Annotated in this window: 42 protein-coding genes, 1 tRNA gene and 1 riboswitch (2 of these 44 running past the window's edge); of the genes, 16 read left to right on the top strand and 27 right to left on the bottom strand. The window is 44.4% G+C overall.

The features are described from left to right. The 3 genes in view from V7S74_RS04630 to V7S74_RS04620 are tightly spaced (at most 1 nt apart) and all read right to left on the bottom strand, a layout consistent with a single transcriptional unit that may run on beyond the window. A protein-coding gene (locus V7S74_RS04630; protein ID WP_406777590.1) for a CopD family protein crosses the window boundary here: on the bottom strand, positions 1–239 show its 5' portion. The gene continues 304 nt to the left of window position 1, outside the view; the window shows 239 of its 543 coding nt (coding positions 1–239); its start codon is at positions 237–239; its stop codon lies off the left edge, out of view. 1 nt (position 240) lies between these two features. Continuing rightward, a complete protein-coding gene (locus V7S74_RS04625; protein ID WP_406777589.1) occupies positions 241–1,014 on the bottom strand; it encodes a polyprenol monophosphomannose synthase in 774 nt (257 codons plus the stop codon). Beyond that, on the bottom strand, positions 1,015–1,584 hold the full coding sequence (locus V7S74_RS04620; RefSeq protein WP_406777588.1) for a DNA-3-methyladenine glycosylase I: 570 nt from the start codon (positions 1,582–1,584) through the stop codon (positions 1,015–1,017). Between the two features lie 80 nt (positions 1,585–1,664). After that, a riboswitch (cobalamin riboswitch) is annotated at positions 1,665–1,857 on the top strand. A gap of 76 nt (positions 1,858–1,933) precedes the next feature. Between V7S74_RS04620 and V7S74_RS04615 the strand changes: the two genes are divergently transcribed. Further along, entirely contained in the window at positions 1,934–4,165 is a 2,232-nt protein-coding gene (locus V7S74_RS04615; RefSeq protein WP_406777587.1) for a TonB-dependent receptor plug domain-containing protein, read from the top strand. 117 nt (positions 4,166–4,282) lie between these two features. On the opposite strand, the gene V7S74_RS04610 is transcribed toward V7S74_RS04615, so the two are convergent. After that, a complete protein-coding gene (locus tag V7S74_RS04610) occupies positions 4,283–4,798 on the bottom strand; it encodes a DUF4833 domain-containing protein (RefSeq protein ID WP_406777586.1) in 516 nt (171 codons plus the stop codon). A 192-nt stretch (positions 4,799–4,990) separates the two neighbouring features. Here V7S74_RS04610 and V7S74_RS04605 point away from each other — a divergent pair, with 192 nt between their 5' ends. From V7S74_RS04605 to infB, 3 genes are read left to right on the top strand one after another with little or no spacing between them, the layout of a single operon-like run. Then, positions 4,991–5,470, top strand: a complete 480-nt coding sequence (locus V7S74_RS04605; RefSeq protein WP_406777585.1) for a ribosome maturation factor RimP — start codon at positions 4,991–4,993, stop codon at positions 5,468–5,470. Positions 5,471–5,487: 17 nt separating this feature from the next. Then, a complete protein-coding gene (nusA, locus tag V7S74_RS04600) occupies positions 5,488–6,735 on the top strand; it encodes a transcription termination factor NusA (RefSeq protein WP_377977565.1) in 1,248 nt (415 codons plus the stop codon). A gap of 40 nt (positions 6,736–6,775) precedes the next feature. Then, positions 6,776–9,472: a translation initiation factor IF-2 gene (gene infB, locus V7S74_RS04595; RefSeq protein WP_406777584.1), complete on the top strand. Its 2,697-nt coding sequence runs from the start codon at positions 6,776–6,778 to the stop codon at positions 9,470–9,472. Between the two features lie 268 nt (positions 9,473–9,740). Here the strand turns inward: infB and V7S74_RS04590 are convergent, their stop codons facing one another. After that, positions 9,741–10,757 (bottom strand): PorP/SprF family type IX secretion system membrane protein, encoded by a 1,017-nt coding sequence (locus V7S74_RS04590; protein ID WP_406777583.1) that lies wholly within the window; start codon positions 10,755–10,757, stop codon positions 9,741–9,743. Between the two features lie 71 nt (positions 10,758–10,828). Here V7S74_RS04590 and V7S74_RS04585 point away from each other — a divergent pair, with 71 nt between their 5' ends. Beyond that, positions 10,829–13,582, top strand: coding sequence for a T9SS type B sorting domain-containing protein (locus V7S74_RS04585; RefSeq protein ID WP_406777582.1), 2,754 nt, complete (start codon positions 10,829–10,831; stop codon positions 13,580–13,582). Here the strand turns inward: V7S74_RS04585 and V7S74_RS04580 are convergent. The 3 genes from V7S74_RS04580 to uvrA all read right to left on the bottom strand — a co-directional run bounded on the left by V7S74_RS04580 (position 13,579) and on the right by uvrA (position 19,880). Continuing rightward, entirely contained in the window at positions 13,579–15,495 is a 1,917-nt protein-coding gene (locus V7S74_RS04580) for an amidophosphoribosyltransferase (RefSeq protein ID WP_406777581.1), read from the bottom strand. The genes V7S74_RS04585 and V7S74_RS04580 overlap by 4 nt on opposite strands. 87 nt (positions 15,496–15,582) lie before the next feature. Next, complete coding sequence (locus tag V7S74_RS04575) at positions 15,583–17,043, bottom strand: NADH-quinone oxidoreductase subunit N (protein WP_406777580.1); 1,461 nt, start codon at positions 17,041–17,043, stop codon at positions 15,583–15,585. A gap of 8 nt (positions 17,044–17,051) precedes the next feature. Further along, entirely contained in the window at positions 17,052–19,880 is a 2,829-nt protein-coding gene (gene uvrA, locus V7S74_RS04570; protein ID WP_406777579.1) for an excinuclease ABC subunit UvrA, read from the bottom strand. 43 nt (positions 19,881–19,923) lie between these two features. On the opposite strand from uvrA, the gene V7S74_RS04565 reads away from it, so the two are divergent. Both V7S74_RS04565 and V7S74_RS04560 read left to right on the top strand, forming a co-directional pair. Next, positions 19,924–20,508: a hypothetical protein gene (locus V7S74_RS04565; RefSeq protein ID WP_406777578.1), complete on the top strand. Its 585-nt coding sequence runs from the start codon at positions 19,924–19,926 to the stop codon at positions 20,506–20,508. A 79-nt stretch (positions 20,509–20,587) separates the two neighbouring features. Beyond that, positions 20,588–21,565, top strand: coding sequence for a ribonucleoside-diphosphate reductase small subunit (locus tag V7S74_RS04560; protein ID WP_406777577.1), 978 nt, complete (start codon positions 20,588–20,590; stop codon positions 21,563–21,565). A gap of 71 nt (positions 21,566–21,636) precedes the next feature. Here the strand turns inward: V7S74_RS04560 and V7S74_RS04555 are convergent, their stop codons facing one another. Beyond that, positions 21,637–22,200 carry a HupE/UreJ family protein gene (locus V7S74_RS04555; RefSeq protein ID WP_406777576.1) on the bottom strand — a complete coding sequence of 188 codons (564 nt, stop codon included), beginning with the start codon at positions 22,198–22,200 and terminating at the stop codon, positions 21,637–21,639. A gap of 58 nt (positions 22,201–22,258) precedes the next feature. On the opposite strand from V7S74_RS04555, the gene V7S74_RS04550 reads away from it, so the two are divergent. After that, entirely contained in the window at positions 22,259–23,845 is a 1,587-nt protein-coding gene (locus V7S74_RS04550; protein ID WP_406777575.1) for a GMC family oxidoreductase, read from the top strand. 33 nt (positions 23,846–23,878) lie between these two features. After that, positions 23,879–24,316: a nuclear transport factor 2 family protein gene (locus V7S74_RS04545; RefSeq protein WP_406777574.1), complete on the top strand. Its 438-nt coding sequence runs from the start codon at positions 23,879–23,881 to the stop codon at positions 24,314–24,316. On the opposite strand, the gene bioA is transcribed toward V7S74_RS04545, so the two are convergent. From bioA to V7S74_RS04530, 3 genes are read right to left on the bottom strand one after another with little or no spacing between them, the layout of a single operon-like run. Then, positions 24,288–25,562, bottom strand: coding sequence for an adenosylmethionine--8-amino-7-oxononanoate transaminase (gene bioA / locus V7S74_RS04540; protein ID WP_406777573.1), 1,275 nt, complete (start codon positions 25,560–25,562; stop codon positions 24,288–24,290). The genes V7S74_RS04545 and bioA overlap by 29 nt on opposite strands. Next, a complete protein-coding gene (gene bioD, locus V7S74_RS04535; RefSeq protein ID WP_406777572.1) occupies positions 25,555–26,154 on the bottom strand; it encodes a dethiobiotin synthase in 600 nt (199 codons plus the stop codon). Before bioD ends, bioA begins: the two co-directional genes overlap by 8 nt. Further along, positions 26,151–27,269, bottom strand: a complete 1,119-nt coding sequence (locus tag V7S74_RS04530; protein ID WP_406777571.1) for an aminotransferase class I/II-fold pyridoxal phosphate-dependent enzyme — start codon at positions 27,267–27,269, stop codon at positions 26,151–26,153. The genes bioD and V7S74_RS04530 overlap by 4 nt, the downstream gene beginning before the upstream one ends. 230 nt (positions 27,270–27,499) lie before the next feature. Here V7S74_RS04530 and rho point away from each other — a divergent pair, with 230 nt between their 5' ends. Together rho and ygiD are read left to right on the top strand one after the other, a co-directional pair. Next, the gene (rho, locus tag V7S74_RS04525; protein ID WP_406777570.1) at positions 27,500–28,963 is read left to right on the top strand and encodes a transcription termination factor Rho; all 1,464 of its coding nucleotides are present in this window, start codon (positions 27,500–27,502) and stop codon (positions 28,961–28,963) included. A gap of 5 nt (positions 28,964–28,968) precedes the next feature. Beyond that, complete coding sequence (gene ygiD / locus V7S74_RS04520) at positions 28,969–29,751, top strand: 4,5-DOPA-extradiol-dioxygenase (protein ID WP_406777569.1); 783 nt, start codon at positions 28,969–28,971, stop codon at positions 29,749–29,751. Here ygiD and rocD read toward each other — a convergent pair. From rocD to gcvP, 4 genes are all read right to left on the bottom strand, one after another. Further along, positions 29,748–30,965 (bottom strand): ornithine--oxo-acid transaminase, encoded by a 1,218-nt coding sequence (gene rocD, locus V7S74_RS04515; RefSeq protein WP_406777568.1) that lies wholly within the window; start codon positions 30,963–30,965, stop codon positions 29,748–29,750. The genes ygiD and rocD overlap by 4 nt on opposite strands. Continuing rightward, positions 30,962–32,137 carry an acetyl-CoA C-acyltransferase gene (locus V7S74_RS04510; protein WP_406777567.1) on the bottom strand — a complete coding sequence of 392 codons (1,176 nt, stop codon included), beginning with the start codon at positions 32,135–32,137 and terminating at the stop codon, positions 30,962–30,964. Before V7S74_RS04510 ends, rocD begins: the two co-directional genes overlap by 4 nt. An 11-nt stretch (positions 32,138–32,148) precedes the next feature. After that, positions 32,149–34,554: a 3-hydroxyacyl-CoA dehydrogenase/enoyl-CoA hydratase family protein gene (locus tag V7S74_RS04505; RefSeq protein ID WP_406777566.1), complete on the bottom strand. Its 2,406-nt coding sequence runs from the start codon at positions 34,552–34,554 to the stop codon at positions 32,149–32,151. 181 nt (positions 34,555–34,735) lie between these two features. After that, on the bottom strand, positions 34,736–37,582 hold the full coding sequence (gcvP, locus tag V7S74_RS04500) for an aminomethyl-transferring glycine dehydrogenase (protein WP_406777565.1): 2,847 nt from the start codon (positions 37,580–37,582) through the stop codon (positions 34,736–34,738). A gap of 103 nt (positions 37,583–37,685) precedes the next feature. On the opposite strand from gcvP, the gene V7S74_RS04495 reads away from it, so the two are divergent. Next, a complete protein-coding gene (locus tag V7S74_RS04495; RefSeq protein WP_406777564.1) occupies positions 37,686–39,284 on the top strand; it encodes a M28 family peptidase in 1,599 nt (532 codons plus the stop codon). 295 nt (positions 39,285–39,579) lie between these two features. On the opposite strand, the gene V7S74_RS04490 is transcribed toward V7S74_RS04495, so the two are convergent. From V7S74_RS04490 to glmS, 8 genes are all read right to left on the bottom strand, one after another. Beyond that, a complete protein-coding gene (locus tag V7S74_RS04490) occupies positions 39,580–41,730 on the bottom strand; it encodes a DUF4954 family protein (protein ID WP_406777563.1) in 2,151 nt (716 codons plus the stop codon). After that, positions 41,727–42,122 (bottom strand): SMU1112c/YaeR family gloxylase I-like metalloprotein, encoded by a 396-nt coding sequence (gene gloA2, locus V7S74_RS04485; RefSeq protein WP_406777562.1) that lies wholly within the window; start codon positions 42,120–42,122, stop codon positions 41,727–41,729. The genes V7S74_RS04490 and gloA2 overlap by 4 nt, the downstream gene beginning before the upstream one ends. After that, on the bottom strand, positions 42,119–43,174 hold the full coding sequence (locus tag V7S74_RS04480) for a glycoside hydrolase family 130 protein (protein WP_406777561.1): 1,056 nt from the start codon (positions 43,172–43,174) through the stop codon (positions 42,119–42,121). Before V7S74_RS04480 ends, gloA2 begins: the two co-directional genes overlap by 4 nt. 74 nt (positions 43,175–43,248) lie before the next feature. Continuing rightward, complete coding sequence (locus V7S74_RS04475; RefSeq protein WP_406777560.1) at positions 43,249–43,914, bottom strand: LolA family protein; 666 nt, start codon at positions 43,912–43,914, stop codon at positions 43,249–43,251. Continuing rightward, positions 43,914–44,759: an ABC transporter permease gene (locus V7S74_RS04470; RefSeq protein ID WP_406777559.1), complete on the bottom strand. Its 846-nt coding sequence runs from the start codon at positions 44,757–44,759 to the stop codon at positions 43,914–43,916. The genes V7S74_RS04475 and V7S74_RS04470 overlap by 1 nt, the downstream gene beginning before the upstream one ends. Beyond that, entirely contained in the window at positions 44,756–45,667 is a 912-nt protein-coding gene (locus V7S74_RS04465; RefSeq protein ID WP_406777558.1) for an ABC transporter ATP-binding protein, read from the bottom strand. Before V7S74_RS04465 ends, V7S74_RS04470 begins: the two co-directional genes overlap by 4 nt. A 32-nt stretch (positions 45,668–45,699) precedes the next feature. Then, the gene (locus tag V7S74_RS04460) at positions 45,700–46,020 is read right to left on the bottom strand and encodes an MmcQ/YjbR family DNA-binding protein (protein WP_406777702.1); all 321 of its coding nucleotides are present in this window, start codon (positions 46,018–46,020) and stop codon (positions 45,700–45,702) included. A 1-nt stretch (position 46,021) separates the two neighbouring features. Beyond that, on the bottom strand, positions 46,022–47,857 hold the full coding sequence (glmS, locus tag V7S74_RS04455) for a glutamine--fructose-6-phosphate transaminase (isomerizing) (protein ID WP_406777557.1): 1,836 nt from the start codon (positions 47,855–47,857) through the stop codon (positions 46,022–46,024). Between the two features lie 239 nt (positions 47,858–48,096). Here glmS and V7S74_RS04450 point away from each other — a divergent pair, with 239 nt between their 5' ends. The 3 genes from V7S74_RS04450 to V7S74_RS04440 are packed head-to-tail and all read left to right on the top strand — an operon-like array spanning position 48,097 to position 54,346. After that, positions 48,097–49,956: a glycoside hydrolase family 13 protein gene (locus tag V7S74_RS04450; RefSeq protein WP_406777556.1), complete on the top strand. Its 1,860-nt coding sequence runs from the start codon at positions 48,097–48,099 to the stop codon at positions 49,954–49,956. Beyond that, entirely contained in the window at positions 49,953–52,706 is a 2,754-nt protein-coding gene (locus tag V7S74_RS04445; protein WP_406777555.1) for an alpha-amylase family glycosyl hydrolase, read from the top strand. The genes V7S74_RS04450 and V7S74_RS04445 overlap by 4 nt, the downstream gene beginning before the upstream one ends. Positions 52,707–52,708: 2 nt before the next feature. Continuing rightward, complete coding sequence (locus V7S74_RS04440) at positions 52,709–54,346, top strand: amidase (RefSeq protein ID WP_406777554.1); 1,638 nt, start codon at positions 52,709–52,711, stop codon at positions 54,344–54,346. Between the two features lie 40 nt (positions 54,347–54,386). Here V7S74_RS04440 and V7S74_RS04435 read toward each other — a convergent pair. The 3 genes from V7S74_RS04435 to V7S74_RS04425 all read right to left on the bottom strand — a co-directional run bounded on the left by V7S74_RS04435 (position 54,387) and on the right by V7S74_RS04425 (position 56,613). Beyond that, a tRNA-Arg gene (locus V7S74_RS04435) sits at positions 54,387–54,458 on the bottom strand. 12 nt (positions 54,459–54,470) lie between these two features. Further along, complete coding sequence (locus V7S74_RS04430; RefSeq protein WP_406777553.1) at positions 54,471–55,187, bottom strand: RluA family pseudouridine synthase; 717 nt, start codon at positions 55,185–55,187, stop codon at positions 54,471–54,473. 274 nt (positions 55,188–55,461) lie between these two features. Continuing rightward, complete coding sequence (locus tag V7S74_RS04425; protein WP_406777552.1) at positions 55,462–56,613, bottom strand: anhydro-N-acetylmuramic acid kinase; 1,152 nt, start codon at positions 56,611–56,613, stop codon at positions 55,462–55,464. Positions 56,614–56,681: 68 nt separating this feature from the next. On the opposite strand from V7S74_RS04425, the gene lhgO reads away from it, so the two are divergent. After that, positions 56,682–57,671, top strand: the 5' portion of a protein-coding gene (gene lhgO, locus V7S74_RS04420; protein WP_406777551.1) for an L-2-hydroxyglutarate oxidase. 210 nt of this gene lie beyond the right edge of the window; 990 of the gene's 1,200 nt are visible here — the first part of the coding sequence; the start codon lies at positions 56,682–56,684; its stop codon lies off the right edge, out of view.

Below are 57,671 nucleotides of genomic sequence, written 5' to 3'. Positions count from 1 at the left end.
CAGGCCACATAAATCAGCGATAAGCCAGTGATCCAAGTCAAAAACATCGCAGGGATCATAATGGCATTGAAAAGCAGCTTTTGCATTTTCACGAATTGCTTCGCCAAAATACTTTTCTCCGGTTCAGCCTTATCCTGCGCCTCTACGTGGTAAACCAATAAACGTGGAAGATAAAAAAGTCCAGCAAACCAACTGACCACAAAAATGATATGAAGGGATTTTAAGACTGTATAGCTCATCTTAGGCTTGGTAACGTTTGAACAAACTATTCACTTTCATCTGAATCACTCCGAAGATGGCCTCTTTGAAAATATTCGCTGACATCTTGCTCGTTCCCTTCGTGCGGTCTGTAAAGATGATGGGCACCTCCACCAGTTTAAAGCCATATTTCCAAGTAGTAAATTTCATCTCAACTTGGAAGGCGTATCCGATAAACATGATTTGGTCTAATGGTAAAGTTTCTAGTGTATTTCTGCGGTAGCAAACAAATCCTGCTGTTGCATCCTGCACTTTCATGCCCGTGATAAAACGAACATAAAATCCGGCAAAATAGGACATTAAAACACGGCTCATAGGCCAGTTGACCACATTCACCCCGTTGATATAGCGAGAACCAATGGACATGTCTCCGTTTCCGGCTTCTGCTTCGTCTAGGTTTTCAGCCTTCAATTCAGCGGGTGTGGCACACGCTTTGAAAAGACGAATTAAATCATCCGGATTATGGGAGAAATCCGCATCCATCTCAAAGATGAAATCGTACCCTTTCGCTAAGGCGATTTTAAATCCTTCAATGTAGGCAGTGCCTAATCCTAATTTGCCTTTTCTCTCCAATAAGTGGATACGTCCTTCATTCGCTTGTTGGAGGCGTTTCACTTCCTGTGCAGTGCCATCAGGAGAACCATCATCCACAATTAAGACATCGAAAATGGGATCCAAGCTCAACACCTTTAAAAGGATTGCTTCGATATTTTCAATCTCATTGAAAGTGGGGATAATGACTATCCTTTTGTTCATCTAGTTATTATTAGGATGGCGAAAGCATTCGGTTGTATGATCGTTAACTAATCCAGCCGCTTGCATCAGGGCATAACAAATGGTGGGTCCGACGAATCGGAAGCCATTCTTCTTCAGAGATTTGCTCAGTAAGACAGAAATTTCTGTGCTAGCGGGTAATTCTCCGTGATGGGCAAAGTGGTTTAGGATAGGCGTGTGGCCCACAAACTCCCAAATATATTGGTTAAAGCTACCAAATTTTTCCTGAATTTTAATAAAAGCCTGCGCATTCGTTCGCACCGCATTGATTTTTAGGCGATTTCGAATAATTCCTTCGTTTTGCATTTGGGCTTCGAGCTGTTCATCTGACCAGGTAGAAAGAACCTGATAGTCGAAATGCGCGAAGGCTTCTCTGAAGGCTTCGCGTCGCTTCAAAATAGTGATCCAAGAGAGGCCGGCCTGGAAGCCTTCTAAAATAAGGAGTTCAAAAAGCGCGTCATCTCGGTGCTCTGGATTTCCCCATTCCAGGTCGTGGTAAGTTTGGTATAATTCATCTGTGCCACACCAGCGGCAGCGTATTTTCGTTTCCATCGTGTCTGTTTCTTTTTACAAAATAGGAGAATATATTTCGATTGTTTGGCCCAACAACTTGATAAAATAGAAATTGAATTACCTTTGTGTCAGCGAAAGGTTCTGCGCCGCTTCAAACGGTGTTGATTAATAGGGAATTTGGTGTAAGTCCAAAGCTGTCCCCGCAACTGTAAGTTTTCAAAAAGCTTTTCAATCTAGGGTCACTGGCGTCGCTGGGAAGGCCGAAAAGCAAAGGAAATGAGTCAGGAGACCTGCCTTTCCCTATTCTTGACCTTGCGTTACGGAGGATGATCCGAGGTCGAGCGTTCGATTACCTTTTTATTTCACAGGCCTGAAAGGGCAAAAAAACATGTTAAATGTATTAATTATCGCTGGCGCGTTAGCTTCAGTGGGAGTCGCTAGTCGGGAGTCGCTAGTCACTAGTCCAGAGGGAATGAGTCCGGAGGGTTCATCCACTATTCACCATTTACCATTTACCAGTGGTCAGTATCCGGTAGTCAGTAGTGGCCGCTTCGCGGCAGTCGCTAGTCGGGAGTCGCTAGTCACTAGTCCAGAGGGAATGAGTCCGGAGGGTTCATCCACCATTTACCATTCACCATTTACCAGTGGTCAGTATCCGGTAGTCAGTAGTGGCCGCTTCGCGGCAGTCGCTAGTCGGGAGTCGCTAGTCACTAGTCCAGAGGGAATGAGTCCGGAGGGTTCATCCACCATTCACCATTCACCATTTACCATTCAAAAAGATTCCACGCTCGCGGATGTCACCATCTCCGCGCCGAAGTACCCTGAGAAGTTAGACCGCACAGGAAAAGTAGTTTCGGTGATTTCTGCCGAAATGATCCAGGCCAATCAGGGGAAAAGTCTAGGTGAATTACTCCAGCAAAGTGTAGGTGTCGCAGTGGTAGGCGCGCGCAGCGCGCCGGGGACCAATCAAGAGATCTATGTAAGAGGGGCGAATACAGGGCATGTACTTTTGTTGATGGATGGATTTCCATTGAATGATCCATCCCATATTTCGTCGGTGATGGATTGGAATTTGATCAATCTGAGCAATATTGAACGTATTGAAATCTTAAAAGGAGGGCAGTCGACGCTGTATGGATCTGATGCGATGGCGGCAGTCATTAATTTAGTGACCCGTAAAAATGCGAAGTCGTTGCAGGTTGTGTTGCAAGGCGGAGGTTTGGGAACTCATCAAGAGCAGATATCCTGGTCGACTCGAAAAGGAAATAATAGCTTGCAAATTCAGGCCCAAAATTATACCACTGACGGTTTTTCTTCTGCTAAAATTGCGCAAGGAAAACCGGAGGCCGATGGATTTAAGCAGCAAAGCTGGGGGGTGAAGTGGGGTAGGGATTTTGGCAAAAACGGAAATCTTGATTTTTCTTATTCATCGCAATTGTACCAAGGGAATCTAGATAATGGACCCTTTGTCGATGATCGCGATTATACCTCAAAAGCGACAAGTCATTCGTTTAGAGGGCAGTATCAAGTGAAAAACTGGACGGTTCGCGCCTTTCAGGATTTGATTCATCGGGAGTTCAGGAATGATTCTACGGATATTCCGGCAAATGCGTGGTCGAAATTTGGACTATCAAGCTATGCGGGTTTGAGTCAGGGATTCGAGGCTTTTGTGAAGATTCCTGTGAAAGAAAATTCGGCGCTATTAGTAGGTTCAGAATTTAGACGCCAAAAAACGGAGCAAAGTGACCTGTCCATCAGCGACTATGGTCCTTATATTTCTCCTGATTTGAGCGAAAAGCAAAAGACGCAGCAGATTGTGGGAACCTATGCTACTTTTCAACAAAATGGTCGAAAAATCGGCTATGAGCTGGGGGCGAGGTGGAATGCTCAATCGACTTTTGGGAATTATTTTACCTATAATTTAAATCCTTACTGGGCTATTTCGCAGACGGCGAAGCTGTTCGTAAATTACTATACGAGTTTCAAGACACCATCGATTTATCAGTTAGCCTCTCCTTATGGGAATCTGAACTTGCAGCCAGAGCAGGGCAAAACGTTTGAACTAGGAGTGGAAAGGAAGTTTAAATCCTGGAAAATTCGTGTCGTAGGCTTCCAAAACGAGGTAAATCAGGGGATTGTATTTCAGTCGATGGATGTCGAGCCTTTTGGCAAATACCAAAATATCTCCCGCCAAAAAACGCAGGGCATCGAATTCGAGCTATCATATCAAACAGCGAAGTTGCAAGCGGATTTCAATTATACCCACTTGAAGGGCGAGATGATCGATCGCGATTCGACCTATTCGTCTTTAATTCGTCGTCCATCGAATGCGTGGAATTTGAGCTTGCAATACAAGCTCCATGCTAAGTGGTCTGTGGGGATGAATAATCAGTATGTAGGCCAAAGAACGGACTACTTCTACGACGAGTCCAGCTATTCCGTTCAGGCAAATCCAATGGACGCTTATTTATGGACCGATTTATCGATTCACTACCAAATCAATAAAAATTGGAAGCTTTCTGGGATGTTGAAAAACGCGCTGAATCAAGAAATTCTGGAGATTACGGGGTATAGCGGGCAACCGAGGAACGTTCAAATTTCCCTTTTAGGGTCATTTTAAAGAATAAAGAAAAAAGCACAAAGAATAAAGATTTTCCTTCGGACTCATTTCCTTCGGACTCTTTATGCTTTGTGCTTTATTCTTTATTCTTTATTCTTTCGCTTTGCTATGCAAAGCCTAAGGCTTAAACTTCTCATATACATCCCTCCCCGTCACCGGATCCTTGCCAAAAAGCTCGATGTAATCCACCGTGGTGAGAAACTTAGATTCGTCTACTTTTACATAGACGCGCTTGAGGATTTGCAACTTGTTATTGATTTGGAACAAAGCATAAGGGATGCCATTTGCATCTTGTTTTACAACAAATTTTCGTTTGCGGTAGGCTAAAAAATGACCTTCATAGGTATTGCTTGCGCCAGAAATAGGGCTCGTATAGAGGCCATAGGCAAGCGTCCGCTGGATGGCCGTTAATTCTTCAATGGGTGATTTGGTGTTGAATTTATACCAATAGGTTCTGACCGGATCTTTGGGATTAAGTCTGCCTCCAATCAAATTGGCATCGTATACAGCGACATTGATATTCGTACTTCTTTGAATGAAAAACAGGCGAATAGGGGAGTCGGGTGGGACGGGTTGTCTATCCGGCGCCAAGCTGCTTAAACAAAAAAGGAGTAGGATAGACGCAAATTTCATTCTTTGGTTACAGTGATTTCGAACTGCAAATAACGAAAAAAATCGCAATCTCATCTGACAGAGTCTTCTTATAAAGCTTCTTAATCTTGTTTTTACCAAAAATTGACGTATCTTTGTACAGAATTTAAGGAAAAGAAGAGGGGTTTTAATCCCTCTTTTTGTTTTCATAGCCCTGTAGGAATAGCAATTAAGATGGATTTAACGAGTAAACTGAAAGATTGGACACTGGAATACATCGGCGAAGGCCCTTTGTTATTAGTGGATTTTTCGGTGTCTCAAGGGACGAAAAGAACCTTAGTGACCATTTTAGTTGACACCATTGAGGGTGTGACAATCGACCAATGCGCTTTAATGAGCCGTAAATTAGCTCATTTCATCGAAGAGGGGATGTTGATCGAAGAAGCCTATAATTTAGAAGTGTCTTCGCCGGGTTTAGACTTTCCTTTAAGTCAAGGCTGGCAGTTTCAAAAGAACTTAGGCCGTAAGGTGAAGGTTTGGATGAAAAAGAAGGACGCTGAAAACGTGGAGGGGACCTTAGTTTCTTACACGGAAGAGGCGGTTGAAATCCTAACGGAGAAGACCGTGAAGCATAGAAAAATCGTAGCTAAAGAGTCCACTTGGTTTCCTTTAGCTGAGGTAGATAAAATAAAAGTACAAGTGTCATTTCAATAAACAAAGAAGAGATAGCAATGAACAGTGTTGAATTAATTTCGTCATTTTCAGACTTTGCTCGGGAGAAAAACATTGACAAACCGACGATGATCGCGGTTTTGGAAGAGGTTTTTCGTACTATGATTCGTAAGAAATTTGGTGCCGACGAGAATTTTAATGTCATTATCAATGCCGAAAGCGGCGACTTAGAGATGTGGCGTAGCCGCGAAATCGTTGACGATAATTCCGAAGATATTTGGGATTTCGACAAAATACCTTTGAGTGAGGCGAAGTTAATCGAGCCCGATTTCGAAATCGGTGAAGAGGTGGCTGAGCTTGTAAAGCTGGAGGATTTTGGTCGTCGTGTAGTTCAAACCGCTCGCCAGACCTTGATCCAAAAGATCAAGGACATCGAAAAAGAAGGTTTGTATGAAAAATACAAAGACTTAGTAGGCGAATTAGTGACTTCAGAGGTATACCAAATCTTAGGTCGCGAATTAATCCTTTTAGATAGCGAAGACAACGAATTAGTATTGCCTAAGACGGAAATGATCTCGAAAGATCGTTTCAAGAAAGGGGAGACGATTAAAGCGATTATTCACAAAGTGGAAATGGCGAATGGTACACCGCGTATCATTTTATCTCGTGTTTCTCCGGTCTTCTTAGAGCGTTTATTCGAGCAAGAAATTCCAGAAATCTACGATGGTACGATAACGATCCGCAAGATTGTTCGTGAACCAGGTGAGCGTGCTAAAGTGGCGGTAGAGTCATTCGATGACCGTATCGATCCAGTAGGTGCTTGCGTAGGTATGAAAGGTTCTCGTATTCACGGTATCGTTCGTGAATTACAAAACGAAAATATCGACGTGATTAACTTCACAGATAATTTAGAGTTATTGGTAGCGCGTACATTAAGCCCAGCGAAGTTGAATTCAATGGCTATTGACAAAGAGCGTCGCCGTATCTCGGTTTATTTAAATTCTGATCAGGTTTCTATGGCGATCGGTCGTGGAGGTCAAAACATCAAGTTAGCTGGTAAATTAGTAGGTTACGAAATCGATGTATTCCGTGATGTACCTAAGGATGAGCTAGATGATGAGGATGTGGAATTGACAGAATTCTCTAACGAGATTGAAGCTTGGATTTTAGATGAGCTTCACAAAATCGGTTTAGATACTGCGAAGCAAGTTTTGGCATTATCTAAAGAAGAGTTAGAGCGTAGAACGGAATTAGAAGAAGGTACGATCGATGAGATCTTAGCGGTATTACGTTCTGAGTTTGAGTAATTTATTTAAGAAAAAAGAATTTAGTTTTTTGTAATTTTTTATGGCAGAAGAAAAAACAATGCGGTTGAGCCTTGTAGCAAAGCAAATAAACGTGGGAACGTCTACGATCCTTCAGTTTCTCTCTGCGAAAGGTCACAAAATTGACAATAACCCCAACGCCAAACTGAACTTTGAGCAGTTGACTTTGTTAGCGAAGGAATATGGTGCGAACCATATTTTGGAATCCTCTGTAGAGGCTCCTAAGCCAGCTCCAGCACCAGAACCGGTGGCTGCAGCGCCAGCACCAGCACCTGAGCCAGTGTTGGAGAAGCCGGCTCCAGTCGCAGAAGCGCCAAAAGCTCCAGAAGCACCAGCTCCTGTAGTAGAGGCACCAGCAGAGGAGAAGCAGGTGGGATTGAAGATTTTGGGAAAAATCGAATTGGATAAAAAAGGTAATCCAGTTGCTCCTAAGGCAGAAAAGGCTCCAGAGCCAGCTCCTGCTGCACCAGCACCAAAGCCAGAACCAGTAGCTGAAAAACCAGCTCCAGTGGTAGAAGCGCCTAAACCGGTTGAGCCTGCACCAGCGGCTGAAGAGGTTGTGGAAGATATACAACTGATCGAAGCTAAGGGTGAAACCTTGAAAGGATTAACCGTATTAGGTAAGATTGAATTGCCTGCTGCAGGTGATCGCGGAAATAACGCGAAGCACAAGCGCAAGCGTATCATCAAGGAAGAGAAAAAACCAGCTCCATCCGTTCCAGGTACAGGTGGTCGTCCAGGTGATAAAAAAGATTTCAACAAGAAACCAGCTCCAGGGGCTAAACCAGCACCTAAAGGAGAATTGTCAGATAAAGACATCCAAGAGCAAATCAAGGCTACGATGGCTCGTTTGCAAGGTGCGACCAATAAGCAAAGTTTCGGTGCGGATAAGCGTCGGGAGAAGCGTAAAGGTCGTGCGGAAGCAGAAGAAGCTCGTATGATGGCGGAAGATGAGGAGGCAAAAGTATTGAAGGTGACGGAATTTATTTCTGCATCTGATTTAGCTTCTTTAATGGACGTTTCAGTGAACGAAGTAATCTCGGCTTGTATGAGCTTAGGTATGTTCGTTTCGATAAACCAACGTTTGGATGCGGAAGCCATTACGGTGATCGCGGATGAATTTGGCTTTGAAGTAAGTTTTGTATCTGCAGAAGAAGAAATCGATGTAGTCGAAGTAGAAGTAGAAGATTCTCCAGAGGATTTATTACCACGTGCGCCTATCGTTACGATTATGGGTCACGTCGATCACGGTAAGACCTCTTTACTAGATTATATTCGTCGCGCTAAAGTAGCCGCAGGTGAAGCGGGTGGTATCACCCAGCACATCGGTGCTTATTCAGTAGAGACGAAATCAGGTAAGAAAGTAACTTTCTTAGATACACCAGGTCACGAAGCCTTTACGGCCATGCGTGCTCGTGGTGCGAAAGTAACCGATATCGTTATTATCGTTATCGCAGCGGACGACTCTGTCATGCCTCAAACAAAAGAAGCGATCAACCACTCGATGGTGGCTGGTGTGCCTATCGTATTTGCGTTCTCTAAGATCGATAAAGACGGTGCGAATGCGGACAAAGTACGTGAGGAATTAGCGACGATGAACATGTTAGTAGAGGATTGGGGTGGTAAATACCAGTGCCAAGAAATCTCGTCTAAGTCAGGTCAGGGTATCGACGATTTATTAGAAAAAGTATTATTAGAAGCTGAAATGCTTGAATTAACGGCTAATCCGAACAAGAAAGCCGTAGGTTCAGTTATCGAGGCCGAATTAGATAAAGGACGTGGTTATGTTACTACCTTGTTAGTTCAAGCGGGTACATTAAACGTAGGGGATATGATGTTAGCGGGTGATAATTACGGTCGTGTGAAAGCGATGTTTGACCACCACGGTAACAAAATCAAAAAAGCAGGTCCATCTACACCAGTTCAGGTTTTAGGTCTGAACGGAGCGCCACAAGCTGGGGATAAATTACTTTGCTTAGAAAATGAGCGTGAGGCACGTGAGATTGCAAACAAACGTGAGCAAATCCTGCGTGAGCAAACCTTACGTACTCGTAAGCACATCACTTTAGAGGAGATCGGTCGTCGTAAGGCAATCGGAACTTTCCGTGAATTGAACGTAATCGTAAAAGGTGACGTGGATGGTTCTGTGGAGGCACTTTCTGACTCCTTAATGAAGCTATCTACGGAAGAAGTTCAAGTTCGTATTATTCACAAAGGGGTGGGTCAGGTTTCTGAATCCGATGTGGCATTAGCGTCTACTTCAGATGCAGTTATCATCGCGTTCCAAGTTCGTCCATCTCAAAACGCTCGTCGTTTAGCCGATACAGAACAAATCGAAATCCGTAATTATTCGATCATCTACCAAGCAATCGATGAAATTAAGGCGGCGATGGAAGGTCTATTAGCTCCTTCATTCGAGGAGGTAATTACATCGAATATTGAAATCCGTGACGTGTTTAAGATTACCAAAATTGGTACAGTAGCAGGTTGCTACGTATTAGATGGTACGGTGAAGCGTGCTCACAAGATTCGTGTCATTCGTGATTTCGTTGTAATTCACGATGGAGAGATCTCTGCCTTGAAGCGTTTCAAAGACGATGTAGCAGAAGTAAAGTTTGGCTACGAATGTGGTCTTTCGGTGAAAAACTTCAACGACCTCGAAGTGGGGGATATGCTGGAGTGTTACGAAATGAAAGAAGTAAAAAGAACTCTGAAATAATCTTTCAAATCAGAAAATGGCCTACGTCATATTTTCTACGATTTGAAAACTTATTTCAGTCTATTCTGAATCTAAAAAAAGGGAGCATTTGCTCCCTTTTTTGCGTTTATAAGTGCAATAAAATCATTTCTGAATGTATTCCCGCAGGGAATTCCACCTCTATTCTTTGTGCTTTATTCTTTACTCTCTTATCTATACTCTCTACTCTATTCTCTCTAATCTAAACTCATTCCCTTCGGACTATCGACTAGCGACTAGTGCCTAGCGACTAAAATTTCGGACAAGCAAAACTCTGGCGGTAGCGTTGATAGGATTTTCTTTGGCCAAAATCCCAGTTTAAAACATAAGAGAAACTCAGTTCATGGGCACCTCCGGAACCTACGCCGAGTCCCGATACCGTGAAATCGTAGGAATAGCCGAAAGAATAGCGATTATTCTGAATTCCGATCAACCCGATCAATGATTCTCGGCTAGAAAAAGAGTCAGCAGTTGTTTTGTTAAGGGGTAGTCCTCTAAACCAAAAACCAAGCACCAGGGGTTCTAATTGCACATAAGTTCCGAGGTCCACCTGCGCGAAGTTTCCTTGGTTTTTAAGGTAAATTACAGGTTTAATACTTTTTCCTTCTGAAATCGCTAGGCTTAATCCCCCTTGTAGGGCGTATTTAGGGGCAATCAAATCATCTGAGTTCTCTAGTAGCGATTGGTTAGGCCGATTGATATGGTGAACGGAAGCCCCTAGCCAATAAGTAGAGTGGTTTAATAGGAGACCAGCTCCTAAATCTCCATAATTGACATTATTCGAAAATAGGGAAGCTGTGGGATCAAGTGTCGATCCAAGTGTACCGTTAACAAGAAAGGAACCGAGTTGATCACCGTAGGTTAATCGACTATAATCAAGGCTCCGAAATATAAGGCTACCTTGCAAACCCATCGATAAGAGGGCAGTCTCGTTCAAATTCGCATGGTAGGCATATTGAAGGGCTAATGATGTTGTTTGAAGGCTCGAAAATTGTTTGTCTGATGAAATTAAAAGCCCTAAGCCGCTATTTATTTTCCCTAGACTGACCTCTAGTGCCGCTGCCGAATATTGGTAATTAGCGGATTGATTCGGCCATTGGTTGCGGTGGGTTAAATAGACTTTGTTTTGATCTTGTAAACCAGCGAAGGCAGGGGAATTGAGTAGGGGGTTAGCTAGGTTTTGGGATAATTGTGGATCTTGCGCTGAGAGCTTGAGAGCGCTCAGTGAAAAAAGGAAACAGAAAAAAATGGATAAACGAGTCCACATAGCTCAGCAATTTACATTCATGCAACGCAATAACCAATTTATTGACTTATTTTGTGGGTAATTCCAATACCATGTACCGGATCTTGTTATTTCTTTTTGTTTCCCTGTCGGCGATCGCTCAAGTTCCCAGAACGATCGAGGTGAGAAACAATTGTATCAATCAATGCAATAATTGTACGGATGCGCCGGCGGGAACGGTTTTTGAGATTCGGGATGTGTATCCGGCTACAGCGACTTATTTGTGGGATTTTGGGGAGGGTGGAGCAAGTTCAACGCAGCGTACCGGCGTTTATCAGTATTGTACGCCAGGTACTAAAAAAGTAAGTTTGCGCGTGACCGAAGCGGGAATAACTACTGTATATGGACCTCAGGACGTAAAAATCGGCGCTTTGCCTGATTTTATACTCGGAAAAGATGCGAATGATACGACCTTGATGATCTGTAAAGGAGATCCAGTGGTCTTGAATGCTTTTAATACGGTCGCAAAGCCTGGTTTTCCAGTCGGCGTTTCTTGGTTTCCGAAGGGACAAACTACGGATACGATTCGGGTTTCTGAATCGGGTTGTTATTCCGTAGTGGTGACGGATTTAGGTTCTGGATGTGCGGCTGAGGCGAAGATGGAGGTGAAGATTTGTGGGGAAAAGCCGAAGGCGGGGGGAGAGGATGGATGGGATTTTGGCCAAAATGTTTCTTTGCGATTTACCGGTGGATCTTCCACTCCTGGCGTGGGAAGAGGGCCCATGCGAACGCCAGCAGGTGTCGCTAAAATGACAGACGAGAACAACGATTTAATTTTCTATACAAATGGTTCCCGTGTTTTTGCGAAGGATAATTCACTCGTTGCAACGGGATTAAATGGAGATTCCACAACTATCCAAGGGGTCGCGATTCTCCCTAAAACCACTTGCAAAGGTTGTCAAGCGGAGTATTATATCTTCACTTTTCAACGTAATGCTGCGGGTGAAAATCAAATTTACTACAGTATTTACGACCGAAAATTGAATGGAGGACTGGGGGGAGTTACAATCAAAAATCAATTCTTGAGTCCAGCTCCATCTGCAGAGCGTTTTGGCGTTGCTGTCGGTGGAGGTGATTATTATTGGTTGCAAACCCAGGATGTCAATTCCACCCTATTACGCACGTTCAAGGTCTCGAAAGCGGGTATTTCGGCACCGATAGAGGCAAATGCGCAGAGTCCTGCGACAGGCAATACGGCGTCTACCCATTTCTCTCGGGATGGGAAAGTGTTAGCCATTGCCTATTCTGCACCTCCATCCAATCAGGTAGATATGTATGATTTTGATGTGGCGACAGGTAAATCGACCTACCGGTACCGAATTCCTTTAGCGAATAGTCCCTATGGTGTGGAGTTTTCCGCTGATGGGAAAATGATCTATGTGTCGATGCAGGGAATTCCAAACTCTCAGATTTGGCAATATTCAATCGCTTCGAAAGATTCCACGTTGATGCAAAAATCTAAAAGTTTGTTGTGGTCCGGTCCAGGTAAAATAGGAGCGCTACAGGGGGATCCAGCAAGTGGGGCTATCATTTATGTAGCCTTCGATGGAAGTAGTAGCTTAGGGAAAATTGTCAATCCGGATATCTCATTACAGGATTCGACACGGACGGTTCGCGCTTCTTTTGTGCGAAATGGATTGAATTTAGCGGCTGGATCAACGAGTGGATTAGGCTTGCCTTTATCGATTGTATTAACGCCTAAACCGTCTTCCACTCCGAGTATTCAGCAAAGTTGCGATGGAACGACCTATCATTTTAAAGTGAGTCAGGATTTGTGTGACCCCATCAAAAATGATCGTTTGGATTGGAAAATTTACCGCAGTACTTTGGATCCTAATCGCAATGCGGATGGCGTTTTAGTACCCTTAAATCCGGCTGGAACCTTACTCTACTCGTATACGGGTACCGAAATGACCTATGATTTCAAGCAAGCGGGGGACTACGTGGTGACGGTGGCCATCTCGAATGCTTGTCTGACGAACTATCTCTTAGATGCGTCTGAATACCATGTGGAATTACTGGACCCCTTCGTTTTACCTGCTTCCTATACTTTTATCTGTAAAGAAGATGGCCGAATCGGACCTAGTGCGGTGCCGCCTGTAGCCGCCTTTACCTATACCTGGAGCACGGGAGAATCGACGCGTTTCATCACAGTGCCAAAGCCTTCTGGGAAATATTCGCTGGAGATTAAGGAAGACGCTTCGGGATGTTCCATTAAAAAAGAGACACAGGTGAATTTTACGACGAATCCTCTTGCCGTGCAAAAACAAGATGGGATTATCTGTAATGATAAGCCGATACAGCCGTATGTAGTTCAAATTAAACCTTCACCTGCTGATCTTCAAATTAGTTGGCAGGCGAACCCTGGAATCGTTACGGGTTGGAATTCGAAGGATTTACAGATTAATCGCAGTGGTTTGTACGCGTTTACCTTACGCGATAATGATGGCTGTGAGCTGAAAGATAGTGTAAAAATTGACGATAAATGTGATGCCATTCTGATCGCGCCTACCGTGTTTACACCTAATGGAGATGGATTGAATGATGTTTTTGAAGCATCCTATAATTGGAATGAGACGAATGCGAACTATCCTAAATCCAGAACTCAGGTGATCTCGCTAGAGATTTATAACCGCTGGGGTGAACAGATTTATAGCTCGAAAGGGCCCGAATTTACGTGGGATGGTACTTATAATGGGGCCAAAGTTCCTCAAGAAACCTACGCTTACATCATTCGCTACCAAGCGATTGATTATCCGGAGAAAGGGATTCAAGAAAAACGCGGTGCGGTCGTCGTAGTCTACTAGTAAGCTCTTACTTCGATGCCTTTCATGAAGTTCACGAATGATTTATTCACTACTTGGTTTCCTCCCGGTGTAGGGAAATTACCAGTGAAATACCAATCGCCTAAATGATCTGGGCAAGCGACATTTAAGTTGGCTACTGTTTGGTAAACAATTGAAAGTTCTGCTTTTAATCCTTTAGGACGGACGATTTCTGCGATTTTATCCGAGATTTCTTCGTCTGTAAACGGCGCGTAAATGGCTTTCACAAAGTTTTCTTCTGCGGCAGTTCCATTTTCTAAGGCGTTTAAGCAACGTAAGTTGACTTCATCCAAGATATGTTCCAGACCACGTTCTTTCAATAGGGCTAAGGCCGCACGGAAAGCGACGAATTCCTTCATTTTAGACATATCGATACCATAGCAATCTGGGTAGCGAATTTGTGGAGCGGAGGAAACGATGACGATTTTCTTTGGAGATAATTTATCCAATAACTTCAGGATACTTTTCTCTAAGGTCGTGCCGCGAACGATGGAGTCATCAATAATCACGACTGAATCCACTTCCTTATTGATCACCTCGTAAGTGGTATCATACACGTGAGCGACCATATCATCGCGCTGATCATCCGAAGTGATGAACGTACGCACTTTCACATCTTTCGAGATCAGTTTCTCGACGCGTGGACGGAAGGTTAATAGTTCTTCTAATTCTTTTTCGAAAAGAATGCCTTCCATGATGGCTTTCTTGCGTTCCTTCGCTAAATGATCTTCTAAACCGTCGATCATCCCCAGGAAGGCCGTTTCAGCGGTATTAGGAATATAGGAGAATACGGTATTTTTTAAGTCGTGATGTACCTCTGCTAAAATTTGAGGGATCAATAATTGACCTAATTTTTTACGTTCGTGGTAGATATCTGGATCGGATCCACGAGAGAAGTAGATGCGTTCGAAAGAACACGATTTCTGCTCTAAGCGATCGATGAAAGGTACTTCTTTCACTTCCCCTTGGATATCGATAATCAGGGCATGGCCCGGAGTGATTTCTTTGATTTGATCGTAAGCGCAATTGAAGGACGTTTTGATCGCTTGCTTTTCGGAAGCGACTACAGCGACTTCCTCATCTACATAATAGAAAGCAGGGCGAATTCCAGCAGGGTCACGCGCCACGAAAGACGCTCCATAACCGGTCATTCCGACCATCGCATAACCACCATCGAAATCTTTACAAGAACGCTCTAAAACACGTTTTAGGTCGATTTCTTGGGCAATGATATCAGATAATTCCGGATTTTCGTATTGGTCTTTGTATTTGCCAAACTGGCGTTGATTTTCTTCATCTAAAAAGTGACCGATCTTTTCCATCACGGTGACGGTATCCACTTTTTCTTTTGGGTGCTGACCCAGTGAAACTAATTTGTTAAACAAATCGTCCACATTCGTCATGTTGAAATTACCAGCCATGACGAGGTTACGGCTTCTCCAGTTGTTTTGACGCAACATTGGGTGGCAGTTTTCGATCTCGTTTTGACCGTGGGTTCCATAACGCAAGTGACCTAACAAAACCTCCCCTGTGAATGCCACGTTTTCTTGCCACCATTCCGCATCATGTACGGCGTCGATGCCTGTTTCTTTCGTGACTTGTTTGGCTAGTTTCTGCGCTTTACTGAATTTCTTATTGATTTTTCCAAAAATATCTGCCACTGCTTGTGGCTCTACCGAACGGTATCTGGAAATGTAACGGTGCCCTGGTTTTACGTTGATTTTGATATTCGCCACCCCGGCTCCATCTTGTCCTCTGTTGACTTGCTTCTCCATCATCAGATAAAGTTTGCTCAGTCCGTAAGTAGGTGTTTTATATTTGTCTAGGTAGTGCTGAAAAGGCTTTCGTAGGCGGATGAGGGCAATACCGCATTCGTGCTTAATAGAATCAGACATGGAAACGTGGGGCTATTTTGAAAATCAAGTCCAAAATTAGCCAAAATAAATGACCAATAAGCTGATTTTTTTTAATTTTTTAACGGCTTATTTCCAAAGATTTAACACAGCCTCTGGGAATAAGATAGATAGCCCCAAAATCGCAGTCAAAATACCGTATGAGTAGATTTGCCAGCGACTTAATTCCACCCAAATCGACGATTTTTCCGACGCTTTTTTGAAATACAATTGAAAAGGAATCTTCAAATAATAGACCAAAGAAACGGCCGTTGTAAAAATGGCCACGAAAAGCAAAATCAGGATCCCGATGGCGGGGTTAATTTCATAGTTTGACCAGAGCAAACTGAAATAAGTTAGCTTCGCGATAAACGTTCCTGCAGGGGGTAATCCCACTAGGGCAATCAAGCCGGACATGAGGAAAAAAGAGGGCAAGGGTTTTGCAGATCCTAGACCAGTGAATGAAGAGATTTCCTCTGCCCCTGATTCATCAATCAAATAGAAAACAAGTAAACTAGCAATGCTGTACAAGAAACCATAAAAAAGGACAGCGTCCAGCGCTTGCAGGGGTTGAAAGAACCAAGCCATCGCCATAAAGCCGCCATGTGCAATGCTGGAATAGGCGAGTAGGCGTTTGGTTTTGTTTTGGCCTAAAGCCCCTAAATTTCCAACCAAAAGCGTCAGAATACCTAAAACGGCTAATTCATTCGCATAGGAAACAGGCAAGACAGGAAGGATGCGGATACCAACAAAAGCAATCGCGAGTTTAGGTGCGGTCGAAATCCAGGTCATCCATGAAGCAGGTAAATTCTCCATCACATCTGGATTCCAGGGATGGAAGGGCGCCCACGACATTTTGAACAATAATCCCACCGCAAAAAGTCCTAAAGCTAGGCCGCGCAAATAAGGATCTGCCACGGAAATTCCGCGGGAAAAATCGACACTCATTAAATCCAAGGTTCCTGTTAAACCGTACAATAGCGAAATGCCATAGATAAAGAGCGCAGACGATCCTAAGCCGAATAAAACATAGGGCAAACTCGCGCGAGCGGCCTCTTTCCGAAGGCTAACCAGTACATAAGTACCCATCGACATAAATTCAATGGATAAAAATAAACTCAAGGCTGACACACTCAGGGGAACGAAAAGCGCACCCAATAAAATCGACAGAAAGCCGATTAATTCCTCAAAAGAGAGGGGCTTTTTGTGGATTTGGTTCATTAAAATGAGCAAAAATCCAATGCTTAAAATCAAGGTATTGAGGGCATTCGAACCTACGTTCACGTCGAATAAGCCTGAGGCAAAGGAACCTGTGAGGGCTAATTCTGATCGCTGAAAACTAAGTGATACGGCGAGTAAAAGGGGGATTTGAACCGTAAAATAGCGCCAGGAGGTGGTAAATTTCTCCGTTTTAGTGTGTAAGAAAAGCTCCACTACCAGGCTAAATAAAATCGTTCCCGCAATAATCAATTCCGGAATCACGAGCTGAAGTCCGGCCGTGATCGACTGGATTCTTTCGGTGAGTTGGCTGATGTTAGCGAAGGAAGACATAAACAAAATTAGAGTTTTTGGCTTAAATAATGTGCCGTAGGGTTATTTTTTAGGCCTTTCATCTCTTCTGGGGTGCCAGTGAAACAAATAGATCCTCCATTCTCTCCGCCTTCAGGCCCTAAATCTATAATGTGATCTGCACATTTGATGACCTCCATATTGTGCTCAATAATCACAACAGAATCGCCTTGTTCCACTAAATCATTCATCGCTTTCAAGAGCTTTTTGATGTCGTGAAAATGCAATCCGGTGGTAGGTTCGTCAAAAATAAACAAGGTCTTGCCTTTGTTCGGATTTCCTTTTCCTAGGAAGCTGGCCAGTTTTACCCTTTGTGCTTCTCCACCCGAAAGGGAATTCGAGGATTGTCCTAATTTGATATATCCTAGACCGACTTGGAACAGAGGGTCAATTTTATCGGCTATCCGAGGATGTTTTTCGCGGAAGAATTCCACAGCCTCTTCGACGGTTAAATCCAAAATCTCGGAGATGTTTTTGTCTTGAAACTTCACATCAAGAATCTCCTGTTTGAAGCGAGAACCGCCACAGGATTCGCAAGGCAACTTAATGTCCGCCATGAATTGCATTTCAATGGTGATTTCTCCCTCGCCTTGGCATACCTCGCAGCGTCCGCCTTCCACATTAAAAGAGAAGTGGGCGGGTTTGTAGCCACGCGTTTTGGCCACTGGCAGCTCAGAATAAAGGGCTCTGATGGCATCGTATGCCTTGATATACGTAACCGGATTCGAGCGAGACGATTTACCGATTGGTTGTTGATCGACCATTTCGATGCTCGCAATTTTATTCGTGCTTCCTTTTATTTCGCGGAACTTGCCCGTTTCTTCCGTGCCTTGCTGCAATAAGCGCAGCATCGCCGGATATAGAATTTTCCGAATTAAGGTTGATTTTCCAGATCCACTGACACCTGTCACCACCGTCATAATTCCCAAAGGAATCGCTACATCGACATTTTTCAAGTTGTTTTCCGTAGCACCCGTAATCTCAATCTGAGCTAAAGGCTTGCGACGGAAATAAGGTACCTCGATGCGATCTTGTCCGGATAAAAAGCGCAAAGTATGGCTATCCGTTTTTTTGTCTGCTAAAGCCTCAGTTAAGTTGCCCTGGAAAATTAAGTTCCCTCCATGGCGTCCAGCCTCCGGTCCAATATCAATAATTTGATCAGCCGCTCTCATCACTTCTTCCTCGTGCTCCACGACGATGACCGTGTTTCCCATGTTTTTCAACATTTCTAAAACAGAAATCAATCGTTCCGTATCACGCGGGTGTAATCCGATGCTCGGCTCATCTAATATATACATCGAACCCACTAACGCACTGCCTAGTGAGGTCGCTAATTTAATGCGTTGGAATTCGCCGCCAGAAAGGGTGGAGCTTAATCGATTCAAGGTTAAATACCCTAAACCCACCCGATCCATATATTCTAAACGGTTATTGATTTCAATCAGAATTCGTTTCGAAACCTGCTGATCGTGTTCGTTTAACTGAAGGTTTTCAAAGAAGGCTTTTGTTTTCGATAAAGGCCAAAGCACCAAATCGACAAGTGAGGTCCCCTCAATTTTCACATAGCCCGCATCCATCCGCAAACGCGATCCTTGGCATTCTGGGCAATTCGTTTTGCCCCGGTAGCGGGATAAAAGAACTCGGTATTGAATCTTATAGGTTTCTTTTTCGAGGTGATCGAAGAATTGAGTAAGTCCTGCAAAATACTTATTCCCCGTCCACAAGAGTTTTTTCTCAGCCGCTGTCAGATCCTTGTAAGGACGGTGAATCGGGAAGTCAAATTGAATCCCATTGCGTAACAAGGGGCTCAGCCATTCGCTCATCCGTTCACTTCTCCAAGGAGCAATCGCGCCTTCATAAACGGATAAATCATGGTCTGGGAATACTAAATCTGGATCTAAGCCTAATACTTTACCGTAGCCCTCGCAATTTCGACAAGCGCCATAGGGATTATTAAAGGAGAATAAATTCAGGCTAGGCTCCTCAAAAACAATCCCATCCAATTCGAATTTATTCGAGAATATGTCCCGCTTTCTGCCTTCTATTTCAATCCAACAAACGCCTTCTCCTTCGAAATAGGCTGTTTGAACGGAATCGCCTACGCGGAATTGAGTTTCTTCGTCCTCTTTTTTAGAGACCAATCGGTCGATTAAAATCGCAATTTCGGCTGGCTTTTTAGCCAGTTTTTCGAGCTGAGCTTTGTCTTCTACCAGGTCCTCAAGTGAAATAATTTCCTCTTGGAATTTTAAACGAGAATAGCCCTTTTGAATAAGTAATTGACACTCGTTTTCCAGGCTGCGCTCCACGTGGTGAACCAGGGGTGCTAGAATGAGTACTTTTTTGCCATCGGCATTCGCGATAAAATCGACAATATGGGAGACCGAATCTTTACGAACCTCTAGTCCTGAAATAGGGGAAAAGGTGCGGCCGATGCGGGCAAATAACAGCTTCAGATAATCGTAAATCTCTGTGGTGGTACCGACCGTGGAACGCGGGTTTTTCGTATTGACCTTTTGTTCGATGGCGATGGCTGGAGAAACACCTTTGATGTAATCAACGGCTGGCTTTTCCATGCGGCCTAAGAACTGACGGGCGTAGCTGTTAAGGCTTTCGACGTACATTCTTTGGCCCTCTGCGAATAAGGTATCAAACGCTAAGGATGACTTACCAGATCCGGATAAACCCGTAATAACAACGAGTTGATTTCGAGGAATCGCGACGTCCACGCCTTTTAAATTGTGTACGCGCGCACCTTTGATAATGATGTGCGTTTTTGGATCACAATTTTCAATGTTATGCTTGGACTGAGGCGTATTCATTTTACAAAAATATCCTTTAATTTTGGTAATCAATTTAAGCCAAATGAAAAAACTACTTTTATTCTTTTCGCTCCTCACATTTGCAGGAGTTTCTGAGGTTTTTGCGCAAGAACCCGTGGTGATTAAAGAGGAGGGCGCAGAAGGGGATTTAGATGTTGAAAAAGATGTAAGAGAATTGCCTTTCCGTCAACGATTGAATTTTGGTGGAGGTATTAGTGGCTTAAGTTTTGGTAATCCGACCAGTATTGGGGTTTCACCTATGGTGGGATATTCATTAACGAATAACTCGATCGTAGGCTTGGGTTTAACCTATCAATATTATTCAGCGAATTATGGCTCGCTGGGGACCTATTCGAGCAATTTATTAGGCCAAAAAATCTTCATTCGCCAGCAAGTTCCCTCACTAAGTCAATTAATAGGTCAGGCTTACTTGACAGGCCAAATCGAAAACTATACGAATCTGTCAGATAATACGGGAATTAATTATTCGAATCCCGTCCTTGTCGGTCTTGGAATCGGTTCTAAAATAGGGATCAATTTTCAGGTCATGTACGACCTAAATTACACGTCCGGACGCTCTCCCTATGGCTCAGCGATCGTTGTTCAAGTAGGCGGATTTTTCTTTTAAAATTTAAAACAATTTTACCCCTTTTCGAGTCTTGTATATCAGGTAGAATTTCTTAATTTCGAGTTCAATTTAATTTTTTATGTCAACGATAGCAGTAGAACCTTTATTGGTTGAGGATCCCAACCGTTTTGTGCTTTTCCCGATTAAGCACGATGATATTTGGCAATTTTATAAGAAGGCGGAAGCGTCTTTCTGGACAGCAGAAGAGATCGATTTATCTCAAGATGTAGCTGACTGGAAGAAGATGAATGACGGTGAACGTCATTTCGTTTCTCACGTACTTGCTTTCTTCGCTGCTTCGGACGGTATCGTAAATGAAAATTTAGCGAATAACTTCTTGAAAGAGGTTCAATACGCAGAGGCGAAATGTTTCTATGGTTTCCAAATCATGATGGAAAACATCCACTCAGAAACTTACTCGCTTTTAATTGATACCTACATCAATGACCCGAAAGAAAAAGACCATCTTTTACGCGCCATCGAAACAATCGATTGTGTAAAGAAGAAAGCGGATTGGGCATTGAAGTGGATTGAGTCAGATAATTTTGTGGAGCGATTAATCTCTTTTGCTGCGGTGGAGGGTATTTTCTTCTCAGGTTCTTTCTGCTCGATCTTCTGGTTAAAGAAACGTGGTTTAATGCCGGGTCTTTCGTTCTCGAACGAATTAATCTCGCGTGACGAAGGTTTACACTGTGATTTTGCTTGTTTATTGTACGCAGATCACATTAAAAATAAATTATCTCAAGAGCGTATCTATGAAATCATCTTAGATGCAGTAGAAATTGAAAAAGAATTCGTAACGGTGGCTTTACCAGTTTCCTTAATTGGTATGAATGCGGAGATGATGTGTCAATACATTGATTTCGTAGCGGATCGTTTATTGGTTTCTTTAGGTTGCCAGAAACACTACAATGCGACGAATCCATTCGACTTCATGGAGATGATTTCTTTACAAGGAAAGACCAACTTCTTCGAGAAGCGTGTGGCAGAATACCAAAAATCAGGTGTGATGTCTGACAAAGATTCTATGTCCTTCTCATTAGATGAAGACTTTTAGTCAAAATAGCATTTCAGGAAAAGGCCTCGATGAAAATCGGGGCTTTTTTTATGTTCGATGAAAACAGGCTACTACAGTGGCCAGCGTTCGATGATCATCGGTAATACTAAGCCGATGGTGATGCCTGTTACTACTTTGATGTAGGGTTTTTGCTTCCAATGGAAAACATGCATGGTGACTAAGGAAGAGGCGAGTATGATTGAAACGACGGCGATTTGGCCTATTTCTAATCCGATGTTGAAGGCTAAAAGTGGGGTAAATAACGAGCTTTCTGCACCCAATAAACTTTGCAAATAATTCGAAAATCCCAAACCGTGGATTAATCCAAAAACCGCCACTAACCAGTATCGGTACCGTTTTTTGGTTTTTACTAAGTTGAAAATGGCTGAAAAAAGAATGGTGCAAGGGATTAAAAATTCTACCCAAGTTGTATTAACTTCCACTAATTTAAGGGTAGCTAAAGCTAACGTAATCGAGTGCCCTACCGTAAAGGCAGTTACTTGCCAAAGCACTTTTTTATAGTCCATCAGCGTGTAAACGCAGGTTAACGCTAAAATAAATAGCAAGTGATCAAGAGCAGCCCAGTTTAAAATGTGCTCAAGACCGAGTAAGAGGTACGCATAAAAATCGCTCACGAATTGTTATTTATTGCCCAAAAATAGGGATATTCAAAGAGATATTTGTTACCTGACTATGAAATTTGATTACATCATTGTGGGCGCCGGTACGGCGGGCTGCGTTTTAGCGCATCGTTTATCGGAGAATCCTTTGAATCAAGTGCTGTTAATTGAGGCGGGAGGAGATTTCAGAGATCCCCGCATTTCCATGCCTTCGGCCTATGCTTTGTTAAATCATACCTATCTGAACTGGAATTTTTATACGGAACCTCAGCCCTTTTTAGGGGGGCGTCGGCTTTATCAGCCTCGGGGTAAAACGGTAGGAGGTAGCTCTGCGATAAATTGCATGGCCTATATTCGCGGGAACAAAGCAGACTATGATCAATGGGCAGCTTGGGGATGTGAAGGTTGGTCGTATCAAGACGTGTTGCCTTATTTCAAGAAGTCGGAGGATAACGAAGATTTTCAGAACGAATACCATGGGACTAGTGGTCTACATCGAGTGGCGAAGAATCGGCATTTGACGATTTTTGGCGATGCCTTCATTCAGGGTTGTGGAACGGTGGGAATCCCAGCGAATCCGGATTTTAATGGGGCCAAACAAGTGGGTGCAGGTTTATTCCAATTCAATATCCAGGATGGTGAGCGTGCTTCAGGCGCAAAGGCCTTCATTCAGCCGGCTCTTTCTCGCAAAAATTTACATATTCAAACCTCCTTTCAGGTGGCTTCTTTAGTCATGGAAGGCGAGAAAGTCACCGGTTTAAAAGGCTATAAACTAGGGTCAAAAAAGGCCATTGAATTCGAAGCATCTGAGGTGATTCTTTCTGCTGGTGCTTTCCAAAGCCCACAAATTCTACAATTGTCTGGAATTGGCGATGCCGCGGAACTACGTGAGCATGGAATTGATTCGCGTTTGGACCTGAAAGGGGTGGGCAAGAATTTATCTGATCATGTCTTCGTAAATATGAATTCGCAAGCCAGCACGAAGGGACAGTCCTATAATGTGGCTTTGGGTGTAAAAAACTACATAGATTATACCTTGCACAAGAAAGGCCCCTTAGCTTCGAGCCCATTGGAAGCAGCAGCTTTTTACGATTCAGTGAATCAAACCGAGGTGCCGGATTTACAATTTCACTTCTCATCTGCCTGGGCTTACGATATGTACGATTACGGAAAGATGCCTTTGCATGATGGATTTACGATATTACCTACTTTATTAAAACCTAAGAGCAGGGGGACAGTGAGTCTTCGATCGTCTCGTTTTGATGAGGCACCGGTGATCGATCCCCGCTATTTGTCAGCTGCGGAGGATCGAGAGACGCTAAAACGAGGTATGCGAATTGCACGTGATATTGTCTTGTCGTCTGCTTTTGATGGACTTAGAAATGGGTCTGAATTGAATTATCCGGCAGGTGAATGGACAGAGGATGTCATTCAGCAGCACATGGAGCAGGCCACCGAATGTGTATACCATCCGGTGGGAACTTGCAAGATGGGAACAGATGCGGAGGCGGTTTGTGATCCAAAAACTTTGCGCGTGAATGGTTTGCAAGGATTGCGCGTGGTAGATGCCTCTATTATGCCTGATGTCATTTCGGGGAATACGAATGCGGCTGTGGTGATGATTGCGGAGAAGGCGGCTGATTTAATTTTGAGTAAATAAACGGTGCTAAAGCGTTTTAAAGAAAAATAAACTATGAAAAAATTATTGATTTTAGGCTGTCTATTAGCCTCCTTTGCCGGCTTCGCTCAAAACGAAGAATCCTTGAAAGAAGCGGAATTAAACCGTTTTAAGGTGATGGTTGCAAAAGATTTGCCAGGTTTGCAGGCCGTACTTCACAAGGATTTAGTCTATTTCCATTCAAGTGGAGCTCAGGATAATAAAGAAACCTACATCGCGTCGATTGCGTCTGGGAAATCGAGTTATTTGGCTATTACTCCAGAAGAAATACAACACCGGGTGTATGGTAAAACAGGCATTAATACCGGAATCTTGAACATCTTGCAACAAGCAGCGGATGGTGGTCAAACTACTTTACGTTTACGTTTCACAGATGTATTTGTCTACGCAGATAAGCGCTGGCAAATGGTCTCTTGGCAGTCGACTAAATTAGTCCCTGCGCAAAAGCCGTAATTTTTCCATAAATATACGCTAGATCCTCGTCCTCGATACAATAAGGGGCGAGGATATAGATCGTATTTCCCAAAGGTCGCATCAAAATACCCTCCTTCAAGAAGTATTGATAGATGTCATCCCGAATTGAATGTAAATATCCATCGGCTTCTCCCGTCTCCACTTCCATGGCTAAAATCGTGCCGTGAATACGCACATTTTTCAAGACAGAATGGTCAGCCAGTTTCGCCGCAAACTCGCGGTGTCTAGTTTCCACGCGAGCAATCGACTCCCACGTTTCCTCCTTTTCCATTAAATCTAAACTCGCATTAGCTGCTGCGCAAGCCAGTGGATTTGCGGTAAACGAGTGAGAATGGAACATCATTTTACGACGGTCATCCGAAAGGAAGGATTGGAAAATTTGTTCGCTGCAAAGCGTTAAACCCATGGCCATCATGCCGCCGGTTAGGCCTTTGGAGAAACAAACGATGTCCGGTTTCTGAGCTAAATAATCCATCGCGAACCACTTACCTGTCCGTCCAAAACCCGTCATGATCTCATCAGCGATACATAGAATACCCTTTTCGCGCGCTATCTGAATCAAGGTATCTAAAGTCGATGCCTCGTACATCTTCATTCCACCGGCTCCTTGAATTAAGGGCTCGAAGATGAAGGCAGCATAACTTTCGTCAGCCGCTGACATGGCAGCGATACAAGCTTTCGCGTCCTGTGGACTTGGCAAGAATTCCACCTCGAAAAGCATATCTTGAAAAGGCGCATTGAAGGAACTAGGAGCCCCTAAACTCATCGCCCCAAAGGTATCTCCATGGTAGGCATCTTGAAAAGCGAGTATTTTTCTGCGTTTCGTATTTTCCTGGTTATGGTAAAACTGAAGCGCCATTTTGATGGCCACTTCTACGGCTGTGGAGCCATTATCGGAGAAGAACACGCGTTCGAAATTTGCTGGTAAATGCGCTAATAATCGTTCCGATAATTGTACCGCCGGCTCATGGGTAAAGCCAGCAAAGATGACTTGTTCGAGCTGGAGGGCCTGTTCGTAAATTTTTTCCGCTAAATACGGATGCCCATGCCCATGCGTATTTACCCACCAGGAGGAAATCGCATCGATGTATTTTTTTCCGTCTGTATCAAATAAATGCGCTCCTTTTCCGCTCGCAATTGGAATCGAAATAGGTTCGATTTGATGTTGCGTAAAGGGGTGCCAAATTACCGCCGCATCCCGAGAAGCTAAATTCTGATTAGACATGGATTTTATCTGCATACGAAGCAATGACCGCTTCATTTAGTTCATTTTCTGTATTCACTCGTAAAACCAAAGGCAAGCCCGTATGGTTTAAAATAAATTTCTCACCGGATGGATTTTCGGGGCCATTGAACACGATTCCAGCCATCTCAACCCCTTGTTGTTTCAGGATTTCATAGCTCAATATCGTGTGATTAATGCTGCCTAAGTAATTCTTGCTGACTAAAATGACCGGAATATCCAGTTTTTTGATGAGATCTAAATTAGTTTCGTGGTCATTCAAAGGAACCATGATTCCGCCTGCTAATTCGATGATTAAGGTTTGGTCGGTTGGTATTTTAAACTTTTCTAACTCAATCGTAATTCCATCAATTTCAGCCGCTGAATGAGGAGACAAAGGTTGTGTTAAAGCATAAGTTGAGGGATGAATGATGGCAGTTGGGACCCATTTGCGAATCCAATAGGCATCCCCAGTTTCTATATCTCCCGATTGTACGGGTTTCCAATAGTCCGCTTTAAGACCGGCTGTTAAAATGGCAGATGCCACGGTTTTCCCAATTTCTGTGCCTATGCCGGCGATGATAAACTGTTTCATTCAAGTGTTTTTATTAGTGATTGTATTTGTTCTTTTGTGTGGTTTGCGCTCAGTGTGATGCGTATGCGTTCTTTTCCTTTCGGTACTGTGGGTGAAACGATGGGTTTGATCGCGAATTCGTGGGCTTTTGCTGCCTTCGCTCGAACCGCTTCGTTACCAGTGACGAAGAAGGTTTGTATGGCCGTTTTGCTATCTCCCCAGGCCTCGGATTTCGCGTTTTCTCGGAAAAAAGCGATGTTCTCTTGCAGCTTTTTGCGGGCTTCATTTTGGGATGGCAAATAGCGCAAGGTGCTTAATAGGGCTGATACATGTGCTGGAGCAGGTGCTGTGGAGTAGATGAAGGGTCTTGCGAAGTTGACGAGGTATTCTTTGAGGGCCAAAGACCCAAGAACCACCGCTCCCGCATTTCCCCAGGCTTTACCAAAGGTGATGACGCGCGCAAAAACCTCTTCCATCAGTCCTAATTCGAACACGAGTCCTTGTCCTGCTGGGCCGTAAATTCCTCCTGAATGGGCCTCATCAACGATGAGTTCGGCACCGTAAGAATTTTTTAAGTCGACTAATGCTGTTAGCGGGGCGATGTCGCCGTCCATCGAATAAACCGATTCCACGACGATCCACTTGCGAGTTTCTGCCGGGTATTGTTCGAGTAAATGTACTAGATCGTCTAGGTTATTGTGCTTGAAGATGCGTCTCTCGGCTTTGGAAAGACGTAAACCATCAATCAGACTCGCATGCAATAGTTTATCGCAAAAAATCACGTCCCCTTCCTGTGGGAGAGAGGATATCAGACCCACATTCGCGTCGTAGCCTGAACTGAAAAGTAAAGCGGCCTCAGCACCGTGAAAGGCAGCACATTCGTTCTCGAATTGTTCGATTAAGTTAGATTGCCCTGAGATAAGTCTAGAGCCGGTCGAACCGTTTTTACGCGAGGTGAAAGGCAATGCTTCGAAATCCCGAGCGATAGTAGCTGCTAAGGTTTGATCCGATGCTAAACCTAGGTAGTCATTCGAGCAGAAATCCGTGCGGTCATCCAGCACCTGTAATTGCCTCAGTAGACCCTCTTTACGGCGGGTTTCTAATAGGTCAATAAGCTGTTGCTGACTATTTTTCATGGATTTTTCTGAAGCAAAAATACGAAATAATCACTGTGGAGATGTGTTTTATTGCGTAATTGATAATATTGACATAATTTCAGCCTGAAATCCTTGCCAATTCAGGAGTATTTTGTAGTATTGCATGTCGATTCTGACAATTCAACGAGTAAACGTCCCCTAATTTTCTCATTTGACAAACATGCTGACATTTTTGTCTGTTGTCAATCTTAATTAATTGTTTCCCCTTTATGGAAGATAAGCCTATCAAAAGAGTAAAAAAAGCACAAGAAGAAGATTCATCATTAAACGAACGTCCTAAGCGTCAACGAATTAAGAAGAGCAACGAAGAAGCACCTTTGTTACCAATGGAGGCCAAAGCGCAAGCAGACGAGGCTCCAATTGAGTACAAAGAGGTAGCCGCTCCAGAAGAATTTATTGTAGATACGTCCTTTATTACTAGCACGGAGAACACAAAAGACGAGGTTTCTCCTACGGATGCACCTGTCGATGTGGATAAATTGCCTAAAGAGGAGGCGCCTGCACCAGTTCACCACCACAAACCACGTTCGAATTACAATCAAGTTATCAAGGAATTGGATGGTTTGATCGAGAACGAAGGGGTTTTAGAAATTATGCAAGAAGGCGGCTACGGTTTCATGCGTTCGTCTGATTACAACTATTTAGCGTCTCCTGATGATATTTATGTGTCGCCATCTCAGATCAAAATGTTTGGTTTGAAGACGGGAGACACGATCTTAGGGAAGATTCGTCCACCAAAAGAAGGGGAGAAGTATTTCGCTTTATTGAAAGTGGAATCCGTGAATGGAAAGACGACGGACGAGATTCGCGACCGGATTAATTTTGAATATTTAACGCCTTTGTTCCCAGAGGAGAAGCTGAACTTGTCGTCTACGCCGGATAATTATTCGACGCGTATTTTAGATTTGTTCGCGCCTATTGGTAAGGGCCAAAGGGGTATGATCGTTGCCCAGCCTAAAACGGGTAAAACGGTTCTTTTAAAAGACATCGCGAATGCGATTTCCCGCAACCACCCAGAGGTTTATTTGATCATTTTGTTGATCGATGAACGTCCAGAGGAGGTAACAGATATGCAGCGTTCTGTGCGTGCTGAGGTGATTTCATCTACTTTTGATGAGCAAGCAGAGCGTCACGTAAAGGTGGCTAACTTGGTTTTAGAGAAGGCCAAAAGAATGGTGGAATGCGGCCACGATGTCGTTATCCTATTAGATTCAATTACACGTCTAGCACGTGCTTATAATACAGTCGTTCCTTCATCAGGTAAGATTTTATCCGGGGGTGTGGATGCCAATGCCTTACACAAACCGAAACGTTTCTTTGGAGCGGCTCGTAACGTCGAAAACGGTGGTTCATTAACGATCATCGCAACGGCCTTGATCGAAACAGGATCGAAAATGGACGAAGTTATCTTTGAGGAATTCAAAGGTACGGGTAATATGGAATTACAATTAGATCGCAAGCTAGCGAACCGCAGAATCTATCCATCCATCGATGTGACAGCTTCAGGAACGCGCCGTGAAGATCTATTGATGGACCCAGCGGTTCTACAACGTGTGTGGATCTTGCGCAAGCACATGTCAGACATGAACTCAGTAGAGGCGATGGAATTCTTGCAACAGCAAATGAAAGGGACCAGGAACAACGAAGAGTTCTTAGTTTCTATGAATCGCTAAATTATATGTCATACATACAGCCAGTGTGGTTCATCGGGCACGGAAGCCCGATGAACGCTTTGGCCGACAATCCTTTCACGGCTTCTCTGAATACCTTGGGGGCATCAATTGCACCACCTAAAGCTATTTTAGTCGTTTCAGCTCACTGGCTGACGAGAGGAATCACGCAGGTTCAGGCATCGCCGATGCCGGAGACCATCCATGATTTTGGTGGATTCCCCCGAGCACTACACGAATTTCAATACCCCGCACCGGGAAGTCCGGAAACCGCGAAAATTCTCGCTTCCGGCTCGCAAAAAATCCAAGAAACCACCGAATGGGGTTTAGATCACGGCGCTTGGTCCGTGCTATGCCACCTGTTTCCGAATCACAATATTCCTTGCTTTGAGATGTCGATTGACTATTCTCAGCCTTTGGCCTACCACGTGACTTTGGCTCAGGAATTACAATTCTTACGCGAAAGAGGGGTTTTAATTATCGGTAGTGGAAATATTGTCCATAATCTGCAGGCCAGCATTCCGAACCTATCGATGGGGCAGGAGCATTTCGCGTACGATTGGGCTCAGGAATTTGATGCGTTTACAACACAAAAAATCCTCGATAAGGACCTGTCCAGTTTAGTGGATTATACGAGGGCACCGGGTGGATTAAAATCCGTTCCTACGCCGGATCACTACATTCCGATGTTGTATGCCTTGGCTTTGGCTCGTAAAAATGAGGAAGTAAGATTCACGTACGACGAACTCGTGTACGGAGGTATTTCGATGCGTTGCTTCGAAATCGCTTAATATCCCAGAAAAACTTGGTCGATAATACTGCAAGCTTGATCCATTTCTGCACCGGTGATGGTTAAAGGTGGGGCTAAGCGAATTTTATTGCCGTGGGTTGGTTTCGCCAACAATCCCTTTTTCATCAGATCCAGGCAAATTTCCCAAGCCACCGGACTGTCTTCTGGCGTGTCGATTTCGATCGCACACAACAAGCCTTTACCTCTCACCGATTTAATCAAGGCTGTTTTATCACGTAAACCTTCTAAGAAAGTCAGTAATTGTTGCCCGCGAACCGTTGCATTCTCCACGAGATCCTCGTCCTCGATGATATCGATGGCCACGTTAGTGACAGCACAGGCCAAAGGATTTCCTCCATACGTGGATCCATGTTCTCCCGGCTTGATGGTGAGCATAATCTCATTGTTGCAAAGTACCGCTGAAACCGGCATGAATCCACCTGAAAGCGCTTTGCCTAATAATAAAATATCCGGATGAACTAATTCGTGGTGGCAAGCTAACCAGGCGCCTGTACGACCTAAACCGGTTTGGATCTCGTCAGCGATGAATAAAACGCGGTGTTTTTTACACAAAGCAGCCGCTTTTTTCAAATAGCCAGGCGATGGAATGACCACCCCAGCTTCTCCCTGAATGGGTTCGACCATGAAGGCTGCCACATTGGGGTTTTGTAATTTTTCTTCTAATGCTTTCAGATCATTGTAGGGAATTCGGGTGAATCCGGGAACAAAAGGACCGAAATTATGGTAGGATGACGGGTCATTCGAAGAGGAAACGGCTGCGATAGTTCTACCCCAGAAATTTCCTTCCGCGAATATGATTTCGGCTTGATTTGCTGGAACGCCTTTGACCTCATAAGCCCATTTGCGAGCTAACTTGATGGCTGATTCTCCCGCTTCTACGCCCGTATTCATCAATAAGACTTTCTCGTAGCCGAATTTCTCCGCTAACTTTTTCTCCGTCGAACCTAATAGATTCGTGTGAAAAGCGCGGGAACTTAACGTTAGTCGAGCTGCCTGATCGGAGATGGCTTTGACTAAACGCGGATGGCAATGGCCTTGATTCACGGCGCTGTAGGCCGAAAGAAAATCCAGGTACTTTTTACCCGTCACATCGTACACATGCACCCCCTCGCCGCGTTCTAAAACGACTGGCAATGGATGGTAATTATGTGCGCCAAAATCAGACTCTAACTCAATATACTCTTCTGGGGTCATAGCAATTCGTAAATTCCAGCTACCCCTTGACCACCACCTACGCAGGCCGTGACCATGCCGTATTTTTGGTTGCGAAGACGCATTTCATTGAATAATTGGATCGATAATTTCGCGCCAGAACATCCCAGTGGGTGTCCTAGAGCAATGGCTCCGCCGTTCACGTTCACGATAGTTGGATCGATATCTAGGGTTTTCATCACCGCCAAAGACTGCGCCGCAAACGCCTCATTCAATTCAATTTGTTGAATATCGTTGAGCTTTAAGCCTGCCTTTCTCAAAGCAATCGGAATCGCCTCTACTGGTCCAATTCCCATCAAGCTCGGTTCAACCCCTGCCGTAGCATAGGAAACCAGGCGAGCGATTGGCTCTAAGTGTAATTCTTTCACGAGTTTCTCAGAAACGACTAAAACGAATGCCGCTCCATCGGACGTTTGGGACGCATTACCCGCGGTAACGGTTCCGCCCATCGCGAAGACAGGTCTTAATTTTCCTAAGGCTTCAATGGTTGTGTCAGCACGTGGACCTTCGTCTTGTGACACCGTCCAGCTGCGGGTTTGTTTCTTGCCTGATTTGGCATCGAAATAATTCTCTGAAACCTCTACTGGAACAATTTGCGAAGTAAATTTACCCGCTTTTTGTGCCGCTAAAGCCTTCTGGTGGGAAGCAAAAGAGAACGCATCTTGCTCATCGCGCGTCACGCTATACTTCTTGCTCACTTCCTCTGCCGTTAGACCCATTCCGATATAATAGTCTGGGTGCTCGCTAGCAATGCCGTAGTTTAAGACCGTTTTATGGCCCATCATCGGTAGCATCGACATCGATTCTGTTCCTCCCGCAATCACGCAATCGGCCATGCCGGAGGCGATTTTAGCAGAAGCCAAAGCGATAGCCTCTAAACCTGAACCACAGTAACGGTTGATGATGAAACCGGGAACGCTTTTGGGTAATGACAAAAGCGAGATATAACGCGCCATTTGCATGCCTTGCTCCGCTTCCGGAATAGCATTTCCTACGATTAAATCTTCGACGCGCGCCGGGTCCAAACTAGGCACCTGCTTCATCAAATGTTTAATGACTTCCGCCGCTAAATCATCTGGACGCGTCGTTCTGAATCCTCCTTTATTGGCTTTCGCAACTGCTGTGCGGTAACCTGCTATGATATATGCATTCATCTTCGTAAAATTTAATTTCTGAGTGGTTTACCGCCACCTAATAAACTTTGGATTCTGTCCATGGTCTTTTTCTCGCCGCATAAAGAAAGGAAGGCCTCTCTTTCTAGGTCGAGTAAGTAGGTTTCGCTCACGACTTGCGGAGCGTCTAAATCGCCACCACAGATCGCGTAGGCTAATTTATTCGCAATTAAGGCGTCGTGTTCTGAGATGTAACGTCCCATTAACATGCCTTGAATACCTGCTTTGAATAGGGCCAAACCTTGTTTTCCCTCCACCCAGACATCGTTGCGTCTCGCTTTTTGGACATATCCTGCGTCTGCTAAGGCCAAAGCCTCTCTTTTCGCTTCCGATATCACTTGATTGCGATTCAACACAATGCGATCCTGAGCTCTTAAATAATTCATCTCTCTCGCTTCATGCGCCGAAGTACTCACGCGCGCCGTCGCAATATTCATGAAGGCCTCTTGCAAACGGTTCAACTCCACATCACCAGCGCGACGAGCATCTCCCATTCTCAACGCCATCTCTTTTGTACCGCCTCCCGCAGGGATTAAACCCACACCTACTTCCACTAAACCCATATATAATTCCGCGTGAGCGACAATTTTATCTGCGTGCAAGTTGATTTCGCAACCACCACCTAAAGCCAAGGTATGAGGTGCCACCACAACTGGAATACCCGAGTAACGTACGCGCATCATCGTTTCTTGGAAGGTCGCGATCATCGTGTTGATGTCGTCGAATTTTTGCTCCATCGCGAACATGAACAACATACCGAGGTTTGCACCGGCAGAGAATGCCTCGTTCGACTCGTTTCCGATGACCAAACCTTGGAAATCTTTTTCCGCTGTCGCGATTGCCTCTTGAATGCCTTCTAGCACCCCTTGGCCCATCGTGTTCATCTTCGAGTGGAATTCTAATCCTAAAATACCATCGCCTAAATCCACGATGTGCATGTCATCGTTCGACGAAACCGTCTTCGTAGGCTTTAAGATCTGCAAATTGATTTGCTTCTCCGAACCTGGAATGGCTTGGTATTTCTTAGTAGCAATGTCGTAGAATAATCGCTTGCCGCCTTCTACTTTGTAGAAAGTGGTATTTCCTGCAGCGACCATCTCGGTAACCCAAGCAGCAGGCGCTAAGCCTTCCGCTTTCATTAATTCGATTCCCTGAACCACACCGATGGCGTCCCAAGTTTCGAAAATACCCATCTCCCAGCCAAAACCCGCGCAGATCGCTTGGTCGATTTTGACTAGATCATCAGCAATCTCCGGAATGCGATTCGATGCATAACGGAAACCGTCTAAGATAGTTTTGCGGTAGAATTCACCCGCTAAATCTTTTCCTGCTAATAAAAGCGCGAAGCGATCCGCTAAATTATCAATCGCCTTCGAGCGATCCAATGTTTCAAAATTCACTCGTTCCGCGGCGCGGTATTCGAAGGTATTCAAGTCCAGGCTCAGGATGACCGTTTTGCCTTTTTCGTCTTTGGTCTTCTTATAAAATCCTTGTCCCGTTTTATCGCCCAGCCATTTGTTTTCCATCAAACGCTGCAACATCACCGGCAAGTTGAAAATGTCTTTACTTTCGTCGTTTACGAGCGCGGCTTTTAAATTATTCGCCACGTGAACCGTCGTATCTAAACCGACCACATCCGAAAGGCGGAAGGTGCCAGATTTAGGACGACCTACCACTTTGGAAGTTAATTTATCCACTTGCTCTACCGTAAGGCCTAATTCTTCTACGACTTTCATCGTCTGCATCATCGAATAAACGCCAATGCGGTTCGCGATGAAGGCAGGTGTGTCCTTACAAAGAACAGCCGTTTTGCCTAATTGCGTTTCGCCGTATTGTAGCAAGAATTCGAGGATGGCCGGATCCGTTTTCGGACCTGGGATCACTTCAAATAAACGCAAATATCGGGGAGGATTGAAGAAGTGTGTTCCGCAGAAATGTTGTTGAAAATCTGCGCTTCTACCTTCTGACATCAAATGAATTGGAATACCTGAGGTATTCGATGTTACCAAGGTACCCGGAGTGCGGAATTTCTCTACTTTCTCGTAGAGGGATTGTTTGATGGCTAGGTTTTCTACGACTACTTCCATGATCCAATCAGCAGAACTGATCTCGGATAGGTTGTCTTCGAAGTTGCCTAGCTTGATGTTATTCGCAAAGCCCGCCGCATAAAGCGATGCAGGCTTTGCTTTTATAGTTTGTTGAAATGCTGCGTTGACGATTCGGTTACGTACCGAAGGGTGTTCTAAACGAAGTCCTTTGGCCTCTTCCTCTGGGCTCAAAGTCTGTGGTGCGATGTCCAATAAAAGGACCTGAACCCCAATGTTTGCGAAATGACAGGCGATTCTGGAGCCCATAATTCCTGAGCCTAATATGGCTACTTTTTTAATGGCACGATTCATATCTACGTTTTTAAATCTCGTTGCGTAAATATAAATAAAAGGAATTATGTTATGCAAGCATACTAATTTTTATTTGCTTAAAAATGCAATCAGCTTATAAACAAAAAGGCGACCGCGCAGCGGTCGCCTTTTTTAAACTATAGGTAAGGCGGCCGGAACGATCGCCCTCCAAAATCAAATACTACATATAACTCTCCATCGGCTCGCAAGCGCAAACTAAGTTGCGATCCCCGTAAGCGGAGTCGATACGTGATACGGTAGGCCAAAACTTATTCGCCTTCACATACGCTAGCGGGAATACTGCTTTCTCGCGTGAGTAAGGACGATCCCAATCGCCTAGTAAAACAGCCGATTGTGTGTGTGGAGCGTGCTTCAATACGTTGGATGCTTTGTCCGCTTTGCCTTCTTCGATCTCGCGAATCTCTGCACGGATGCTTAAAAGCGCGTCACAGAAACGATCTAATTCGTCTTTGTTCTCTGACTCGGTAGGCTCGATCATTAAGGTTCCAGCTACTGGGAACGAAAGGGTAGGTGCGTGGAAACCATAGTCCATGAGACGTTTGGCAATATCCTCCGCTTCCACTCCTGCCGATAATTTAAATGGACGGCAATCCACGATCATCTCGTGTGCGCAACGTCCTTGGGATCCAGTATATAGGATAGGGAATTCCTTCTCTAATCGTGCCTTGATATAGTTTGCGTTTAAGATCGCGATTTCAGTCGCAGTCGTCAACCCTTTTCCACCCATCATCGCGATGTACGCGTAAGAGATGGCTAAAATACTCGCAGATCCCACCGGTGCCGCAGATACCGCACCTGACGTTCCGTCATTTACGTGTCCTGGCAAGAAAGGAACTAACTGAGGCGCCACGCCGATAGGTCCCATGCCTGGGCCACCACCTCCGTGAGGGATACAGAAAGTCTTGTGCAAGTTCAAGTGACAAACGTCCGCTCCAATGCGTGCAGGTGACGTTAATCCCACCTGAGCATTCATGTTCGCTCCGTCCATATATACTTGACCTCCATTTTCGTGGATGATCGCACAAATCTCTTGAATCGTTTCCTCAAACACCCCGTGCGTACTTGGGTAAGTTACCATCAAGCAAGAAAGATTGTCTTTGTGTTCGATGGCTTTGGCTTTCAAATCAGCCACGTCAATATTTCCGTTTGCATCGCATGGGGAAACAATTACTTTCATGCCAGCCATAACCGCAGATGCCGGATTCGTACCATGTGCAGAGGATGGAATGATCGCAATGTTACGGTGGTGATCACCGCGTGAAGCATGGTATGCTCTGATTGTCATCAAACCAGCATATTCGCCTTGTGCACCGGAGTTAGGCTGCATCGACATTTTGGCAAAACCTGTAATCTCACACAACCACTCATTTAAATCAGCTACTAATTGTTGGTAACCTTTAGTTTGAGAGGCAGGAGCGAAGGGGTGCATTTTGCCTAATTCTGGCCAAGTCACCGGAATCATTTCTGTCGTCGCATTCAATTTCATTGTACATGAACCTAAAGAGATCATCGAGTGAACCATCGATAAATCTTTCGACTCCAATGATTTCAAATAACGTAACATTCCGTGCTCAGAATGGTATTTATTGAAAACGCTGTGCGTCAAGAAAGTAGACGTACGAGTTAAGGCTGCTGGGATCGCCCAAGTAACATTTTTCTCTGACGTTTTCGCTCCTTTCAAGGTTTCGAAGAAGGAGATGATTTCGATGACATCTGCTTCCTGCGTTGTCTCATCTAAAGAGATACTCGTTGTAGTCGCAGTGTAACGTAGGTTACGCTCTGCTTTTTCTGCCAAAGCTCGTAATTCCGCCGTCTGCGCTCCCGTCTGAATCGTCACCGTATCGAAGTGATTCGTGTTTTCTAAAACGAAACCTAGTTTGCGCAGATTCACCGCTAATAATTCAGTTAAGCCGTATACTTTTTCAGCGATTTTCTTCAAGCCTTGAGGGCCGTGGTAGATCGCGTAAGAGGCTGCCATAATCGACAACAAAACCTGAGCTGTACAGATATTAGACGTCGCTTTTTCGCGGCGAATGTGTTGCTCACGGGTTTGAAGCGCCATACGTAAGGCGCGGTTTCCTTCTGCATCCACCGAAACTCCGATGATACGACCTGGAATATTACGCTTGTATTTTTCTTTCGTTGCGAAGAATCCGGCGTGTGGTCCACCGAAGCCCATTGGTACCCCAAAACGTTGAGAAACACCCACAACCGCATCTGCTCCCATTTCGCCTGGAGGCGTTAATAAGGTTAAAGCTAAAAGGTCAGCTGCCACAACCACTTGTAAGCCGTTTTCTTTCGCTGCTGCGATTAAAGCGCTGTAATCGAACACCTCGCCGTTAGAAGCTGGGTATTGCAACATCATTCCGTAGAAACGGGAATCCGTTACATCAAAGCTGCGGTGGTCGCCTACGACGATTTCAATGCCGATAGGTTCTGCGCGCGTCTTTAATAAGTCGATCGTTTGTGGAAGGCATAATTCAGAAACGAAATAGGCTTCGGCTGAATTGCGTTCTGCTGGACGTTGTCCATATAACATCGTCATGGCTTCCGCTGCCGCCGTTCCTTCATCTAAAAGGGAAGCGTTCGCTAATTCCATGCCGGTTAAATCGATGATCATCGTTTGGTAGTTTAATAACATTTCCAAACGACCTTGAGCGATTTCCGCTTGGTACGGCGTGTAGGCCGTGTACCAAGATGGATTTTCCAAAATATTTCTCAAAATGACCGTAGGCACAATCGTGTCAGAGTAACCTAAGCCGATGTGTGATTTGAAGATCTGATTTTGACCCATCATCTGCTTGAAATCGCGTAAAAAAGCAAATTCAGATTTAGGTTCAGGTAAGCGAAGCCCCTGCTCTAAACGAATTTTAGCGGGAACTGTTTGTTGGATGAGTGTGTCTAAACTATCTACACCGATGGTTTTCAACATGGCGGATACATCAGTAGGCTCTACATTGTTATGACGCAAAGAGAAGTCTTCCTGATAGCTGTAATTTGGGGTCATGAATTCTGAGAATTTGAATGATAAAATCGCCACAAATTTAATCTTTTTTTAGCGATTTATTTTTAGATTCTTAACTTCGCTTTCTTAAATTTTGTTTCAACAAATGAAAAAAACTAACATCTATGTTTTAGGGCTATTTTTAGCTGCTAAATTCATCCCGATGAGCGCTTTTGCTCAGGGAGATCCAGTTCCTTACGCGCTATCGATTAGAGCGGATGATCTGAAAAAACACTTGACTTTTATCGCTTCCGATAGCTTGAAAGGTCGTAATACGGGTTCGCCAGAGCAGAAAGTGGCAGCGAACTACATTGCAGACTCCTTTAAGAAATCAGGTATCGCCCCAGTGAATGGGTCTTATTTCCAAAAAGTGGACTTAGTGAACCGCGCTTGGACGAATGTTTTTATTGCTGCCAAAGGAAAGAAATACGAATACCTAGGCGAAATGATGGCGAATGCCTTAGCGCCAGTCGCTGCTAATTCCAAGTTTCCAGTGGTATTTGCTGGTTTCGGAGTTCAGCAAGGTGGCTACACGGATTTTGACAAGTTAAATGCAAAAGGCAAATACGTATTAGCTTTCGAAGGAGAAGCGAAAGACGCGGCTGGTCTTTATGTACTTTCTGGTTCAAAAGATCCATCGGTTTTCGGTAAAGGCGATGGCTGGAAAGAAAAATTGAAGCGCGCACAAGCAGCTGGAGCGAAAGGTTTAATCTTGATCGCGGATCGCGATACGAAATCTTTTGGCAATCAAGTTCGTCAACGTCAAGTGATGATGAAGCGTTTTGGTAATGAGCGTATGGCCTTCGCTGACGCGGTATCTGCTGCCAACGAAGCACCTGTTTTATTAATCTCTTCTGAAGCGGCAGCTGAATTATTAGGCACGACAGAAGCAGAATTATTAGCTTACAAAGCTTCTTTAGCCTCTGCAAAAAAATCAGTGGCATCGAAATTCAAAGCAGCTCCTATCGAAGTAACGATCGAAAGAACGGAGAAGCCGGTAGACACGTATAACGTAGTAGGTTACTTAGAAGGTACTGACAAGAAAGAAGAATTAGTCGTTTTAACGGCGCACTACGATCACATCGGTGTATCTGCTGACGGCCAAATCAACAACGGCGCGAACGACGATGGTTCTGGTACTGTAACGGTGATGGAATTAGCGGAGGCTTTTGGTAAAGCAGCGGCTGAAGGAAAGCGTCCTCGTCGTAGTATCTTATTCATGACCGTAACAGGTGAAGAAAAAGGACTTTTAGGATCTGAGTGGTACGCAAACCACCCTTTATTCCCTTTAAAGAATACGGTTGTAGACTTAAATACGGACATGACGGGTCGTTATGATGACGAGCACAAAGGCAAGCCGGATTACATCTACGAAATCGGTTCTGACAAATTATCGTCTCAATTACGTGAGGTGTTAGTTGAGCAAAACAAGAAGCACATCGGTCTAGAATTAGACTTCCGTTTCAATGATCCGAACGATCCGAACCGTTTCTACTACCGTTCAGACCACTACAACTTCGCAAAATTCGGTATCCCTGTCGCTTTCTTCTTCAATGGAGTGCACGATGATTACCACATGCCAGGTGATGAAGTAGATAAGATCGAGTTTGACCAAATCCAAAAAGTAGGCCGTTTAGTGTTCTATATGGCGTGGGAAATCGCGAATAGAGAGCAAAGATTGGTGGTGGATTCAAACAAGCCATAATTTGCGTAACAATTTTTAAAGCATAAAGAATAAAGCACAAATTATAAATTTGGAATAAAAAATGGGACCGAGGTCCCATTTTTTATGTCTTCAGAAATGTTTTATAAACGTATCTCCGGAGGAGATTCCATCTTTATTCTCTAACTCTTTCAGAGTTCAAAGCACAAAGAACAAAGCACAAAGCACAAAGGTGGAATAAAAAATGGGACCGAGGTCCCCTTTTTTATGCATTCAGAAATGTTTCATAAAAGTATCCCCGGAGGGGATTCCATCTTTATTCTTTATTCTTTGTGCTCTATGCTTTATTCTTTAAACTTTCCAGTTTCTCCCTAAACACAACAGCTCTCACCTTTGCCTCCTGAATAAACTCATTATCCTTCACCTCACCGATTACGGCGTCGAGTTCTTTGGCATTGCCAAACATCGCTAAGCGGAACGGATCTTCGTAGTCTTTCGAACGGGAACGTTCGATACCTGCTGTCAGGAAATCAGAGGTAGCGATGGCGCGATCAATCCAGGATGGAATGTTTTCGAAAGCTTGTGGGTTGATTTGCAATAGGCCGTTCAGGGCATTTTCGAATTTTTGTTCTGGGTACAAGGCTGCCTGCTTTTCGTAGAATTCATGTACTTGTTTCCAGCGGGTGATTTTTCCTGATTTGACATCATTTTTCATGTCTTGGATAACACCGGATGGAATGAGTTGACCGCCTAGGTTTTCCCAAACTTGGATCGCCGTCGCGTTCTTCAAAGTAGCTTGTAGAAGCTCTGCAGGCGATTTAGTTGGATGACGCTCGGAAGTGGCTAACCATTCTTTGGCGGCATGGTAATTCAATAAGTCATGGAATATTTGGTAGGCTCTATGTGCCTTCGCGATACGTGTTCTGCGTTTCGTGTTTTCGATGCCGGTTGCGTAGATCGCTAGAGGGTTCGAAGCGTTAGCTGGGTCTTGCAACCAGGCTTTGCCATCTCCTCCGCCTAGGGATTCAGATACCCATTTTTCCAATAATTTAATTCCTTGCAAGATTTCGGATACTGTGTCAGGTGCCAAGAAATCGAATTCAAGCAACATGTCTTTGTCCGTTCTTTGGTCCCTAGCCGCGAATTTCCATGCGTTGCGAGCTAAAGCATACATATTGTACTGGAACCAGTAGCCGGCGATGATTAATAATCCACCTTCAGAATCGTCGTTCCCGATGAGCGAGAAGGGTAGTGGATTGTGAATTTCGCCTGGATAATTGCCTTTCGAAATCAGGTTAAAGGAAGCGAACTTTGAATTGTGTTTTAAGGCTACGGATAAGCCAGGCCAAAATCCACGTCCCGCTTGCAATTCCCCATCCGCTCCACGCGAATTGTGGTTAGAACCGAGGGTGGCACCGGCGGCCATGTTGCTTTGGCCTTTTACGATCGCAGCACACAAGAACGAGTTGTTGTGGTGTTGCTCGTGGGCCGGGAAAATCAAGGCATTTAATACTTCGCAGCAAGAAATAGTCGAATTACTGCCTAGGAAGGAGTTGATCAAACGCGCGCCATATTTCAGTTGCGAGTGCGCCGCTAAGATAAAACGAACCGCTTTCACACCGTAGAAAATGCGGCAGCCTTCGTGGATGATACCATTCACGATTTCGCAACCTTCGCCAATTTGGGTGGAGGCTTCGGCATTCGAAATGATCGTTAAGTTCTTTAATTTGTTTGCGCCTTTGATATAGGTGTCGGTACCCATATTGACGTCTTTGATGATTCCGGTATTTTTGATGACGGTGCGATCACCGATTTGGCCATAGAATCCACGTTTAGAAGAGAATTCTTGGATGGTCATCTCTTTGTATTTCGCTTGCAATAGGCTGTCATCGCGGTCCTGTGTCCATAAAAAGGCATCAGCCGGTTTCATCCCGACGAATGGGATCACCTTGCGGCCACCGTTTTCGTTGCCTAATTCCATCCAAATACGGATACGTTCTTCTTCTCCCTTTTTCACAATACCGTTTCCGAATTTCGCCGTCGCCGTGGTCGCTAACTCGTTCACTTGAAGGATCATCACTTCATTCCCGATTTGGTAATGAGACAATAAATTCACGCGATCGATCGCCACATTATCGCCAAAATCACACGAAATCAAGGTACTATTGTATAAGCCTGCCGGCATGCGCAGGTTCTTGAATTCAAGGTAGCAGCTTTCTAAAACGCCGATGCGATTTACACCGAAAAAGCGGCAATTCTTCACTAAATAAGGATTAAAGCCCTCTTTCACCCATACATCTTTCCAGTTCTCAGCCTCGTTCAAATTCGCCTCCAGAATACTAATTTCCCGAGGTGCTAAAGCACGGTAAGCGGCTAAGTCGATAGTAGAATTTCGGTGGTCGAATTCCGTTTGGCCTTCTTCTAAAAAAGCAGGTGTTACGAATTCAAATCCGAGTTTGGAAAGGGGTTTTTTATCAATTCTATTCATATTTCATAAAATTCAAGCGGCAAATCATCCGGATCTGCGATAAAGGTAAATCGCTTTCCAGTGAACTCATCGATGCGAATGGGCTCCGATGTGATGCCTTTTTGGGTTAACTCCTGAACCGTAAAATCCAGGTTTTCTACTTGAAATGCTAAGTGCCTTAAGCCCGTGCATTCCGGCCTCGAAGGACGGGCAGGCGGGTTAGGGAACGAAAACAATTCGATCACATAGTGCTCATTCAAAGCTAAATCCAATTTATAGGAATCGCGTTCCGCACGATATACTTCACGGATGATTTCGAGTCCTAAGTCCTCCGTGTAGAAGGCTTTCGAACGCGCATAATCCGAGCAGATGATCGCGATGTGGTGAACGCTATGTAGGCCTAATCGATTCATTCTTTGATGGAAACAGCGATTTTAGAGTCTGCGGTTCCATAATAGAGGAACCATTTATTTTTATAGGGCACGAGGCCTTCCACAAAACATACTTCATTCACTTCCCCGATTTTTTCATAGGGTTTATCTGGCCAAATAAAGGGCTTCGAAGTTCGCGCTAAAACCTTGTAGGGTTTACCTGCATCAAATAAAACTTGGCCAGCGGCATAGGTGAATTTTGGGAAACGTACATCGTTATAATTAGCTGCATTTGAGCTATTATAAATGAGTAAAATACCTTCCTTGCGCAGTAGAGCATAAGGTCCAGGTTCCACTAATCGGCTATCGAAATAGCCCGCACGCGGCTTTAAAACAGATAAACGTACACCTGATTCCGCATTTTCTAAGATGTCCCAATGACGTAAATCTTTGGAAGTGGCAAGGAACAAATCAGTATCACCAAAATACATATAATATAATCCATTCATCTGATGAGCCACTATGCGACTGCCCTGCTGGACTGAAACGAGTGCTCCTGATTTCGACCAGGTATTCAGGTATTTTTCGGAGGTAAATAAGGGTCCTATTTTCTCCCATGTTTGTAAGTCTTTCGAAAAAGCACCACAAAGTCTAGCAACTTTCCCGTCATACGATGTATAGGTTAGGAAATAGCCGCCGTCTGAAGTTTCTACAATCCGAGGGTCTTCGATGCCTCCTGGCCATTCGAAACCGCGAAAGGAGTCATTGGAGGGAAATAAGATGGGTTTGGGCTGTTTGGTAAAATGGATACCGTCAGTACTCGTGGCTAATCCAATGCGGGAAGTCCCTAGTGAATCTTGTGCCCGGTAAAGTAAATGAACGATTCCGTTGCGAATTAAGGCTGTTGGATTTAATACGTTTTTGTTTTCCCAGCCTACCATTTTACCCGAAACGGGATCTAAGAAGCGAGCCTCTACAGAGGGTTTTAAGATGGGATTGACAGCATCCGCTTTTTTGAATCCGTTCAACGCCCAGTTTTGGGAAGAGGCTGAAAAGCCCACGAACAGTAGTAACCCCAAAATTAAGCGCTTCATTTATTTTCGATTTAGGAATCTAAATTACGAAAAAAGAACGAAAGCTATCGGTAATATAGTACAAGAAGGAGAGACTATTCTTTGAAGAATTTATCTTCAATTCCTTGATTGATCACGTAATTCGATAGTAGGAGGTGAATTTGGCCTGTTTTTCGTGTATTCACCGGTGCGACTGCCGTGCGGTTAATATCGACGACTACCCCTTTTGGAATCTTGAATTTTTTCACATCCACCGTGATATTCATTTCAGAGGGTAGCCCAAAAGCTTTCTCAGCCCCATACACATACGTGGATAAAACCGTTCCATTCGTTCTGGACGTAATTTGGGATTTTAAGATAACGTCAGCGCTCGGATCTACCCAGATTTTTGCGAGGACGATTTCTCCTGAATCATCCGTAGGTAATAAGGTAATGGATTCGGACTTCACTCCGTTGATTACCTCAAAACCCGTGAAAAGCGCGTTGTATGCGGATTTATCACGTAGAAGAGCGGTGAGGTCCGTGAATCCTTTTTTGGGCAAAATAGCAATACCCTTCGTAATCATGCGAAATTTTTCCGGCTGCTTAAAATAAATCGTCGCCTTCGCAGGCATAATTTTAATCAAGGGAATATCCGATTTAATCTGCGTTTCCACGCGGTAATCACGCACCTTGTTCATGCGCGCTAACACCTGCGCCACCGTCTTATTCGCATCTTGAGCGAACAGGGAAAAAGAAATGAGTAGGAATAAATAACGCATTAGGATTGAATATCTTTTCTGTGAAACGTGTAAAGCGAGACGGAAATCAACACCACATTATGGGCCACTAAAACGGCAATAGACCGCCAGATCGCATCCATAGGTAAGGGATCCTCGAAGAAGGAACGCCAAGAGGCCATGTGAGTCGTAAATAAATAAGGTTTTATCGGGTCAAAAACGCGTACATCCAATGTCCCAATGATTGTAAACAAGAGGATGACCGACATCGTCGCAACGATAGGTCCGATCGAATTATCCGTGAAACAGGACAAACAAATCGACAATGAACTAACCGTAAAAAGGGCTAAAAAGGCCACCGCAAAGCCGCCCAAATACCGCCAATTCACATCCGCCTCCTGTAAAATCACTAATCCATCCGAGTTCAAGACCATCATGTCTCCCGTCCCAAAAAGCAATTTTCCCACCACTACAGACATAATACCCATCCATAAAATGACAATCAGGGTATAAATACCACCCGCAATGAATTTCGAGAGCAATAATTGAATGCGAGAAATAGGTTTCGTCGCTAACATGCGAATGGTGCCCATGGCCGCTTCACCAGACACTAAATCTCCTGTGACTAAAGCAACGAGTAGCGGGATTTGGATTAATAACATCTGCAAAATGATGAAAGCCACTAAATTTCCATTCAACACGTTCCCCTCAAAGGTCAAAGTCTGTTCAAAAGAAGCGGTCACAAAGGAGATGATGGACATTCCATCTGCCTTTAGCGCGAATTGAATCACGCCTACTAAGACGGTGATCGCAGCTAAACCTAAGTAGGAGCGCGGTTTCAGCGCAATCTTAATAATTTCGTTGTATAAGCTATGAAGGAGGATCATTGGTTCACAATTTTAATGAAATAATCCTCTAGCGTGCGTTTCGCCTCTAGTGAAAAAATCTCGATGTTATTGTCCACTAATAATTTAGTGAGTGCCGGAATTTCGGACTTTTCGATCGGAAATTGGATGGAACTATCGCCTACATTATCCCATAAAAGGGTGGGTTTCCAGGCTAATAAGGTGTTTTTTGCAGCGGGTAGTGGGCTCGCCTCTAAGCGCAATATCAGGTTTTCGCCGTTCATCAAATCACTCACACTGCCTTCCACAATCGATCGGCCCTTATTAATAATCACCATGCGATTACAGATGAGTTCGATTTCTGCCAAATTATGAGAAGACAAGAGTACCGTTTTGTTTTGTTCGTTTCGCAAACGCAAAATCAAATTTCGGATGTCGATAATTCCCTGAGGATCTAAACCTGTCGTAGGTTCATCTAAAATAATGAGGTCTGGGTTGTGTAAAAGTGTCTGCGCGATGCCCAGGCGCTGTTTCATGCCGTGGGAAAAACCAGCAAATTTATCTTTCTCGCGTCCACCTAAACCCACAAAATCCAGCATCTTGTAGATTTCTCGTTTCGAAGAAGGTTTTCCAGAAATGCGGGAAAAGATCTCTAAGTTTCGGTAGGCAGATAGGTATTTGTAGAAATCAGGTTTCTCAATAATGCTACCCACACGCCCTAAAATGGACTCTCGATGGGTCGCAATTGATTCTCCAAAAAGTTCGACCGTTCCACTATCCGGCTTAATCAAGGAATTCAAACAGCGAATGCTGGTGCTTTTTCCTGCCCCATTGGGACCTAAAAAACCAAAAACATCCCCTTTAAAAACGCTAAAGCTCACATCGTGAACGGCTTGGAAGGATCCGAATCGTTTCGATAGATTTCGGACTTCAATAATTTTCTCAGGCATATTTCGTAAACACCCAAAAACAGAAAAAGGTTTTATTTTTTAATCAGGGAGTGGGACGTCCGAATGAATTCGAGGACTTTAGTTTGCGGTAAATAGCGATTTATGTGCATCGTATTCCAATGCTTTTTGTTCATGTGAAATCCAGGAAAAACAGCATCTGGGAATTCCTCTCTTTGGGCAATAATATCCTCCGGAACGGCCTTGTAATTAATTGTCGTCGGCGAAGAAACTAAGTCTAAAAGCAAAAACATTTTTCCTTTCGTCTTAAATACCAGGTGATTAGGCCCAAAAGGCTGGCATTCTTCCGTATCCGGAAGCCTCAAGGCAAAATCGCGGAGATCTAAAATGTCCATTTTACTCAACAGTCACACTTTTAGCGAGGTTACGAGGCTTATCCACATCCAATCCTCTCAATACCCCGATGTAATACGAAAGAATTTGTGTCGGGATCACCGAGATAAGCGGTGCTAATAATTCGTCTATCTCTGGAACTACCATCACATGATCTGCCATGCCACGGATTTGCGTGTCACCTTCTGAAATAACGGCGATCACCATTCCTTTGCGGGCTTTGATCTCTTGAATGTTCGAAACGATTTTCTCGTAGTAAGCATCCTTCGTTGCGATGAATAAAACCGGTAGGTTTTCGTCCACTAGGGCGATAGGACCGTGCTTCATTTCGGCAGCTGGATAGCCCTCTGCGTGGATATAAGAGATTTCTTTTAGTTTCAATGCGCCTTCTAAGGCCACTGGGAAGTTATATCCACGACCTAAGAATAAGAAGTCACGAGCGTCTGCGTAGTGCTTCGCTACTTCTTTAATGGACTCATGTGTTTCTAAAACAGCTTTTACTTTTTCTGGGATTAAGGCTAATTCAGCTAGGTAGCGGTTGTATTCTGTTTCTGTAACGGTCTTTTTCTCGCGACCAATTTTGATGGCCATCATGGCTAGCACCGTTAATTGTGCGGTAAATGCTTTGGTACTTGCTACGCCAATTTCTGGTCCAGCGTGCGTGTAAGCACCTGAATGAGATAAACGGGCAATGGATGATCCTACCGCGTTAACTACCCCAAAAATAAAGGCTCCCGCTTCCTTCGCTTTTTCGATGGCAACAAGGGTGTCCGCTGTTTCGCCACTTTGGGAAATAGCAATCAATACATCGCCTTCGCCTACCACCGGATTTCTGTAACGGAATTCCGATGCGTATTCTACCTCAACTGGAATGCGGCAAAGTGTCTCAATCATATATTCCGCCACTAAACCAGCATGCCAGCTAGTTCCGCAAGCTACGATAATGATGCGTTTCGCTTGAGAGAAAACAGACATGTGTTCTTCTACACCCGCTAGCGTTAGCGTTAAGTTTTCCATATCCAAACGGCCACGTAAACAATCCGTTAAGCTACCTGGTTGGTCAAAAATTTCTTTCAACATGAAATGGTCGAAACCGCCCTTTTCGATTTGGGCTAATTCCATGTCTAATTGTTGGATATACGGTGTAATGGGTTCGTTACCTAGGTTCTTTAAGATGATTTCATCTGGAGAAATAATCGCTAATTCGTAGTCATTAACGTAGATAACTTTCTTCGTATATTCGATTATCGGGGAAGCATCAGACGCTAAAAAGTGCTCGCCCTCGCCCACACCGATCACTAAAGGAGATCCTTTGCGAGCTGCGATTAGGCGGTTCGGGAAGCCTTCTTCCATCACAATGATGACGTAGGCGCCTACCACACGCTTTAATGCGATGCGCATAGCCTCTTCCAGTGAAGAATTATTGTTGATTTGGATATCTTCGATGAAGTTGACCAAAACTTCTGTATCCGTTTCACTCTTAAACGTGTAGCCCTTTTGAACTAATTCTTGCTTTAAAGAACCGTAGTTTTCGATGATACCGTTGTGTACCAAAGTCAAACGTCCGCTATTCGAAGTGTGCGGGTGCGCGTTCGCATCTGATGGCTCACCGTGTGTAGCCCAACGGGTGTGTCCGATACCAACCGTGGCCGTAGAAATGATTTCCTCATCCCAAGCCTCTAGCTCAGCTACGCGGCCTTTTTTCTTAAATGTGTTTACCGTTTCACCGAATAATGCAATACCTGAGCTGTCATATCCACGGTATTCTAAACGCTTCAGCCCCTTTAAAATGACAGGGTATGCTGCTTGTTTTCCGATGTACGCTACGATTCCACACATAAAAGAGAATATTTATATTTGTATTATTTGAATAATCAGTCTTTGGGGGCCATTGTGCCCATTTTCCTAGCAAATATCTCCAATTTGAGGTGTATTACCAAATTAATCGGGCATATTTTACTTACCGGTTTGTGGTTATAATAGGATTCTTCCGGGAAGGCTCCGCTGATTCGCTATTTTTGACTATTTTCGTGAAAGCTGTCTGACAGCCCCTCAATCATTTACATTAAAATCATTTTATGAAAAAAGTCCTTTTTCTAGGCCTATTATTTTGTGCCTCATTCTCCTTAATTTCTCAAGATCTTCGCGTAGAGCCCCTGAATTGGTGGGTGGGAATGAAGAACCCGAATTTACAATTATTAATTAAAGCCAAAGACCTACAAGGCGGTACGGTTAGCTCAACAAAAGCTGGTTTAACCGTGAAGAAAGTAACGAACGGTGATAGCCCTAATTACTTATTCGTCGATTTAGTGGTGGCACCTAACGCGCAAGCTGGAACCTATCCTTTAATCATTAAGAAGAATGGTAAGGTGGTTCAAACTATCAATTATTCATTAGAGGCAAGAGCAAAAGGTTCGGCAAATCGTCCTTCGTATTCGACGAAGGATGTGATCTATTTAATTACACCTGATCGCTTTGCGAATGGCAATCCAGCAAATGATAAAGTTGCCGGAATGCGTGATATGTCCTTGAACAGAGGTGCCTTGTATGATCGCCATGGGGGTGATTTACGAGGGATTTTAGATCATTTGGACTACATTAAAAACATGGGTTTTACGGCTATTTGGAATATGCCGGAGGTGGAGAATGACCAAACACTTGAAAGCTACCATGGATACGGAATTACGGATCACTATAAGATCGACCGTCGTTTTGGAACGAATGAAGACTACCGGGAACTGGGAATGAAGACTCAGGCGAATGGGATGTATTTGATCAAAGATATTATCTTGAATCACTGTGGAAGTGGTCACTGGTGGATGGAAGATATGCCATTCAAGGATTGGATAAATTTTGGTGGGAAATTCACGTCAACGACACACCGCCGAGAAACGGTTCAGGATCCACACGTGTCTAAATACGATGCGAAATTGCAGACAGAAGGTTGGTTCGTTCCAGCCATGCCAGACTTAAATCAGAAGAATCCTTTCATGCAACAATACATCATCCAAAACACAATTTGGTGGATTGAATATGCGCATTTAGGAGGTTTACGTATTGATACTTACCCGTATTCGACGAAGGAATTTGCGACGATGTGGTCAGATGCTGTTTTGAATGAATACCCTAATTTAAATATGGTAGGCGAGGAATGGTCATCTAACCCGATTATTACCTCTTACTGGCAGCGCGGAAAAGTGAACCGCGATGGCTATAAATCTTCTTTGCCGGCATTAATGGACTTCCCATTGCAGAACGCGATTTCTGAGGCGATGAACGAAAACGATAAGGAATGGGGCAAAGGCTTGAACAAAATATACAGTACTATTTCGAATGATTTGGTATATGCGAATCCGGATAATTTGGTGGTGTTTGGGGATAATCACGATATGTCTCGTATTTACACACAAGTGAAACACGATCAGGCCTTATTGAAGATGGCGATGACTTATATTTTCACGACACGTGGAATTCCGCAAGTGTTTTACGGAACCGAAATTTTAATGTCAAATCCAAAGTCGTCTGAGCACGGCGAGATTCGTGGCGATTTCCCAGGTGGCTGGGCTGGCGATGGCAAAAATGCCTTCACAGGGGCGAATATGACGGCGGATGAAAAAGCGATGCAGGATTTCTTCAAGAAGATTTTGAGCTGGAGAAAAGGTGCCGAGGCGATTCATAAAGGTAAGTTGTTGCATTTTGGTCCAGAGAATTCTGGTGAAGGCAATGGCGTGTATGTGTATTTCCGCTATACTTCTGCACAAAAAGTGATGGTGGTGTTGAATAAAAATGCGGACGCCCGCAACATTGATTTGAGCCACTATGAGGAGATTTTACCGGCTGGTGCGAAGGCACATAATGTGATGGAATCGACTGATGTGGTTTTTGGAAAGACCTTAAACGTGCCTGCTAAATCAGCACAAATTTTTGAAATCCGATGAGGTATTTAGTTTTATTATTTTTCTCTTTTTCTGCCCTCGCTCAAGTAAGCACCGAGGAGATTTTTCCTACCGGAGATAAAGAGATTACCTTAATTTTTGATTTGAAGCTCGCGAAAGATTCGCGGGCTTCTGGTCTTTTAGGCAAAACATCCGATGTATTCTTATGGTCTGGCGCCGGTGATGCGGATGCGGGTGACGCCTTCAAATACCAGCCAGCGGGTCAAACTAATTTCAGCGCTCCTTTCGAAAAAGGAAAGATGACCTCTTTAGGAAACGATAAGTGGTCAATCAAACTAACACCAAGAACCTATTTTAACGTTCCGGCTGGAAATCCGATAGTTAAGCTAGGTCTTTTACTAAAAAGTGGAGATGGGAAGGCACAGACGGAGGATTTTATTTTGAAACTCTATGCGGGTTCCTATGCCTTGAAATGGTTAGCTCCGACGGAGTCTTTTACTTTAGCAGACGCTGGAACCTCGGTTTCAGTTCGTGCTAAATTTTCCGCGACTTCTTCGATTAGTTTGAAAACGGGGGGGACGGTTTTATCGACCGTGAGCTCTTCTGATTCTATTAATTATACTTACACTTTAGGTGCGGAAAAGGGCAAGCTACATACCTTGATTTTGGAAGGGACGTCGGGTTCGATTACCTTGAAAGACTCGGTGAGAATTCTGACAAAACCCGCGGTGGTTACGGAGGCTTTACCGGCTGGAATTAAGGACGGAGTAAACTACGTGGGTGATCGCGTGATCTTGTGTTTTTATGCGCCTTCGACTTCCTTCGTTTATGCGATTGGTGAGTTTTCTAATTGGGCGGCTTTACCGGCTTATCTGATGAAAAGGACTGCAGATGGTTTGCGTTATTGGGTGGATTTGGGCCCTCAGGTGCCTGGGAAAGAGGTGGCTTATCAGTTTTGGGTAGATGGGAAATTAGCGGTGGCCGATCCTTTGACAGAAAAAATTCTAGATCCTTCGAATGATACCTACATTTCTGCGACGACGTATCCTTCGCTTAAAACCTATCCGACGGGTGCCAAAGGAATCGTGTCCGTGTTCGAATCGGGGGCAACTCCTTACGTATGGAAGACGACTAATTTTACACGTCCTGCTTCTTCGAATTTGCAGGTATATGAATTGTTGATTCGTGATTTTGTAGCGGATCGACGCTACAAAACGGTGGCGGATTCGCTCGGGTATTTGAAGAAATTAGGGATTAATGCGATTGAACTAATGCCGGTGGCGGAGTTCTCTGGGAATGATTCCTGGGGTTATAATCCCATATTTTACACGGCGCCGGATAAGGCCTATGGGACGAAAAATGATTTGAAGTATTTGATCGACAAATGCCATGAAAATGGAATGGCGGTCATTATGGACATCGTTTTAAACCAAGCGGATTATGAAAATCCCTACGTGAAGATGTATTGGGATGGTTCGAAACCTGTAGCGACAAGTCCGTTTTTTAATCCTTCCGCGACGCACCCGTACAGCGTTTTCTTTGATTTTAATCACGAGAGCGCGCACACGCAGTGGCTAGTGGATGTGGTGACGAAGTTTTGGCTTCAGGAATACAAGATAGACGGTTATCGTTTTGATTTGTCCAAAGGTTTTACCCAAACCCCGTCCGGTTCAAATGTCGATCTGTGGGGGCAATATGATGCTTCTCGCGTGAAGATTTGGAAGAGGATCTATGATAAAATTCGTTCGTATGACGCGTCTGCTTATGTGATTCTAGAGCATTTTGCGGCAAATAATGAGGAGAATGAATTAGGTAATTACGGGATGATGTTGTGGGGAAATTCGAAATTCGATATGACGCGCATCGCGCAAGGCTATACGCAAGATTTCAGTCAAGCCTCGTATAAAATGCGAGGATTCACGAATCCAAGCGTGCTGAATTACATCGAGTCCCATGATGAGGAGCGCTTGATGGTAGAACTGGCGAATGCAGGTAAGAAAGTCTTCACCGCACAGGAAAGATTGGAGAGGATGAAAATGGCAGCAGCCACTTTCTTTACGATACCTGGGCCTAAAATGATCTGGCAGTTTGGGGAATTAGGCTACGATGTTTCCATTAATGAAAATGGTCGCACAGGTACTAAACCATTAAAATGGACCTATCAGCAAGATTCAGAACGGGCTAAATTATTAAAAGTCTACCAGCAATTAGGGGCTTTGAAATCTTCGAAAGCGATTTTTACTACCACTGATTTTACTGTGGGAGCGATTGGGGCGGTCAAGCGAAATTTAATCACGAAAGGATCCGAATATGTCTTGCTGATTGCGAATCCAGATATTACTTCTCAGGCGGTATCGGCTAGTTTCCCGACGACTGGACTTTGGTATGATTATTTCAGTGGAAAGTCTTTTGAAGTGAAAAATGCGGAGGCAAAAATGAATCTATTGCCTGGCGAATTTCACCTCTTAACCAATGTTTCTTGGAATACGACTGACCTTGGTTTAGTGCCCTGGTCTGTACCTGATTTTAACATATTAGGCGTAGAGTCGGAGTCCATTGCTCTTCAGGTTTATCCGAACCCGGCAAGGGAAATGGTGAAAGTAGACTGGGAAGCTTTTGAAGCCGGTGAGACCAGTTTAAAATGCATGGACGCCATGGGAAGGGAAGTATTTCAGAAGAATTTACCTCAGATAAAAGGAGTAAATTCCACGACCATATCCACTCAAAATCTACCCAAAGGGCTTTATTTCATTCAAGTTAACACTCAGCGTAAAAAACTTCTTATTCACTAAACATGAAAAAAATCGCCTTTCTTTTGCTGTTCGCTATGTCTGTTTCCGCGCAAACAAAATCGGATCTTTCCGGTGCGGCTGCCCTTTTCGATCTACAATTTACGACCCAGGAATTAGATACCCTGTATTCGGATGTGGTGGATAATCTAGCAAATTACAAGGCGATGCACGCGCTATCGTTAAACAACAATGTGCCTTTGAGTCTTTGGCAAAACCCAAAACTTCCGGGCATGAAATTCGATCAAACGCAGCGTCCGGTTGTATGGCCTGCGGTTAAAGCCACGCTGCCGAAAAACCGGAATGAGCTAGCTTTTTACTCCATAGATCAACTCGCTTATCTACTAAATACAAAGCAAATCACTTCAGTCGAATTGACACAATTTTTCATTGAGCGAATCAAAAAACACGGCGAGACTTTGCAATGTGTTATCAGTCTTCAAGAGGATCTGGCTCTAGCCCAAGCGCGTCAAGCGGATCAGGAAATAGCGGCAGGGAAATACCGGGGTTTATTGCATGGAATTCCCTATGGATTGAAGGATTTATTTGCGGTGAAAGGCACGAAGACGACCTGGGGGGCGGCTCCATACAAGGATCAGACCATCGACGAAGATGCGTATGTATACTCGAAATTGAAGGAATCGGGGGCTGTTTTGGTGGCTAAATTCACACTAGGTGCCCTAGCTATGGGCGATTATTGGTATGGCGGCAGAACGAAAAACCCCTGGAACTTGAATTACGGATCGTCCGGTTCTTCGGCAGGTTCTGCATCCGCTACGGTCGCTGGTTTAGTTCCATTCGCGATTGGTACGGAGACCTGGGGTAGTATCGTTTCTCCTTCCACCACTTGTGGAGCGACGGGTTTGCGTCCTACCTTTGGTAGCATTTCGCGCTCAGGGGCGATGGCTTTGAGTTATTCCTTGGACAAAGTAGGTCCGATTTGCCGTTCGGCTAATGACGCCGCCATCGTATTTAACTATCTGCACGGAACGGATGGCAAGGATTTGGCAGCTGTAAATATGCCCTTTAATTACCAAGCGAATCGTCCTATTAAAGGAATGAAGATCGGCTATGCGAAGAATTATTTTGACAAAATTAAAGACACCACCCGCAGCGAATGGAAGGTGTTAGCGGATCTGCGCAAACAAGGCGTGGAATTAATTCCGGTAGAATTTCCAGATGAGAAAGTGTACAAAGTAAACATCATGGACGTTGTCATCGGTGCTGAATGTGCCGCGCAATTCGATGAGATGACACGTAAAAACATCGATGATCAACTGACTCGCCAAACCAAATACGACTGGCCTAATCAATTCAGAACCGCTCGTTTCGTGCCAGCCGTCGAATACATTAATGCACAACGCCATCGCTACCTGTTAATGCAAGAAGTGAACAAGGTCATTTCGCAATTCGATGCCATTATTTGCCCATCACGCGGAGGCGGAAATCAATCGGCCATCACGAATTTGACAGGCCATCCGGTCGTTTGCGTACCTACGGGATTGGATGCGAAAAGTGGTTTACCAACCGGAATTTCATTCGTAGGAAAATTATACGATGAAGGGACTTTGTTGCGAATTGCACAATTTTATCAGGATCATACGGGGCACGAAGAGGTGCATCCACAGCCGTTTTTAAATTAAAAAAAGGACACCTCTTTCGAAATGTCCTTTTTTAATGGAGTAGCCCCGGAAGGAATCGAACCTTCATCTTAGGTACCGGAAACCTACATTCTATCCATTGAACTACGGAGCCAGGGCTGTAAAATTACGAATACTTCTCCAAAGTCTTGACCAGCACATGGAAATCTTTTGGATACGGTGCCTCGACGGTAATGGGGTCGCCATTCATCAGATTGAAGGACAAACTATGGGCATGGAGTGCAACGCGGCGCATCACAGGAAGCTCTTCGGTGTCCTTTTTCAGGTGGAAATTACGCTTTAAATCAGACAGGTAAATCTCGGGCCCGCCATACATCACATCCGAAACGATCGGTGCTTTTAGACAGGTGAGGTGAATCCGGATTTGGTGCATACGTCCAGTTATAGGCATACATTCGACCAAAGTATAGCCACGGAATACCTTCAATGTGCGGAACCAGGTTTCGGCGTGTTTTCCTTTGGCACGATCAATCACGACCTTTCCATCTTTCAATGGAAGGATGGGTAAATTCACTAAAAAGCCATCCCAATCCTGCATTCCCTCCACGACCGCATGGTAGCGCTTCGCCGTCTCACGATGCTCGAATTGCATAGAAATGTGGCGATAGGCCTCTGGGTTTTTGGCAATCACTAAAGCCCCGGAAGTCTCCTTGTCTAAACGGTGACCCACCTGCGCATCCGACGAATATTCCTTCGCTAATCGCAAGATTGCCGGCGCCAAATCATCCTTCCGCTCATCCAGCGTCGAAATGCCAGAGGGCTTGTTAATCACAATAAAATCAGCATCCTCGAACAGGATGGAATCGGTAAATTTGTATTTCATAAATCTCGCCACGCTGTGGCTCGTTAGTCGCTGCTTCGCAGCTTAAAAGTCGCCATTTCATGGCTTAGTCAATGAGTCGCCGATGCGCGGCTTAGTAATCAGTATTCGGTAATCAGTAGCCGGTAGTCAGTGGTCAGTCGCTAGTCACTAGTCGATAGTCCTGAGGAAATGAGTCCGGAGGATTTCATTCATCATTTACCACTTACCATTCACCATTTAAATTCATTCATCATTCACCACTTACCATTCACCATTTTATAAAAATCGGAGATTTTTATAAAGAAATTTTTCCAAAATTTACCCACGGCGAATCCCCCAACCTCTCCGCTCCAGGTGAATCCGCCAAGGTCTCATTCGCCAGCAATGCAAACAATACAGCCTCTTTCGCAGCCGAGGGCATACCTAACTCATCACTTTCACAAACGCGGAAGGGAAGAAGCTCGGCTAGTCGTGCCATGATCACCGGATTTTTGCTACCACCACCACTTACGTAAACGGTACCCTCCACAGAAGATAGAATGTAGGTTTTCATGGCGAGGGCGATGCTTTGGGCGGTGAATTCTGTTAAGGTTGCGATTAAATCAGCGGGGCTAATAGAGCCGCGGACGATGTCTAAATTAAAATATTCTGGCCCCGTACTTTTAGGGAATGAATCCTTGAAAAAGCTCAGGCTCATGAGTTCGGCTAAAATGCCTGTATCGATTTTTCCGGAGCGGGCGATGGCACCATCTTCGTCATATGCTTTATTGAAATAGCGGCGGACGGCTGCGTCAATTAAGGTATTTCCGGGACCGGTGTCTGTCACTAAGATACCAGCAGGATCTCCCGAGGCAGGCAAATAAGTGAAGTTTCCGATGCCGCCTATATTTAATAAAATGCGATGATAGCCTTTCTTAGAAAACAAGAAATAGTCGCCAAACATGGCTAAAGGTGCACCTTCGCCACCTGCCGCGATGTGTTTTTGGCGGAAGTCGGAGAGGGTGATGATGCCAGTTAGCTGGGCGATGTGATCGCCGTCGCCTATTTGAAAGGTCGAGTGTGGGAGTTTGCCGGTTCTGTCGGGGCGGTGCATGACGGTTTGGCCGTGGGAGGCAATCGCGTCTACTTCGGATGGATCCACACCCCAAGTCGCTAAAACTTCTAAAATTAGGGAAGCGTGCAAACGTCCAATTTGGGCGTTGAGCGTAGAAAGGGTGGGGAAATGAATGGTCTCTTTGGCAAAAACCGAACGAATCGACTCTTTAAAATCTGCTGGATAGGGGCGGGTGTCGTAATGCAAAATCTCATAAGACGTGTCCAGCCCAAAACCCGTGAAACGAACCAGTGCTAAGTCCAATCCGTCCAATGACGTTCCCGACATCAAACCTAAAATGGTGCGCGTCGGGGCTTTGGCAATCTGATACAGACGTTCGATCCGTGGATTCATTCTTCAAAGCTACGAATAATTCTTTTTACCATCGATTCGACGTATATTTGTTGTTCAAATTTCATTTTATGGCATTAGACGTAATCATCGTAGGCGGCGGCATCGTGGGCCTCGCAACAGCGCATCGTTTGTTAGAGGCGCGACCTGATCTACACATCGCTTTGTTTGAGAAAGAAAACATGGTTTCGATGCACCAAACAGGTAATAATTCCGGCGTTATCCACTCTGGATTGTATTATAAGCCGGGTTCGTTAAAGGCCAAAAACTGCATCGAGGGCTACCACCAATTAATTGATTATTGTACCCAGGAGAATATTCCGTTTGAATTAACGGGTAAAATCGTCGTTGCTTCTACGCACGAGCAAAAGGCACAATTAGAGACTTTATACCAAAGAGGTCAACAAAATGGCCTAGATGGATTGAAAAAATTGAGTCTTGCAGAAATGCAGGAATACGAACCACATGTGACGGGGGTAGAGGGGATGTTTGTTCCACAAACGGGAATCGTAGATTACCGAGCAGTGGCCGCAAAATTAGCGGTAGGAACGCAAATTAAGGGTTGCGAAATGCACCTAGGCGAAAAAGTAATCGACATCAAGAAAGGCTTGACCTTCTCGATCGTTGAAACAACGAAGTCAGTATACGAGGCAAAATTAGTGATCAACTGTGCGGGTCTATATTCCGATAAAGTAGCGCAGATGACTCAAAAAGAGCCATTGGATGTGCGCATTGTACCATTTCGCGGCGAATATTTCAAATTAAGAAAAGACAAAGAATACCTAGTCAAGAACCTGATTTATCCGGTACCAGATCCGAATTTCCCTTTCCTAGGCGTACACTTTACCCGCATGATGAAAGGTGGCGTAGAGGCGGGACCTAATGCGGTTTTGGCATTCAAGAAAGAGGGATATAAGAAATTAGGGATTGATGCGAAGGAACTTTGGGACACCTTAACCTGGCCTGGCTTCCAAAAAGTAGCGATGAAATACTGGGAAACTGGTTTAGGCGAAATGTACCGCAGCTTCTCGAAAGAGGCATTTACGAAAGCCTTGCAAGTA

It is taken from the genome of Aquirufa novilacunae, from assembly GCF_045310505.1.
Classification (GTDB): Bacteria; Bacteroidota; Bacteroidia; order Cytophagales; family Spirosomataceae; genus Aquirufa; species Aquirufa novilacunae.
Note: the sequence above shows the minus strand (reverse complement) of the source record. Positions and strands in the feature narration are given on the sequence as shown.

Bases quoted from the DNA above. Each gene is read 5' to 3' on its own strand.
- V7S74_RS04625 (WP_406777589.1), bottom strand. From the start codon at position 1,014: ATGAACAAAAGGATAGTCATTATCCCCACTTTCAATGAGATTGAAAAT.
- V7S74_RS04620 (WP_406777588.1), bottom strand. From the start codon at position 1,584: ATGGAAACGAAAATACGCTGCCGCTGGTGTGGCACAGATGAATTATAC.
- V7S74_RS04615 (WP_406777587.1), top strand. From the start codon at position 1,934: ATGTTAAATGTATTAATTATCGCTGGCGCGTTAGCTTCAGTGGGAGTC.
- V7S74_RS04610 (WP_406777586.1), bottom strand. From the start codon at position 4,798: ATGAAATTTGCGTCTATCCTACTCCTTTTTTGTTTAAGCAGCTTGGCG.
- V7S74_RS04605 (WP_406777585.1), top strand. From the start codon at position 4,991: ATGGATTTAACGAGTAAACTGAAAGATTGGACACTGGAATACATCGGC.
- nusA (WP_377977565.1), top strand. From the start codon at position 5,488: ATGAACAGTGTTGAATTAATTTCGTCATTTTCAGACTTTGCTCGGGAG.
- infB (WP_406777584.1), top strand. From the start codon at position 6,776: ATGGCAGAAGAAAAAACAATGCGGTTGAGCCTTGTAGCAAAGCAAATA.
- V7S74_RS04590 (WP_406777583.1), bottom strand. From the start codon at position 10,757: ATGTGGACTCGTTTATCCATTTTTTTCTGTTTCCTTTTTTCACTGAGC.
- V7S74_RS04585 (WP_406777582.1), top strand. From the start codon at position 10,829: ATGTACCGGATCTTGTTATTTCTTTTTGTTTCCCTGTCGGCGATCGCT.
- V7S74_RS04580 (WP_406777581.1), bottom strand. From the start codon at position 15,495: ATGTCTGATTCTATTAAGCACGAATGCGGTATTGCCCTCATCCGCCTA.
- V7S74_RS04575 (WP_406777580.1), bottom strand. From the start codon at position 17,043: ATGTCTTCCTTCGCTAACATCAGCCAACTCACCGAAAGAATCCAGTCG.
- uvrA (WP_406777579.1), bottom strand. From the start codon at position 19,880: ATGAATACGCCTCAGTCCAAGCATAACATTGAAAATTGTGATCCAAAA.
- V7S74_RS04565 (WP_406777578.1), top strand. From the start codon at position 19,924: ATGAAAAAACTACTTTTATTCTTTTCGCTCCTCACATTTGCAGGAGTT.
- V7S74_RS04560 (WP_406777577.1), top strand. From the start codon at position 20,588: ATGTCAACGATAGCAGTAGAACCTTTATTGGTTGAGGATCCCAACCGT.
- V7S74_RS04550 (WP_406777575.1), top strand. From the start codon at position 22,259: ATGAAATTTGATTACATCATTGTGGGCGCCGGTACGGCGGGCTGCGTT.
- V7S74_RS04545 (WP_406777574.1), top strand. From the start codon at position 23,879: ATGAAAAAATTATTGATTTTAGGCTGTCTATTAGCCTCCTTTGCCGGC.
- bioA (WP_406777573.1), bottom strand. From the start codon at position 25,562: ATGTCTAATCAGAATTTAGCTTCTCGGGATGCGGCGGTAATTTGGCAC.
- bioD (WP_406777572.1), bottom strand. From the start codon at position 26,154: ATGAAACAGTTTATCATCGCCGGCATAGGCACAGAAATTGGGAAAACC.
- V7S74_RS04530 (WP_406777571.1), bottom strand. From the start codon at position 27,269: ATGAAAAATAGTCAGCAACAGCTTATTGACCTATTAGAAACCCGCCGT.
- rho (WP_406777570.1), top strand. From the start codon at position 27,500: ATGGAAGATAAGCCTATCAAAAGAGTAAAAAAAGCACAAGAAGAAGAT.
- ygiD (WP_406777569.1), top strand. From the start codon at position 28,969: ATGTCATACATACAGCCAGTGTGGTTCATCGGGCACGGAAGCCCGATG.
- rocD (WP_406777568.1), bottom strand. From the start codon at position 30,965: ATGACCCCAGAAGAGTATATTGAGTTAGAGTCTGATTTTGGCGCACAT.
- V7S74_RS04510 (WP_406777567.1), bottom strand. From the start codon at position 32,137: ATGAATGCATATATCATAGCAGGTTACCGCACAGCAGTTGCGAAAGCC.
- V7S74_RS04505 (WP_406777566.1), bottom strand. From the start codon at position 34,554: ATGAATCGTGCCATTAAAAAAGTAGCCATATTAGGCTCAGGAATTATG.
- gcvP (WP_406777565.1), bottom strand. From the start codon at position 37,582: ATGACCCCAAATTACAGCTATCAGGAAGACTTCTCTTTGCGTCATAAC.
- V7S74_RS04495 (WP_406777564.1), top strand. From the start codon at position 37,686: ATGAAAAAAACTAACATCTATGTTTTAGGGCTATTTTTAGCTGCTAAA.
- V7S74_RS04490 (WP_406777563.1), bottom strand. From the start codon at position 41,730: ATGAATAGAATTGATAAAAAACCCCTTTCCAAACTCGGATTTGAATTC.
- gloA2 (WP_406777562.1), bottom strand. From the start codon at position 42,122: ATGAATCGATTAGGCCTACATAGCGTTCACCACATCGCGATCATCTGC.
- V7S74_RS04480 (WP_406777561.1), bottom strand. From the start codon at position 43,174: ATGAAGCGCTTAATTTTGGGGTTACTACTGTTCGTGGGCTTTTCAGCC.
- V7S74_RS04475 (WP_406777560.1), bottom strand. From the start codon at position 43,914: ATGCGTTATTTATTCCTACTCATTTCTTTTTCCCTGTTCGCTCAAGAT.
- V7S74_RS04470 (WP_406777559.1), bottom strand. From the start codon at position 44,759: ATGATCCTCCTTCATAGCTTATACAACGAAATTATTAAGATTGCGCTG.
- V7S74_RS04465 (WP_406777558.1), bottom strand. From the start codon at position 45,667: ATGCCTGAGAAAATTATTGAAGTCCGAAATCTATCGAAACGATTCGGA.
- V7S74_RS04460 (WP_406777702.1), bottom strand. From the start codon at position 46,020: ATGGACATTTTAGATCTCCGCGATTTTGCCTTGAGGCTTCCGGATACG.
- glmS (WP_406777557.1), bottom strand. From the start codon at position 47,857: ATGTGTGGAATCGTAGCGTACATCGGAAAACAAGCAGCATACCCTGTC.
- V7S74_RS04450 (WP_406777556.1), top strand. From the start codon at position 48,097: ATGAAAAAAGTCCTTTTTCTAGGCCTATTATTTTGTGCCTCATTCTCC.
- V7S74_RS04445 (WP_406777555.1), top strand. From the start codon at position 49,953: ATGAGGTATTTAGTTTTATTATTTTTCTCTTTTTCTGCCCTCGCTCAA.
- V7S74_RS04440 (WP_406777554.1), top strand. From the start codon at position 52,709: ATGAAAAAAATCGCCTTTCTTTTGCTGTTCGCTATGTCTGTTTCCGCG.
- V7S74_RS04430 (WP_406777553.1), bottom strand. From the start codon at position 55,187: ATGAAATACAAATTTACCGATTCCATCCTGTTCGAGGATGCTGATTTT.
- V7S74_RS04425 (WP_406777552.1), bottom strand. From the start codon at position 56,613: ATGAATCCACGGATCGAACGTCTGTATCAGATTGCCAAAGCCCCGACG.